Genomic DNA, 53,678 nt, shown 5'->3' on the forward strand with positions numbered 1-53,678 from the left:
GACCAAGCCGCTCCGTGCCAACGCGGTTAGCTCTGCCCGTTCCGTCGTGTTCAAAAATCTCGCGCGAATCATGCCGACAACAAGAATCCTTTCGAATGAGTCTTGCAAGAACTTTTCGCTTTCTCAATGAGTCGGAGTATATATAAACAATTTCAGGTATACCTTTCCACACCGAACGACCACGTTTTACAGAGGATAAATAATAATGGATTCTAAACCATGTATTCATTGGCTTGGTGCCGGTCTGTCATCCGGACCCGGTATCGCCGCCCTTGCCCGTCGCCGCGGCAATGTCGTTCTGTGGAACCGGACTGTGGAAAAGGCGCAGGCGCTGGTTAAAACCATCGGCTCCAGTGAAGGGCTCAGCGTCGAGGCCCTGGACTTTGATCGATTGGCTGAAATCGTCCAGCCGGGGGATGTCGTCATCTCCATGCTGCCCGGCGCTTTTCATACCCAGGTCGCGCAATTAAGTCTGCAAGCCGACGCCCATATGGTTACCACCAGTTACCTGAGCCCGGAAATGCAGGCTCTGGATGTAGAGGCTAAAGCCAAAGGACTTGTCGTCCTCAACGAAGTTGGCGTCGACCCCGGCATTGATCATTTGTTTGCACAAATTCTGGTTGATGAGGCAAGGCGGGCCGGCATGTTGGGCGACGGCCACAGTGTCTCGTTCGAATCCCATTGCGGCGGCGTTCCCGCTGTCGCCAACGATTTCCGTTACAAATTCAGTTGGGCCCCATTGGGGGTTGTGACGGCCCTGGGCAACCAGTCTCGTTCAATAAGGAACGGGCAGGAATTCACAGTTGAGAAAGCCTGGACCAGCGTCGAAGAAATAAATGTCCTGGGAGAAACATTCGAGGTTTATCCAAACCGCGACAGCATTGGCTACATTGAAGAATACGGGCTGGCGGACGTCGCCGATTTACAGCTTTTCGTTCGCGGCACCCTGCGATTACCCGGCTGGAAAGCTGCTTGGGCCGATATTTTCAAAACGGTGGAAACCGGAAGCAGTGATGACCTTAAGGCCTTAAGCGAACAGCTTTGGAGCGAATACGCCTACGGGCCTGACGAGAAAGACCGGGTCATCCTGTACGTTTCGCTGACCAGTCAAACCGCCGATGGTGAGTCCTGGAAAGCGTCACTCAGCCTGGATGAAACTGGATCCGGTTGGCAAACCGCAATGGCCCGAACAGTGTCGCTGACCGCACAAGTGGCCATTGGCGCTGTGCTGGATGGCCGCTTGCAACCAGGCGTCCAGGCGGCCACCCGCGACCCGGCAGAAGCGAAACGATGGCTTGGTCTTTTAAGTGAAGACGGTATCTCATTCCACGCCGAGAATGTTACGCTATGAGCGAACGTATTCTGATTATCGATTTCGGCTCCCAGGTGACCCAGTTGATCGCCAGACGGGTCCGCGAATCCGGTGTTTATTCCGAGGTTCATCCCTTTAACAACGTCACCGTCGAGACCATCAAGGCTTTTGACCCCAAAGGGATCATCCTGTCAGGCGGCCCTGCTTCGCTAACCAGCATCGACACACCACGCGCCCCTGATGGCCTGTTCGATATGGGTCTGCCTGTTCTGGGTATTTGTTATGGTCAAATGGCCATGGCAGAAGCACTGGGCGGCGAGGTTGTGTCTTCGGACCACCGGGAATTTGGTCGCGCTTTCGTGGACGTAACGGACGATTGCGAACTATTCCACGGCGTCTGGGATGTTGGTTCCACAGAACAGGTGTGGATGAGCCACGGCGACCGTATTGACGCGCCGCCTCCGGGCTTTCGCACCGTTGCCACATCTGACGGGGCGCCGTTTGCCACCATTGCCGATGACGAGAGGCGCTTTTATGGCCTGATGTATCACCCCGAAGTCGTCCACACCCCGCACGGCGCAAAACTGCTTGAAAACTTCACCCACCGGATTTGCAGGTGCGCCGGGGATTGGTCCATGGCCGGGTTCAAGGAACAGGAAATTGCCAAGGTTCGGGCGCAAGTGGGCGACGGCAAAGTGATCTGCGGGCTTTCAGGTGGTGTCGATTCATCAGTTGTCGCGGTGCTTCTGCACGAAGCCATCGGCGATCAATTGCAGTGTGTCTTTGTCGATACCGGCTTTATGCGCAAAGGCGAAGCCGAAGAAGTCGTCAATATGTTCCGCGAGCATTACAATATTCCGCTGGTTCATCGTGACGCCTCCGAACTGTTTATCAGTAAGCTGGAGGGCGAGCCGGACCCGGAAAAGAAGCGCAAGATTATCGGCGCAACCTTTATTGACGTTTTTGAAGAGGAAGCGGACAAGATTGGCGGCGCCGACTTCCTGGCCCAGGGAACCTTGTACCCGGATGTCATCGAATCCGTGTCCTTCACCGGCGGACCATCGGTGACCATTAAATCACACCACAACGTCGGCGGCTTGCCCGAACGGATGAACATGGATCTGGTCGAACCGTTGCGGGAACTGTTCAAGGACGAGGTCCGAAAGCTCGGTCGCGAACTCGGCCTGCCCGAAAACTTTGTCGGCCGCCATCCATTCCCCGGGCCGGGCCTTGCCATTCGCCTGCCCGGCGGGGTAACCCGCGAGAAACTAGAAATCCTGCGCAATGCGGACGCCGTCTACCTTGATGCGATTCGCAACGCCGGCCTGTATGACGCCATCTGGCAGGCCTTCGCCGTGCTGTTGCCGGTCCAGACAGTCGGCGTCATGGGCGACGCCCGCACCTACGACTATGTGTGCGCCATCCGCGCCGTCACCTCAACCGACGGCATGACCGCCGATTTTTATCATTTTGATATGGAATTCCTGGCCCAGATGTCCAACCGCATCATCAACGAGGTCAAGGGCATCAACCGGGTCACCTACGACATTACATCGAAGCCACCCGGCACCATTGAGTGGGAATAGGTTTCGGCGTCTTCTGATGCCTAATAAAAGTTACAGTATCGTGCTCACAATAAGTTGAGGCGCCGTCTTGTCATCTTCACGTAAGGAGAGGATGGTGGTATGGTATTCGTGTTTTTCCAATCCAAGAGAATCGATACCGGGGATACTCATGTCTTCACGCCTTATCATTCTTTTTTCGTCCATTTTGATGCTTCCCCTTCTGACCTCACAAGCGGAGGCCGAATGTCCCGGTTATCCCCAGGTATCGTGGTGGGGTTCATTGAGCCATGAAGGTGTCAGAGGTTATGTCAACCAGAAACATGGCGGTGACTGGGCTGGCTATCTGGATAAATGGAGCCGCCAGCTTGCGACTGTCAGAACCATATACGGTCAGGGAAAGGGCATAAAAATTCCCAGCACCGGCGTTACCATCAAGGGTATGCAACTTTCAGATTACATCGGCAAGCTGGCCCAACGGGTTGATATCAATCGCTGCCTGTCAAAAGAAACCGGGGTTGAAATAAAATCAAAGTCAACAAAATCTGCAGATAAAAAATTAAAAGTTACCCCATTCGGTCAAGGCGTTAACGCCTACAGGGCGGGTGATTTCAAAACCGCCCGTGATATCTGGCTGCCGCTTGCCATTGAAGGCAATGAGAAAGCCCAAAATGCCCTTGGCCACCTGTACCGCAAGGGACTTGGCGTAGAAGTCGACCTTGCGGTATCTCGCAACTGGTATAGCAAATCCGCCGCCCAGAATGATCCCGTCGGCCTGTACAGCTTTGGTGATCTTTCCAGGAGAGAAGCCAAGACAAAAGCTGAAATGGCAAAAGCCCTTGGCCTGATTGAACAATCGGCCAATTTAAATTACGCCGGTGCGCAATACGCCATGGCGCAAATTTATCATCAGGGCAAAGAGGTTCCCGCCGATGATGGCGAAGCCTATTTCTGGAATTTGCTGGCGCAGGGCAACAAGTACAAGAAAGCGCCGGCCCTGATGGAAATTCTTGATAAATCCGTTTCGGATATCGACAAGGACATCCAGTCCGAGCGGGCCAGGGAATGGTTGGCAAATCTTAAAGAGTAGGGCTCACTCTTTGCCGGACTTTTCACGGCCTCTTTTTTCAATCGCCCTGATAATCAACCACAAGACCGCCATGATGGTGAAGGCCACGGTGCCAATTTTCAAATAGGCAAGGAGAAGCCCCTGTCCTACAGACATCGTTTTTCAGGATTTTTGAAGGTCAATGAACGCTGGTACCTTCGGGAACCTCATCAGATAACAGCTCTTCGACAGCGCGGGTAACCTTAAGCCAGATAAAGCGGCCTTCCTGATCACCTTCGTTAGCCAGTTGATCGGCCTTGATGGCGGCTCCGTTCAAAGCCATTTCACCGTACTGATCCACAAGAAGGCTGGCGCAGCGCCAAATTTCACTATTGGATTTCATGGTCATGCTTTCTACAGGCGTTTCACAATTTTTGTAATACTGACGCCCAGGCGGTCTTCGATAACAATAACTTCGCCCTTGGCAATGATGTTTTCTTCGGCAACCAGTTCAATTTCTTCGCCGACAAGACGCTCCAATTCGACAACCGCGCCACGACCAAGTTTGAGGATCTGGCTAATCGGCATTAAAGCCGTTCCAAGAACAGCCGTCACATCAACCGAAATTCCGTAAACGGCGCCGACAGTTTCCACGTCGTCGTCGGCCGTGCCGTCAGACATATCGGCCATTGCGGCGGCCATATCCATTTCGTCTTCTTCAGCCATTTATCGAATCCATGTAATATCCTAGCCACTCAATCAACTAAGCGTCCAATATTTCCTTAGTGCAGATGTGCACGTTCGGGCGGCGATCCTTCCAACATTCCATCAACAAGCATAATCAGGCGCTTCCACGTTCTGTAACCTTTCATATCGCCGCTACTTAATTTTCCTTCGGCCTGTAAAGAGGCAACCATAACCGCGTCTTTGCCATGTCGGCGTAACAGTGTATCAGCCATTTCATAGACTTCGGCATTAGAAAGTTCTTCGCCGGCATTTCGCTCATCCATTTTTGAAAAAATCTTCCCCCTAAGCCGCTTCGCCATTTTGAATGGGAGTACACTTGTACCAGCGTTCTTCCTCATACCAGGCGGCGTCATCAGCACTTTTTTTCTGGTCGTGCAAAGCTAAAACCCTGTCCCCGACCTTACTGTCGACAACGGCCCAGGATTTAATTTTCTCGACATATTTGACTTGATACCGCATGACGATTAAACCTTAAAAAATGGAACCCTATTTTCTACTTTGAAGGCTAACAAAGCTTTCTCAACAAATCGTAAACGGCATTTGTTTCAGGCCGGATTTGTCAGCCGAGCGTTAAATGACTATGATATTTCCCTTCGGCGCAAAAATTTGGCGCCATATCAGGCAGTGAGAAGTCATTTGTATGTAAGCGTACGTGATAATAACGTCGATCAGGCATTGAAGGCGTTGAAGAAAAAAATGCAGCGTGAGGGTATCTGGCGCGAAATGAAGCGCCGTCGTTCCTATGAAAAACCTTCTGAGGTCAGGGCAAGAAAAAAGGCCGAAGCGGTCAGCCGCGCCCGCAAACTTGAACGCAAGCGCCTTCAGGTTGAAGGTTTCTGAGCCAACCGCAGTAGCGGTCAGCCGAACCAATCCCTATATAGAACAGACCTGCGGCCTGGGGCCGTGGGATTGACCGTTTTGATGAGTGACCATGCGCAGACCTGACAACAATCCCGACCGGGGGGAAGCCTCCGGCGATTTCGACACCATCCGTTCCCTGCTGCCCTATTTGTGGCCAAGGGATGCATTTGCTTTGCGTGTTCGTGTTATCGTCTCGTTGATCCTGCTGGCGCTTGCAAAAGTCACCACAGTCGCCGTCCCGGTGATCCTGAAATACGCCGTTGATGCCTTAACCGCCCCGGTGCCCGGTAAAGACATCAGTACCGAAACGATCATCATTGCCGTCCCTGTTGGCCTGCTCATCGCTTACGGTGTGGCGCGGGTGTTATCGCTGGCCTTTAAAGAATTGCAAGGTGCGGTTTTTGCCAAAGTTGCCGAGCGCGCCATCCGTAAAGCCGGTGTCAAAACTTTCCGCCATATTCATGATCTGGCTTTGCGCTTTCATCTTGATCGTCGTACCGGTGGACTAAGCAGGGCTATCGAGCGCGGCACCAAAGGTATCGAGTACGTGCTGCGTATGATGCTGTTCAACATCGTGCCGACCATGGTCGAAATCCTGATGGTTCTGGGCTTGCTGTGGGGCCTGTTTGATCAGTGGTTCGCCTTCGTCACCGCCGCCACCATTGCCGGTTATGTGGTTTGGACGCTGATCATCACCGAATGGCGGATCAAATTCCGCCGGACCATGAATGATTCGGACTCCGAAGCCCACACCAAGGCCATCGACAGCCTGATCAACTATGAGACCGTTAAATACTTCGGCAACGAGGAACATGAAGCCCACCGTTTTGATCAGGCCATGGAATCCTACGAAAGTGCTGCGGTGACAGCAAAAACGACGCTGTCCATACTAAACACCGGACAGGGCGCCATCATTGCCACTGGCGCCACCATCATTATGATTATGGCCGGTCACGGCGTAACGGACGGAACCATGACGGTTGGCGATTTCGTTCTCGTCAACACCTACCTGTTGCAGTTGTACATACCTTTAAGTTTCCTTGGCTCGAGCTACCGCGAGATCAAACATTCCCTGATCGATATGGAACAGATGTTCGCGTTGCTGGATGAAGCGGCAGAAGTCACCGACCCACCGGGGGCTCCTGCCTTGTCGATCAAGGGTGCGGAAGTGGAATTCCGCGATGTCTCGTTCTCCTACACCCCGGAAAGGCCGATCCTGAAGAATGTCTCGTTCACAGTTCCAGCCGGGAAAAGCGTTGCCATCGTCGGCCCCAGCGGGGCCGGAAAATCCACCATATCGCGGTTGTTGTTCCGCTTTTATGACGCCAGCGAAGGGGCTGTGCTGATTGACGGACAGGATACCCGCACCGTTACCCAGGCCAGCTGGCGCGCCGCTATCGGTATCGTGCCGCAGGATACGGTGCTGTTTAATGACACCATCTATTACAACATCGCTTACGGTCGCCCCGGTGCAAGCCGTGAAGAGATCGAGGAAGCGGCGAAACTGGCCGCCATCCACGACTTTATCAGCGCCCTTCCCGAAGGCTACCAGACCGCCGTCGGCGAGCGCGGGCTAAAGTTATCAGGCGGTGAGAAACAGCGCGTCGCCATCGCCCGGACCATTCTCAAACGTCCGGGCATCTTCCTGTTTGACGAGGCGACCTCGTCTTTGGACTCGCACACGGAAAAAGAAATTCAAGAGTCCCTGAAACAGGTTTCAAGCGGTCGCACCACCCTGATGATCGCCCACCGGCTGTCGACCGTCATCGACGTCGATGAAATCATCGTTCTGGAAGCGGGGCGGATCAGTGAACGTGGCAACCACGCCCAACTTTTGGCCAAGAACGGCCAATATGCCAGCATGTGGGCGCGTCAGCAGGAAACCGAGCACGCCCGCGAAGTGCTTGAACACGCGGATGAAGATAAAGAAACCGCTGAGGTCGCGGCGCAATAATCAGGCGGCATCGTCGCGCATGATCCAACCACCGCCCAACACCCGCTCCCCATCATAGAAAACACAGGCCTGACCCGGCGCTACAGCGCCCTGGGGATCATCCAGGGTCACTTCTGCCCTGCCCGCCCCAGCCGTTCGCACCGTGGCGGCAAGGGGTGGCTGGGTTGAACGCAATTTGACCCGAAGCTGAACACCATCTGGCGGAATATCCTGAGGCCCCAACCAGTTCAGGTTCTGGATCATCAGGCTGCGCCGTTTCAATGCATCCTTTGGCCCAACAACGACGCGCGCCGTCTTCGGCTCAAGCCGCAACACGTAAAGCGGTTCGGGGGCGGAAACATCAAGCCCGCGGCGCTGCCCGATGGTGTAATTGATAATTCCTGAATGATTTCCCAACACATTGCCGTCCAGATCAACAATCTCGCCCGGGATCAGGGCGTCCGGTCGTAACTTCCTGACCACGTCCTGATACTTTCCTTCCGGCACGAAGCAGATATCCTGACTGTCCGGCTTGCTGGCCACGGGCAACCCGTAATGATGGGCCAGTTCGCGGGTTTCGTCCTTGTCCATGGCACCCAGCGGAAAGCGCAGGAAATCAAGCTGCTCCGGGGTCATTGAGAACATGAAATAGCTCTGATCACGGCCCGGATCACGCCCGGCGTGAAGTTCCGCCCCGCCCGGACCCAAAATCCTGCGCACATAATGACCGGTCACCAGCAGGTCAGCGTCCAGGTCTTTGGCCTTGGCCATCAAGTCCGTAAACTTGACTGTCTCGTTACAGCGCACGCAGGGAACCGGCGTTTCCCCGCGCAGGTAACTATCGGCAAAATCCTCGATCACAGCTTCCCTGAACAGGTTTTCAAAATCGAGCACGTAATGGGGAATACCGATGGCGTCAGCGACATTGCGGGCATCGGTGATATCGCGTCCGGCGCAACAGGTGCCGGGCCTGGAAATCGCTTCACCATGATCGTACAACTGCAAGGTAACGCCGATAACGTCATAACCTTGCTCTTTAAGCATGGCGGCGGTCACCGAACTGTCGACACCGCCGGACATGGCGACGACAACACGGGTTTCTGCCGGTGCCTTGTTGAGCCCCAAAGTATTGATCTCAGTATTCATGTGAGGGAATATAGGTGTTTCCGCTGCCCGTACAATGGGCAAAAACCCAAGCGAGCCGACAAAGGATCATTCAGATGATAACAACGACAGTGGCGGGCAGCCTTCCCAAACCGGCCTGGTTGGCCGAACCGGAGAAACTGTGGGCCCCATGGCGTCTGCAGGACGAGGAACTGATTGAAGGCCAGCAGGACGCCGCCTTGGCCTGGATAAAACTTCAGGAAGATGCCGGTATTGATATCGTTAGTGACGGTGAGCAATTCCGCAAACATTTCGTCCATGGCTTTCTGGAGCACATTGACGGCATCGACTGGCAACGTATGACCACCATGGGCATCCGCGATGATCGTTATGACGCCCAGGTTCCGACAGTCACATCCGCCGCCAGTCGCAAGAAATCCGTGCATGGGGAAGGTGCCAAGTTCTGCCGCAAACACACCGGCAATAAACTCAAATTCACCCTGCCCGGACCGATGACCATTTGCGACACCATTGCCGATGGCCATTACGGCAACCGCCCTGAAATGGCGATGGCCTTTGCTGCTCTATTGAACGAAGAAGCCCTGGAACTTGAAGCCCTAGGCGTTGACGTCATTCAATTCGATGAACCGGCTTTCAACGCGTTTATGGATCAGGTTCCGGTCTGGGGTGTCGATACCCTGCACAGGGCCATTGATGGGCTTTCCTGCAAAACCGCCGTCCACATTTGTTATGGTTACGGCATTCAGGAAAATATCGAATGGAAGGAAGGACTCGGCGATGAGTGGCGACAGTACGAAGAGTTCTTCCCGGCCCTCAATGACAGCCGCATTGATCAGGTCTCACTGGAATGCGCTGATTCAAAGGTGCCGATGTCGGTGCTTGCTTTACTAAAGGATAAGGAAGTCCTTGTCGGCGCCATTGATGTCGCCAGCGAGACCATTGAGACCCCTGAAAAGGTCGCCGCCACCTTGCGCGCGGCTATGGAATATGTTGACCCGGAACGGATCATTGCCTGCACAAATTGCGGCATGGCGCCACTGCCACGCGCAGTCGCCGAAGGTAAGCTCAAGGCATTGGGGGCCGGTGCGGCATTGCTGCGAAAAGAACTCGGCGTCTCATAAATCTTTGGGTGGTAGCGTACAAACCTGATCATAGGCATAGCGTTCTTTGATCAGGCCGTTGTACTGAAAAATATCGAGAGTCGCCTCGAACGCCTCGGGCGTGATCTCCACGTGCGAACTCCAGCAGCCAAGTTGCTGGTAGGTGGTGATACAATCAGCCAGCGCTGCCTCGTCTATTGCCGGGAAGTAAGGTTTTTCGGCACGTGCGATCTCTATCGCCGGAGTTTCGTTCATGTAGGCCCGGGTTTTCCTGTAGGCCCGAATGAAAGACGCCGCCATATCTGTTTCCAGCCAATCCCGGTTTGCCGCCAGACTGGAAAATCCACACGGGCCGATTTGCTTGCCAACTTGCGCCACGATATGACCGATACCATCGGCTTCCAGTTGCTGCGGGAAAGGCCCCTGCTGTTGCACGTATTGCCCTTTCCCCTCGCGAAAAGCCTCATCTATATCTGCGGCCCCGCCGGGGTTGATGGCGTTGATCTTGTCATAGTCGATACCGGCCTTGTGGCAAGCGTACCTGAACATGGCAAGCGGCTGACCACCGCCAAACAAAACCGCGTCTGAACCTTCAAGCTTGTCCCAGGTGAAATCAGGATCGGGCTGGCGGGCGGTAATGAAAAAACCATCCATCTCGTTAACTTGGGCAAAATGCGTGGTATCTGGCGTTTCGCCTTTTGATAGCGGTCCAAAACCCTGGCTTAAAGCAGATTGAACAACATGCGCAGAACCGTCCTCAAGGGCGGTGATTGCCGAAACACCGGGTTTTGCGACTGACCACTCAGGCTGCAATCCTTCTGCCTGCAAAAAGCCGCCGGACATGGTCGAGATCAGCGGCGAATAAAATGCCGAAAATAGGGTGAACTGAATATTGATCGTTGTCATTTGATTTTCTGTCAGGTGTTCCTTGGTACGATCACGACAGGAACTATAGGCGTTTTATACCCCCGTACAATGCTTCGTTCACTTACGGTTCAGGCAAATCCTGTAAAATTGGCCATCGTTTGAAAAGGCAGGAGTTCCGCCATGATTACAAGAACTGCCCTGATGACCCTGATTTTCGCCGTCGTGATCAACTGCGGCGCGGCGGCCTATGCGCTGATCAATAACGGCTCGTCGCTGGGCTTCCAGTCCACGTCCTATAGCTCATACGGATATGGCGACAACGACGACGATGATGATGATGATGATGATGATCACCACCACGATGACGATGATGACGATTAATCCTCCCCCCGGCAGGAAACCAAGCAAGACCGAACTGTCATTCCTGATGGGATGGCACGGGTTGTTGTCCGGCGCCTTTCTGGTCGCTTACGTCACCGGCGAAGGCAGTTACGCCATGCACGTTTTTTCCGGTGTCATGGTTCTGCTGGCGTTGGGCATTCGTCTGCTTGTCGGCCTGGGAGCGCCAAAAGGCTCTCCACTGGCCTTGCCGACACTCAGCCTGCCGCCCGCAGGACAGGCTCCTTCAGGTATTCGCGCCGTTCAGCGTTTGATTAATAACTGGATGGCGGCGGCCCTGCTGGTGCTCATTACCCTGGCCGCTCTTTCGGGCTGGTTTGCCCATGATATTGGTATGGATGATGACCTTCACGAGGGATTGGCCGAAGCGACCCCGGCGTTAATATTCGTCCACATCGCCTTCGCCGTGACCTTCCACGCACTGAAGTCCCTGCCGTCGGGAACCGCCGCTCGTGTTGCAGCGGAAGTTATCAATAAAAACAAGCCTAACTGACAAGCCCGTGGCGGAGCAGACCATCCAGAATATGCTGATTGCGCTGCTCGTCCGGATAGGGTTGCCAGTTTGACTTACTGCTGACGTAGCGTGCGTCAATGGCAGAGCACTTTTTGAGCATCTCGCGCGCTTCCTCAATTTGGTCAAGATGGGCCAGGCAGATGGCGTGCCGATACAGGGGTTCTGGCAAGTCAGGACGTAAGGCAACCGGCTTTTGACACCAATCGGCGGCACGCTGATACTGTTCCACAGAGATATAGGCTCGCGACAGATAGGCCATATAACGCCAGCGGATTGGATCACGTGGGTTCAAGATCAATGCTTTTTCCATAAGCCCAATGCCTTCTTCCGTCCGGCCGACAAGATCAAGACGATTTCCCGCAGCCATGACCGCGTGGGCAAAATTGGGGTTCAACTCCACCGCTTGCAAGGCCTCAGACAGACCCAATTCAGTTTCCTCCGCCCATATATGGACCGTTCCGAGGGCGAGATGAGCCAATGCCGAAGCGCTATCCAGCGAGACCGCCCGACGCCCCGCTTCAAAGCCGTTACGCAGGGAAGTTTGCGGATCATCATTGCAATCGAACATCACTTCCTTGGCGTAACACCAACTAAGACGGGCCCAGGCATCAGAGTAGTTGGGGTCAATATCGAGCGCGGACTGGAACATCTTCATCGCCGCAGCGGTTCCCGCGCACGTTTCATCATTGAATATCGCCATGCCACGAAGATAATGATCCCAGGCATTCAGGTCTTCGGTCGGCTTGTTGGTCGAACGCCTGTTTTCAAAAGATTCCAGTTCCGGGACAATGATGGCGGCGATGTGATTGGTAATTTCATCCTGAACGTCAAAAATATCTTCCAGTTGCCGGTCAAATTTTTCTGCCCAAACGTGATGGCCGCTATTGGCGTCGATAAGCTGGGCGGTGATCCGTAGCCGATTACCAGCCTTGCGAACACTTCCTTCCATGACGTATTGAACGCCTAAATCTTCTGCGACTTGCTGGGCCGGAACCGGTGAGACCTTGTAAGTAAAAACCGAATTTCGGGCAATCACCGGAATCGAGCGCCATTGCGAAAGAGCCGTGATAATGTCCTCTGTCAGGCCGTCTGAAAAGTATTCCTGATCGGGGTCGTCACTCATGTTGGTAAATGGCAGGATGGCGATTGATGGCTGCTTTGTCTCACCCGGCACAGAGTCACTATTGGCAACGTCTAAATCTTCAGGGCTCGCAGGCCAATGCCAGACACGAATAGGTCGTGCGATATTTTTGAAATTGCTATCGCCGCCGTCCTGAAAATCGATGCCGACCTTTCCGTCAATCTGGTCGTGTACGGCAGCCGAGATACAAATGCCCCCCGGTACGGCAGCCGATTCCAGGCGTGCGGCAAGATTGACCCCGTCCCCGTAGACCTCGCCGCGGTCTTCGATCACATCACCGAGATTAATACCGATGCGAATTTGCACCTGTTCACCGTCGGGTAAACCAGAATTTTCCCCGGCAAGTTTTGTCTGAATGCTCGCTGAACTGTCAATTGCCTGCACAACACTGGGGAAGGTAGCCAAAACGGCGTCGCCGGCATAACGCAACACGGTGCCGCCGGACGCGCCAATGTTTTGCGTGACACCGTCCAACAACTCCATAACCCGGCGGTGAGTGCCTTCTTCATCCATGCCGGTCAGGCGGCTGTAACCAGCCACGTCGGCATAGAATATGGTCACGAGTTTACGGGTGGCGCTCATTAAAAAGCTCCTTCACAAGCAACCTACTCTAACCATATAAGTCGGCATAAGGAATTAGAGAACCTGCAACCGCGGCAGCTTAAATCACATCATCGCCGACAAACGGGTTTGTCTTGCGCTCGGCCCCGAAGGTTGAGGCTTGGCCGTGGCCGGGGATGAAGGTGACATCATCGCCCAGCGGCCACAGGCGGCCGGTGATAGAATCGAGCAGGTCCTGATGATTGCCGCGGGGGAAATCGGTGCGCCCGATGGAACCCTGAAACAGCACATCCCCAACCAGTGCCAGATGCTGATCGGGTTGATAAAAAACAACGTGGCCCGGTGTGTGGCCCGGGCAATGGATGACATCGAAGCTGACCTTTCCAACACTGACTTTATCGGCGTTTTCAAGCCAGCGTTCGGGGGTGAAAGCGCGCCCTTCGGGAAAGCCAAACTGCAGGGTTTGTTCGGGCAGTTGCTGGATCCAGAAATCATCATCCTTGTGCGGCCCTTCGATGGGCACAGACAGGCGTTCGGCCAACTCCGCAGCACCGCCAGCGTGATCGAGATGGCCATGGGTGATCAGGATTTTCTCAATGGTGACGTTGTTTTCTTCGGCAACACTGATGAGCTGCTCAATATCGCCGCCAGGATCAACAAACGCCCCCAGCATGGTTTGCGTACACCACAACAAGGTGCAGTTCTGATCGAAAGCGGTAACCGGGATGACAACAGCTTTCATCAGTCACGCTCATCCAGCCAGGCCATCTGAATGGCCTCCAGCGTTTTCTCATTGGATTTTTCCGGATCATCGTCAAAACCGGGCAGCGCCTGCACCCATTTCCACAAATCCGTAAAGCGCAAGTTAACCACATCGACATCCGGGTGGGCGTCTTCAAGTTCGATGGCGATATCGTGAACGTCGACCCACTTCATAAAGCTTAATCCACCAGCATGTTTCGGGTTGCCGCAGGCAGGGTAACACTGAGACCGTCAAGTTCGTCGGTCATCTTGATCTGGCAGCCAAGTCTCGAGGTATGGGTCAGGCCAAAGGCCAGGTCGAGCATGTCTTCTTCTTCTTCCGAAGCCTCACCCAGTTTGTCGAACCATTCCTGGTCGACAATGACATGACAGGTCGAACAGGCCAGCGAGCCTTCACAGGCGCCTTCAAGATCAATGTCGTTCTTGTGGGCTACTTCAAGCACCGACAAACCGTTCGGGGCATCGACTTCTTTTTTTGTTCCGTCGCCCGCGACGAAGGTAATTTTGGGCATCGAGTGGTTCTCCTGAAAATCAAATAAACGAAATATATCGGGCCTTTTAACCTTTAGAGGCCTGTTCATCAAGGGCGTCAATTTCAACACCGCGCAGGGCCGAACGGATACCCCGGTCCATGCGCTTTTCGGCAAATGCTTTGGTCGCCTCTTCCAACTGTTCGGCCGCTGCTGTGATGGTATCGCGCTGATCGCCCTTTGAGGCTTCCTCAAGGCTTTGAACGACGGCCTTGATGGCATTGAATTCATCATCGCTAAGCAAATGCCCGTCATTGGAAAGGGCCGCTGATACGGCATTGAGATTACGCCCGGCTTCAACCTTGGTTTCGGCAAGCAGACGGGCTTCCATGTCATCCTTGGCGTTTTTCATGCTGTCGTACAGCATATCCGCCATTTCCTCTTCGCTGAGGCCGTAGGATGGCTTGACGGCGACTTCCGCCTCGATACCGGTGGTTTCTTCACCGGCCGTTACGGTCAACAAACCGTCGGCATCGACCGCGAAAGTCACCCTTATACGGGCAGCCCCCGCCGTCATCGGCGGAATGCCGTGTAAATCGAAACGCGCGAGGGACCGGTTTTGGTCAACCATTTCCCGATCACCCTGAACCACGTGAACCGCCATCGCACTTTGACCATCCATGTAAGTAGTGAATTCCTGAGCCTTGGCGACCGGGATCGGGGTGTTTCGGGGGATCACCTTTTCGACCAGCCCACCCATGGTTTCGAGCCCCAGACTGAGCGGTGTGACATCGAGCAACAAGGTGTCCGATCCAACTGTCAGGGCTTCGGCCTGCAAGGCCGCGCCGATGGCGACAACCTCGTCCGGGTCGATGTCGGCCAAGGGTTCCTTGGCAAACAAGGCGGCGACCTTCTTGCGGACCAGTGGTACCCGCGTCGAGCCGCCAACCAGGACCACGCCCTTGACCTGTTCCGGGGTGACATTGGCGTCTTCCATCACCGATTTGCAAATGTCCTGGGTGTGGGTGACCAAATCTTCGACCAACCCGTCGAAGGTGGCGCGATCAAAAAAATGTTTGGACTGGACACCATCAATATCCAGCACCCACTCGCCGCTTTGGGCGTCGCTCAGGCATTCCTTGGCCAGCCTGGCCGTCATCAGCGCCATCTTAACATCGCTACCGGTCAGTTCCTTATCACCGGTGCGCTCGCCAATAAAATGTTCGGCGATGGCGTGATCAAAATCATCACCACCCAAAGCCGCGTCGCCGCCGGTGGCGAGTACCTGAAAGACGCCTTTTTCCATGCGCAGGATAGAAATATCAAAGGTTCCGCCGCCCAGGTCGTATACGGCGTAAACACCTTCTGCCTCCATATCCAGGCCATATGCCAGGGCAGCGGCGGTCGGTTCATTGACCAGCCGCAGGACTTCAATTCCGGCCAGCCGGGCGGCGTCCTTGGTAGCGCTGCGGGCGGCATCATCAAAATAGGCAGGTACCGTGATCACGGCCTGATCGACGATATGGCCCAAATGTTCTTCAGCCCGTTCTTTCAGAGCGCTGAGGATATCGGCAGAAATTTTCACTGGCGTCAGTTTATGTCCGGCGACGTTCAGGCGAACCATGCCGGTTTCACCTTCGGGTTGCGGATCGATATCGAAGGGCAGCACCCCAGCCAGGGATTTGACATCTTCAACACCGCGGCCCATCAATCTTTTAATGGAACCGACGACACATTCAGGCCGATCGAGCAGCAAATTGCGCGCCATGCCGCCAACGATTGCAGAACCGTCAGGTGCGTAGGCCACGACGGACGGCACCAGGGCCTTGCCATCATCGTCACGCAGGACTTCGGGCTTGCCCTCTGAACTGATGGCGACGACGGAATTTGTGGTCCCAAGGTCAATACCAACGGCCAGCCGTTCATCACCAGCGTGGGGTGCCGGTGTTGCGCCGGGTTCGTGAATTTGCAGCAAGGTCGCCATAACGCTTAGATCAACTTCATTCTGTGGATGCGGGTTTCTTCGGACAGCTTTTGTAAATACTTCAGCCGTGTCGTTAATTTACACGCACCTTCGATATCATCATCTTTGAACAGTTTGGAAAGCTGCTCGATACAGACCTTGATGTCGTCCTGGGCGCGGTTTGACAGAACATCGACCTGGTCCGTGGTTTCGGCTTCTGCCAGGGCTTCGCGCAGTTCCATGGTTTCCATCAATAAAGCCTGATCGTTGACCAGATTGCAGCCTTCGGGCAGCACCCCTATGCCACGCAGGTGAACCAGATAATCGGCCCTTTTCAGCGGCTCTTTCAGAGTTTCATAGGCGTCGTTGATGGCTGTTGCCTGAAGCTGGCTTATGGCCTTTTCCTGAGGGCTGCGGGTGGCGAAGCGGTCCGGGTGAAGGTGGCGCTGAAGATCAAAATAAAGCTGATCAAGATCGGCAACATTGACATCAAAGGAAACCGCCAGGCCGAGGCGCTGGAAATGGTCGATTTGCCCCGGTGGCTGCACCGCCCCGCAAGTCTCGCATAAAGGAATGACCTGCGTTACAGGGCCCTTGCACGACCAGCAGGCAATGACGCCGGCTTCGTCTGCGGAAGCTTTTTCAGCAGTGCTGTCAGGGCCATCCATGGGTATTGCCGTTTCCTTTAATACAACTTGGGACCGTCCCTGATTGGCAGAAACGGTCCCATTTATTATAACGTCATGACGATTTTATACGTGGAAGGATTCACCGCAACCGCAGCGACCCTTTTCGTTGGGGTTTGAGAACACAAAGCCGGATTCCAGTTTGTCTTCGACGTAGTCCATTTCGGTACCAATAATAAACATGGTCGCCTTCGGGTCGATCAGAATGGTCACACCCTTGTCTTCAAGGATTTCATCGAACGGCCCCTTCTCGTCGGCGAATTCAAGAGTATAGGACATGCCTGAACAGCCTTTGGTGCGAACCCCGATGCGGATGCCTGTGGACGGCTTGCCGCGTCCATCAAGCAGAGCCTGGACCTGTTTTGCAGCAGCGTCGCTAACCGTCATCATTGCCGGACGTTCATTCATCTCTCGGGATTCTCCATCTTCAATTCAAAGACACCTTATTCGGCGGCTTCGCTTGTGGATTCTTTCTTTGACCTGTAATCCGTGATCGCAGCCTTGATCGCATCTTCGGCCAAAACAGAGCAATGCACCTTGACCGGCGGCAAGGCCAGTTCATGGGCAATGTCAGTGTTCTTGATTTCGGCCGCTTCATCAAGGGTTTTACCTTTGACCCACTCGGTCACAAGCGAGCTTGAAGCGATTGCCGAACCACAGCCGAAAGTCTTGAACTTGGCATCTTCAATGATGCCGTCTTCATCGACCTTGATCTGCAACTTCATGACATCGCCGCACGCCGGTGCGCCGACAAGACCGGTGCCGACGCCGGTGTCGTCTTTATCAAGAATCCCGACATTGCGAGGATTTTCGTAGTGATCAAGCAACTTGTCGCTATAAGCCATTTTGTCTTCTCCGTTCGCTTGCCTGAGGAAATACCCGGCAATCATCAATTAATTCAGTGATCAGCCCATTCAATGGACTTTAAATCGATACCTTCCTGGGCCATGTCCCAAAGCGGGCTCATTTCGCGCAGGCGTGTGACTTCCGTAGCAATCTTTTCGACCGCGTAATCGACTTCCTCTTCGGTGGTGAAACGACCAAGGCCGATCCGCAGTGACGTATGGGCGAGCTCTTCCTCCACGCCCAGGGCGCGCAATACGTAGGATGGTTCAAGGGAAGCCGATGTGCAGGCCGAACCGCTGGAAACAGCCAGGTCATTGACGCCCATCATCAGGCCCTCGCCTTCCACATAAGCAAAACTGAGGTTCAGGTTGCCAGGAATCCGGTGTTCAAGATCGCCGTTCAGATAGACTTCGCTGAGCCGGTCATTGATGCCGGCATGGAAGCGGTCACGCAACATTTTCAGGCGTTCGGCCTCTGCCCCCATTTCCTTTTCGGCAAGGGCGCAGGCTTCACCAATACCGACACATAGCGGTGTCGGCAGGGTCCCCGAACGCATCCCGCGTTCCTGACCACCACCATTAATCATGGCGACAACCCGAACCCGGGGACGGCGGCGGACGTAAAGCACACCGATGCCCATGGGACCATAGAGTTTGTGACCGGAAATGCTCATCAGGTCGATGTTCATGTCGTCCACATCAAGGGGAATTTTACCGGCACCCTGCGCCGCGTCAGTGTGGAAGAAAACACCATTCTCGCGACACAGCGCGCCGATTTCCTTAATGGGCTGGATAACACCGATTTCGTTATTGACCGCCATGATCGAAACCATCAGGGTTTTATCGGTGATCGCCTCGGCCAGTTTATCAAGCTCGATCAAACCGTTTTCCTGAACCGGCAGATAGGTGATGTCGAAGCCATCCTGTTCGAGATGGCGGCAGGTATCGAGCACACACTTGTGTTCGGTAACACAGGTGATGATGTGATTTTTTCGATCCTTGTAGAATTGACCGACGCCCTTCAAGGCCAGATTGTTGGATTCGGTAGCACCGGATGTGAAAATAATTTCCTTAGGTGTCGCACCGATCAGCGAGGCAACTTGAGCCCGCGCTTCCTCAACCACATCTTCGGCGTCCCAGCCATAATGATGGGTTCTGGAATGGGGATTGCCAAAACGTTCAGAGAAAAACGGCAGCATTTTTTCGACCACCCTGGGATCGGTCGGCGTCGTCGCCTGATAATCCAGATACAAGGGTGCGTCTTTACTCCAGTGGCCTTTTGTCGTGCTCATAATTTTATCTTTTTCCTGCTTCAATTCTTAAATGTTCAACGCTTAGATAGGTATTGTTTACGCCTTCGCCAAGGGCCTATTCAGGCCGCCGGGCTGGAAATTTCATGTTTCGCCTGACGATCATACAAATCGTTCCAGGCGGCCAGAAAAGTTGTCACATCATCGGCTGTGCTCGACCAGCCCAGTGATACCCGAACCGCACAGCCTGCGACCTCGTCAGACATGCTCATTGCCTTCAGGACACCGGACGCCTTGGTTTTGCCTGAAGAACAGGCCGAACCGGCGCTGATCCCAACACCGGCCAGATCAAAGGCCATAACCTGGGTCTGGCTATCGACGCCGGGCATGGTCAGACACGTCGTATTGGGAAGCCGCTCAACACCTTCACCCATAATTGTCGCCCGGGGTTCAATATTCCTGACGCCTTGCTCAATAGCATCGCGCAAGTCAGCCAGCCGGGCAAAGTCCTGAAGTCCCGCACGGGCGGCGGCGGCGGCGGCGCCAAGGCCTGCAATACCAACCAGATTTTCAGTGCCGACCCGGTAACCACGTTCCTGTCCACCGCCAAATTGCATACCGCTAATCTCGGCCCCTGTCATGGTTCCAATGCCGGGCACAATCAACGCCCCGGCACCTGAGGGACCGCCAATCTTATGGGCCGATATGGTCATCATGTCGACGCCCAGATCGACCACATCTACGGCGATTTTTCCGGCTGCCTGTATGGCGTCACAGTGGACCAGCGCCCGGTGTCGATGGGCAATAGCGACAACATCCTTAACGGGTGCAATAACGCCGGTTTCGTTATTGGCCAGCATCACAGAAACAAGGGCCGGGGTATTATCGGCCAACAGGCGTTCTTCAAGGCGATCAAGATCGACGATGCCATTTTCATCAACCGGAATAATCTCTCCACCGCCAGCCAGAACGGAAGGGTGCTCAACGGCGGAAATCAATCGCCGGGTCCGGGCTGATCCTTCCAAGGCGAGGTTGTTGGCTTCGGTGCCGCCACTGGTAAAGATCACATCGGCAGGTTCGGCGTTTAGCAGTGCGGCAACGTCGCTACGGGCCTGCTCCATTGTCTTTCGGGCCGCCCGGCCCGGCCCATGCACGGACGAAGGATTACCAACAGCGGCCAGCACAGACGTAACCGCCCGAACAGCTTCGGGCCGTGCCAGCGTCGTCGCATTATGATCCAGATAGACGTAATCGCTCATGTTAGCCCGCTGTCCTCAACGCTTAAAATAATTACTGGGCTGCAGCAATGGACGTCTCGTCGTCCTTGTGCGGTGCCAAATGTAATCCGCTTGTTCCAAGAACCCGACGCTCGCAAACATCGGCAAGGGAAACAGAATTCAGATAAAGGGTGATCTGATTTGTTAGCTCCTGCCAAAGGTCATGGGTCAGACAACGGCTTTTATCGTGCAGACAACCTTCGGCTGAACCCGGTTCACAACGAGTCGCCGAAACGGTTTCGTCAACGGCAGTAATGATATCCGATACCCTCAGGTCTTCATAAGATCGGGCAAGCAGATAACCACCGCCGGGGCCACGGACACTCTTGACCAACCCGCAACGGCGCAATTTTCCGAACAACTGCTCCAGATATGAAAGCGAAATCTCCTGACGTTCAGCAATATCAGCCAGGGAAACCGCCTTACCCTTTTCTGCTGAACAACTTGCCAGATCGACCATGGCCATAACGGCGTAGCGTCCTTTTGTGCTTAGTTTCACGTTCTCTCTCCTCGTCGTTAAAAAGCGCTCAAGACTTCCCCCCGGAAGCCCTGGCCGCGTTGCTTTTGCTCATCTTGTCGTCTGCTTGTTCCCCATCCAGACGAGTTTCCATTTCTTCGATATGTGTCATGAGCGTGGTTACCTGTTGGCGTAAATCCTCGATCGTGCGCAGCACCGGATCCGGGCATCCTTCAACCGGCTCGCCGTATGCGACAAATTCTTTAGCCTTGGTCTTGTCGCGGGGCATGACGACACGAGCCGGAATACCAACAGCGGTGACTCCGGCAGGGATATCCTTGTGGACAACCGCGTTGGCGCCAACACGAGCGCCTTCGCCAATGGTAATGGGGCCCAGAACCTGGGCGCCGGAACCAATAATCACATCGTTGGCAAGGGTTGGGTGGCGCTTCTGATTGACTTGAGCGTGTGATTCGATGGACGGCGACACGCCGCCCAGGGTGACACCCTGGTACAGGGTCACGTCATCACCAATAATGGATGTCTCGCCGATGACAATTCCGCTGCCATGGTCGATCACGAAGCGACGGCCAATAGCCACGCCGGGATGAATTTCGATCATCGTCAAAAGCTTGCCGATTGAAGAAATAAACCGCGCCAATAGCCGCCAGTTGTTGCGCCACAACATATTTGTCAGGCGATAAAACAGCAAGGCGTGGTAGCCCGGATAGCAAAGGGCGACCTCTATTCTGGATTGGGCCGCAGGATCACGAGCCAAAAAGGCATCGATATCTTCTTTAAATCTCTTGAAAATCATCAGTTTATCTTTATATCTGTGGCAGCGATTCAGTCTGGAGACGTTGCCAAACGTGCACCAAAGGCACCCAACCATTTTACAGCCCTAACATGAGTGCAATATAATATACCCGACTTCCACAGTCAAGTATTTGCCTTAAATTTATATTTTCCGCGGCCTTTGCAACCCTAATATGGATATTGATTTAGCCGCTTTCACCCCTGCTTCAACCTTTTCAAGAGTCAGACAGCACCATGCCTGAAGTTATTTTCAACGGTCCCGAAGGTCGCCTCGAAGGCCGTTATCAGCACGCAAAAAAGCCGGGCGGCCCCATTGCTCTCGTCCTTCATCCCCACCCTTTGCATGGTGGCACCATGAACAACAAGGTGACTTATGCCTTGTATCAAACCTTCGTCAAACGAGGTTTTTCGGTTCTCCGCTTTAATTTCCGCGGCGTCGGACGCTCGCAGGGACAATTTGACAGTGGTATCGGTGAAATGAGCGACGCGGCATCAGCCCTGGACTGGATGCAGACACATAATCCCAACGCCCAGACCTGTTGGATTGCCGGATTCTCGTTCGGCGCCTGGATCGCCATGCAGTTGATGATGCGGCGTCCGGAAATCGGTGGCTTTATTTCCCTGGCCCCACCTGCGGATGCTTATGACTTCACCTTCCTTGCCCCCTGCCCGGCTTCCGGTCAGATCATCCACGGCGACAAGGATGAAGTGGTCCCCAGGGAAGCTGTCGACAAATTGGCCCAGAAGCTATCGAGTCAGAAGAACATCGTCATCGATTACGAAACCGTTCCCGGTGCCGATCATTTCTTCTCGACCAAAATGGACGTCATGAACAAGCTTGTCGGCAATTATATCGATAAAGCGTTTTCGGAAAAAGCCGCTTAAGTTCAGCTCTCATACAAGATTCCACCATTTAAGGGTCGCGGGGCTCCTGTTGTTCCCGGAAGACTTAACGGCATCCCGTAAAAAGAACGAATGGCGAGGAAGGCGAAGGCCTGTGCCTCAAGGGCATCGCCATTCAAATCAACGGCCTCGATTGGGTCAACCGGGGTTCCCAAGGAGCGGGTCATTAATTCCATCAGGGTTCCATTCAGGCGACCGCCGCCGCAGACCAGCCAGCGTTTCGCCGGTTCGGGAAAATGCTCCTGGCCGTGGACAATTGCTGCAACGCTAAAGGCGCTCAAGGTGGCCGCCCCGTCCTCCGCCGATAAGCCTGAAACACTTTGTATGGCGTCGGCAAAATCGTCCCGGTCAAGAGATTTTGGCGGCGTTTTAGCAAAGTACGGGTTATGGAGCAAAGCCAACAAGACATCCTGGTCAAGGGTGCCGCCACGGGCCAATCTGCCGCCTTCGTCCATGGGTCGGCCAATGGCCTCGCGCACCCAGTCATCAATCAGGGCATTGCCGGGACCGGTATCGAAGGCAAGAATTTCAGGATTTTCCGCACTGCCGCCTTGTCCAATCCAGGTGACATTGGCAACGCCGCCAACATTTAGTACGGCCAGCGGTTTTTCCAGCTCACTGGTCATGGCCAGATGATAGAGCGAAGCGAAGGGTGCACCCTGCCCGCCTTTGGCGACATCATTTAACCTGAAATCACCAACCACGTTGATTCCGGTTTTCGCCGCCAGCAATGCCGGGTCGCCAATCTGCACGGTTAGGCGCTGATCGGGCCGGTGCACGGTGGTGTGACCATGAAAGCCGATCAGGTCAATATCTTCAGGTGACAATCCATTATCATCAAGCAGCCGACCCACGACCTCCACATGACGCAAGGTCAGCTCGGTTGCGACATCGGCAACCCCCGGTGCGTCAGCATCCTGGCCCAGGCAATCGCGTAAGCGCTGGCGGAAATCAGGATCATAGGGCACGCTTGCCACGGCCCCGAATTGCAGCAGGCGTTCGCCGTCGCTTTCTATCACCGCCGCGTCAATACCATCGAGTGAGGTCCCGCTCATCAGGCCAAGGGCTGTCAGTGGTTGATGCTGTGTCATTTTTCCGTATCCTGCCTCCTCAGCACCGTTGTATGGTGCCCCGTCTTTCCAACAAGTTAAAGAAGCGACCAAAAAATGACCAGCCACCGTTCAGACTTTATCCGCAACGTCATCGAGCGCGGTTACATGCACCAGTGCACGGATCTTGACGCGCTCGACAAGCTGGCCGAGAGCAAGATCGTTTCCGCCTATATCGGCTTTGACTGCACGGCACCAAGCCTGCACGCCGGGAGTCTCGTTCAGATAATGATGCTGCGGCTGTTGCAACGCTGCGGCCACAAACCGATCGTCCTGATGGGCGGTGGCACGACAAAGGTCGGCGACCCTTCGGGCAAAGATGAAAGCCGCCAGCTTCTCGACGACGACGCCATCGCCGCCAACATGGCTAGTATCAAAGACGTGTTTGCCAAGTTTCTGACCTTCGGCCCTGATGGCGAAGAGGGGGGCCCCACCGACGCCATCATGGTCAATAACGACGACTGGCTAAAAGGCATTCAATATATTGATTTCCTGCGCGATTACGGTCGTCATTTTTCGGTCAACCGGATGCTCGGCTTTGAGTCCGTAAAAATCAGACTTGAGCGCGAACACAATCTGAGCTTCCTCGAATTCAACTACATGATTCTGCAGGCTTATGATTTCCTTGAACTGAGTCGCCGCCATGATTGCCTGTTGCAAATGGGTGGATCGGACCAGTGGGGTAATATTGTGGGCGGTGTCGATTTGGGACGCCGCCTCGACCAGCGCGAGATGTTCGGCCTGACAACGCCGCTTTTGACCACGTCCTCAGGCGCAAAGATGGGCAAGACTGCGGCGGGCGCCGTGTGGCTCAACGCCGACATGCTGAAGCCCTATGATTACTGGCAATACTGGCGCAACACCGAAGACGCCGATGTGGGTAAATTCCTGCGCCTGTTTACGGATCTGGAACTCGAAGAAATTGCCGAACTGGAAAGCCTGGAAGGCGCCGAACTTAACGAGGTCAAGAAAAGGCTGGCGACGGAAGTGACCGCCATGTGCCATGGCCAACAAGCCGCCGAAGAAGCCGCCGAAACGGCAAGACAGACCTTCGAGGAAGGCGCTCTGGGCGATGGCTTGCCCAGCACAGACGTTGCCAAGGCCGATCTGGAGGCCGGAATTGCCGTCTTTGAACTGTTCAAGATCGCCGGTCTGGCTTCCTCAAACGGCGAGGCCCGCAGATTGATCAAGGGCGGTGGAGCACGCCTAAATGACGAGAAAATCAGCGATGAAACCCTGATCGTTACCTTAGGCGACGCCAATGCTGACGGGATCATCAAGCTATCGGCAGGCAAAAAACGCCACGCCCTGATCAAACCGGTTTAATCCCTACCTGGACAACACAATGCCCGATATATAAGCCGGGGCCGGTGGGCGATTGCCTGCTGCGGCGACGCCGATAAAGACGACCTGGGTTTTGCCGGCATCGTCCTTTGGCCAGCTTCGGTGGTAGAGGTCATAAAGGTCAACGGTTTCCAGCCACCACGACCCGGCATTCTCCCGCCCTCCCCTGACGCTGTATCGTGGGGCGGCCCGGTTGTCAGATTCCGGGGGCGGTGACAAGGTTCCGCGTTGCAGCGCCGACTCACCCCAAGTCAGGGACAGCGCCCGGTCGTGGGCAGGCAGGTCACTACCCAACCAGCGCAACGGCTCACTACCGCGGCTTGGGCTTTCCGGGTCGCCGCCATAAAAACCGACAACCAGACGCACCGGGTGGTATCCGGTTGTTGAGGGCGGTTCGATATTCCATGACCAACTGAGAAACGGCGTTGCCAGCATCATCGCCTGGGTGCGCCTGACAACAACAAACGAATCCGAACCATTGGTGACCTTAAGGGACGGAACCCCCTGCATGTCCATGATTTGAAGCTGATTTTCATCAAGCTCGCCATCTTTTTCAATTGCCCAATCGCCAGGCAACTCTACGGGCGAAAATCCGGGAAATGGCCCTAGCACCTGCAATAATCCTTCAGGGGCGACACTCGCCTGGGGGACGATGGCGCAACCTGACGCCCAACTCAACAAAAGCAGAGACAGCACGACAGTTTTTAGGGGACCACTCATTACTGTTTCTGATTGTCCAGGGCATGAAGAATATCCTGGGCTTGCATCCAACCGATAGATCCTTGTTTCAGCAACCCGGCGGCGCGCTCGGCGTGAAATCTTGCGTCAGCTGGTTTATTGGTCAGCAATGCTGCCTCCCCAAGGGCCAGTGAACTTTCACCCCGTTTGCCCATTTTCCCATAGGCCGTACCCAGCAACCGCCAAGTGAAGGGGTCTGTGCTATCTGCGCCTGTGGCAATCAGAAGATTTGAAACGGCCCTTTCAAGTTGTTCCGGGTCACCAACTTCCAGTTGTACCTGACCCAGAGAACGCCGCAGCAAGGCGGAACCCGGGGCCAGAAACGCCGCTTTTTCATAGTAAGGGAGTGATTCGGAGATGCGGCCATTTTCAAACAGCATCTGACCTTTGAGTTCCTGAAAATAAGGATCGGCGGGTCGCTCTGCTATCAAACCATCAATCAGGGGGATCGCCCGTTCCAGGTCAGGTCGCCTGTAGTAGGCAATAGCCCGCGCATAACGCGCCTCAAGGCTTGGATCGTCCTCTTTATAGGTGCGCAGGGTTCGTGATACGGGATTAAGGAAAGCTTCAAGTTTGGCTTTCATACGACCATGGCGTTCCTCGAATCCCGGTGGCTCCGGCCTATCGGTATTGGGTGAGCGGAGGATAAAATTTTCGACCGCAACTTTACGTTCGCGGGTGAGCGGGTGAGAGCGGTAATAGGGATCCTGACGGGTCACACTCAACAATTCCTGATCACCAAGAATTTCAAAAAATTCCAGCATCCCGTTTGCCGACTGCTGTGTTGCATCAAGAAAGCGCATGGCCGCAGCATCAGCAGCGCTTTCCTGAGTGCGGCTGTATTGCAGGAAGTTCCGTGTCCCCATCTGTTGACCACCGGCGATGATCGCTGAACCGACATCACCGCGACCGCTCATGACCGCGACACCACCCAGCACCATCGCCAGAATACTGGCCGCTGAGCTCTTTTTCATGGCGTCACGGGTACGCGAAAGGTGACCACCGGCGATATGGCCGGTTTCATGGGCAATAACGCCAATGACCTGCCCGGCATTCTGACTGCGAATTAAAAGTCCGGTGTTAAGGAACAATTTTTGACCGCCGGCAACAAAGGCATTCAGGGTCTTGTCGTTGACAAGGTAAATGTTAATAGCCGAAGGTTCCAAACCCGCTGCCTGGAATAGTGGCGTTGCGTAGACACGAATGGTATTTTCTATTTCCGCATCGCGAACAAACGACAACTTCCGGGCTTCGGCTTTTGCTGGTACAAAACTCGTAAGGGCCAGACACAGAAGTAACATCAACAACCTGAAGGTAATTGACGGACGCATGATTTTTAAAAGACCAAAAAATATTGTCATCACTGCAAAAGGTAGTGATCACCGCCGTTGCAGTCAATTCAAGGGTATGGGTGCGCTGCTGTTGGCATCATTGCTGACACTGACAGGATGTGAATCTATAAACCAATTCAGCGATGATCTGGTTGAACTGGGTAGAGGCGCTGTGCAATTTGACACCTTTGACCCGGAAAGTTTCAAAGGCGGCCTGGCAACTGATGAGCCCCATGCCGCACTGGCTGGCCGGGATGTTCTGGAAGCTGGCGGCAATGCCGTTGACGCGGCCACAGCCATCTATTTCAATCTGGCGGTCACCATGCCCTCTACGGCCGGACTTGGTGGTGGCGGGGTTTGCATTGTTCATGACGCCCAGAGCAATGAAACAAAGGTTCTTCAATTTCTGGCCAAGGCCGGGCAAAACGATAATCAAGGCAGACGCGCCAATGCGGTGGCCGCGAATCTGGCTGGATTTCATGCCCTTCACGCCCGTTACGGACGCCTGCCCTGGGCCCAGCTTGTTGCCCCGGCTGAAGGTTTGGCCCGTTTTGGTGTTAAAGTTTCACGCGCCTTTTCTCATGACCTGAAAAAAATTGGCGACGCCCTGCTGGTCGAGCCCGACGCGCGCCGGATTTTTGGACGACCGGTCGTTGGTGGTTTGTTGCAAGAAGGCGATAAGTGGATACAACCGAATCTGGCTAACGTGCTTGGCAGTATTCGGGAAAGTGGCGCAGCGGCCCTGTATCGCCAACCCGGGGCCGATAACTTCGCCGCCGCCGTCAACGCTGGTGGCGGGGCGCTAAGCGCCAGTGATCTGATAAATTTCAAGCCGGTATGGCGCAACCCGATCCAGGTGCCCCTGGGTGACATTTCTGTTCATTTCGCTCCGCCCCCTGCTGCCGGGGGCGCCGTTGCTGCCGAAATGCTGGCGATGATGCTGGACAACCGGCGCTTCAATGAAAGTCCGCCCGATGTGCGGCCTCATCTGATCATCGAAACGGCTATCCGGGCTTACGGTGACCGTAGCCGCTGGATGCGTCCTGACGGTGAAAGTTCCGTTGAATCATTCGACCTTGTCTCGGCATCCCGGTTAGCGCCGCTGATGAGCACCTACAACCCGGACAGCCATGTTCCCGCAAGCTCGCTAAACCCTGCTCCTGTTGAAATGCGCGAAGATCCTTCGGCGACGACCTTTGCCGTCATGGATGGCGACGGCGCGGGTATTGCCTGCGCCTTGACCATGAATGGACTGTTTGGCAACGGACTGATCGCCAAAGGTAGCGGTATTTTAATGGCTGCAGCGCCGGGAAGCGGAGGCCGGGGCCCTGTTTCTTTGGGACCCATGCTGGCTGTCGATCACTTTACCAACGATTTCTTTTTTGCCGGCGCTGCCGCGGGCGGGGTTACGGCGCCAACCTCTTTGATATCGGTAGCCATGTCCACTGCTGTCAATGTGGAGGGTCTTGAAAGCGCCATGCAGGCCAAGCGCCTGCATAACAGTGGCAACCCGGATATTGTCTATTACGAACAAGGTTATGACGAAGCCGCTATTGAAGTTTTAATCAGCAAAGGCCATACGGTTGCCGCGACGCCTTCATTGGGAAGGGTCAATGCTGTCGGCTGCCTGCAGGGCCTTCCTTTTGACCCCAACAGTTGCGAAGCGGTCACCGACCCCAGGGGATACGGCCTGGGCTTGAAGATCGACCAATAACCCAATGGCCTTAAAGACTGCAAAACGCGGGACCATACCGCCGTTTATTGTCATGGACGTCATGGCGGCGGCCAGCGAGCGCGAAGCGTCGGGAAAAGATGTTCTTCATATGGAAGTTGGCCAACCCGGCACACCGGCCCCAGGCATGGTGCGTGACGCGGCACGCACCGCCCTTGATAATGATCGCATTGGCTACACCCTTGCCCTTGGCATCCCGCCTTTACGCAAGCGCCTGTCGCAGCACTACAAGGACATGTACGGCCTTGACGTGACAAGCGACCGGATGGTCGTCACGACCGGTTCTTCGGGTGCTTTTGTGGTTTCTTTCTTAAGCGTATTTGACAGTGGCGACCGGGTTGCCCTGGCTGATCCAGGTTATCCTGCTTACCGCAATATTTTGAAATCTCTGGGTATTGAAGTCGTGGGTATTCCGGTCGGTCCCGAAACCAACTTTCAACCGACGCCTGACGTCCTTGAAAATATCGAAGGTGACCTGGACGGCCTGATTATCGCCAGCCCGTCAAATCCGACAGGTACAATGATCGCCCGGGACGAAATGATAGCGCTTGTCCAATACTGCAAAGAGCACGGCATCCGACTGATTTCAGATGAAATTTATCACGGTGTAACATATGAAAATGCAGCCTGCTCGGCGCTTGAATTCAGCGATGACGCGATCATCATCAACAGTTTTTCAAAATATTTTTCAATGACCGGTTGGCGGTTGGGATGGATGGTGGTGCCGGAATCCTTGCTGCGTTCGGTAGAGTGCCTGTCACAAAACCTGTTCATATCGCCACCGACATTATCTCAACTGGCAGGTGTTGCGGCCTTCGATTGTTACGAAGAACTGGATGGACTTGTCGCCAATTACAAACGCAATCGGGATCTGTTGCTGGAAATGTTGCCAAAAGCCGGGTTCGACAAATTGTCTCAGGCGGAGGGCGCCTTTTATTTGTATGCAGATGTCGCCCATCTGACCAATGACAGTGAAGAATTTTGCCGCCGCTGCCTGGCCGAAACCGGGGTCGCCATTACACCGGGTATCGACTTTGATCCCCAGCGCGGCAACCGTACCGTCCGTTTTTCTTTCGCCGGTCCCTATGAAGAAATGGCCGAAGCCGCCAAACGCCTGATCGACTGGAAGCGTTAGGGAGACGAATTAACAGGGGAATTTGTCATCAGCCCCCAAACCATACTGTTTTCGAGTCTGTCAGAGCCTTTCCGTCCTATTTTGGATCAGGAATGTCCGATGGTGCCTCTTATGTAATATGGCGCTTCCTGGGAAGGATCAATTGTTACGCGGGCCTTTTTCCTGATGAGATTTCTTTATCTCGTCAAGAGGAACATCGCGTTTTGTCCGGTCTCTGTCTTTGTTTCTTTTCTGGTTGCTTTTCCAGCCATCCTCGACGTCTTTATCCCCTTTGGGGTTACGATTTTTCTTTTTCGTATAATCGATTGCCATAACTCAATCCTCCTCTCTTGATCCATCGAGAAGATCCAATAGTTATTTACACACGCTTGGGTAGTGTAGCATTTTTTCCCGATTAAAAGAATGCCGAATGGACTTTCAATGATTGATGACGCCTTTTGGCGGAAGTTTATTCGGCTGCATGCTATCTCTCGCTGTCGGGTAAGGACCATCAGGGAATGGCCCTAGCGCCGCCACCAACCGCTTTTTGGTTTTTCTTTGGTCGTCGGTTCGCTATTACCAATATTTATGACCGTTGTTTTTGCCGCTTCGGCAACCAATTTAGGATCAAGATCAATCTCTTCGGATATCTTGTCTTCCTGTTTGGCTACCGATGCCTTCTTGCGAGGACGACGGGTGCGTTTCGGCTTCTCTTCTTTCGCCATTTCCACGGATTCGGCGGCAGCACTCTCAACGGGAGTTTCAGCAACCTTGTCGTCGGTGTTGACTGTAGGCGTGTCTGAATCGACAGCGGCTTTTTTGGCACGACTGCGTCGGCGAGCCGGTTTTTTGGCCGGTTTTTCTTCTTCTGATGCAGCGGTTTCGGGTTCAGCCGTTACAATTTCAGGGCTTGAAGTATCAGAATCGGTTAAAATTTCAGAATTCGTTGAGGATTCTTCACTGGCAACCTGTTCTTCACTACGCCCGCGACGGCGACGCCCACCACGTTTGCCACGACGGCGACGCTTAGGGGCCTTGTTCTCTTCGCTGTCATCATCCTTTGAAACCGCCTGGGCAGCATCAACCTGATCGCTTCCCGCCTCACTGGCAGTTGCATCCTGGCCTTCCTTGGTTCTGGCTTCGCCATCACTTGAGTTGCGGCGACGGGGACGGCGACGACGTTTACTCGGTTTTTCATCGGCCTTGGTGTCACCGGCAATAACGTTGGGGCTGACCGCTTCGATTTTACCCGAAGCCCCTACCCGTTCAATTCTAAGGTCGGGCGGGATCAGGGATTCATCGGCGGTAACGACAATGGAAATGTCAGTATCTTGTTCAATACTGGTCAATGCCGGCCGTTTTTGATTGAGGATGTACAGGGCAACTGCCGTCGGCACGTGAACAATAAGTTCTTTGGCATGTTTGCGATTTGCTTCTTCCTGAATCGCGCGCAGAGCCACCAGGGCAGCAGAATCCGTCGAGCGGCGAATACCGGTGCCACCGCAGTAAGGGCAGGGCTCCGAACTGGTTTCGATCAGCGACATCCTGAGCCGTTGACGCGACAATTCAAGCAACCCAAACGGGCTGATACGACCTATTTGAATGCGGGCGCGGTCATTGCGCATGGCATCTTTCAGGCGCTTTTCGACTTGCGTGTTATTACGCGTCACATCCATGTCGATAAAATCGATAACGATCAAACCGGCAAGGTCACGAAGGCGCAATTGCCGGGCAATTTCTTCAGCGGCTTCAAGATTGGTCTTGAAGGCAGTTTCTTCGATGTTGCGCTCACGTGTCGAGCGGCCCGAGTTGACGTCAATGGAAACCAGCGCCTCGGTAGGGTTGATGACGATATAAGCGCCGGATTTCATCTGCACTTCAGGTGAATGAATGGCGTCGAGCTGACTTTCAACCTGATAGTTCTGGAAAATCGGTTCCGTTGACTCGCTGTAGGGCTGAACACGCTTGGCGTGGCTCGGTATCAAAAGTTTTATAAAATCCTTGGCCAGTCGGTAACCGGCTTCACCGGCAACAATAATTTCCGAAATATCACCCGTATACAGATCCCTTATTGAACGTTTGATCAGGTTGCCTTCTTCGTGGACGAGCGAGGGTGCCGTCGATTCCAGGGTCAAATCCCTGACGCTGTCCCACAAGCGTACCAGATATTCATAATCGCGTTTGATTTCCGCCTTGGAACGCTTCGTGCCAGCGGTTCGGACGATCACCGCCATGCCTTCAGGAATTTTCAAACCAGTCAGTATGGTCTTCAAATGCTTGCGGTCTGCACCGTTGGTGATCTTGCGCGAAATACCGCCGCCCCTGGCGGTGTTGGGCATCAGCACACAATAACGACCGGCCAGTGAAATATATGTGGTCAGGGCAGCACCTTTGTTGCCCCGCTCCTCTTTTACCACCTGGATCAACAGTATCTGGCGACGCTTGATGACTTCCTGGATTTTATAGTTACGATAGTTGAGAACACGTCGTTTTGGACGAGCATCTTCGCTATCGTCTCCACCCAGCGTTTCGACACCCTTGCGGGACGGTTTAGGTGCGCCGACTTCCTCGTCGCCGTCATCATTCACATTGTCGTTAGCGCCCTCGTCCGCAGTCGCAGCAAGGCCGGCGGCAGCTTCTTCAACGGGTTCATCAGGCTGTTCCGCCTCGTCCTCGGCAGGGGCTTCACCTGCGTTGTCCTCGGACGCTTCATCCTCGATAGCGGCAGCTTCCTGGGCAGCCAGCAGAGCCTGACGATCCTCGATGGGAATTTGGTAATAATCGGGGTGAATTTCGCTAAACGACAGGAAACCGTGACGGTTTCCGCCGTAATCGACGAAAGCAGCCTGAAGCGACGGTTCGACCCGAATCACTTTAGCGAGATATATATTACCCTTGATTTGCTTGCGGGTGACGGATTCAACATCAAAGTCTTGAAGGCGATTCCCACTGAGAACCGCGACCCGGGTTTCCTCCGGGTGGGCGGCATCGATAATCATTCTGTTGGTAGACATTTAAATTGGAACTCCATGGCGTCAGCCCACCTGCGGCATTAAATCCGTTATGGTGATTGACGCTTATTCGTGAAACGCCGGCGGCGCATTCGAACGAATTGGCGCCCGTCGCGAGGGACGGTGCTTCCTTCATGAATGTTCGCGCTGCTCTATCCGGCATGAAAAAACTCGTTTTTAACCATTCGTATTGTACTGTGAACAAAGACGGCTCCTGATACCAGGAGCTATCCCGTCCATATGTTAGTGACTTTAAAGTGTCTTTAAAAGACTGAACACTCAATGTCATGATGTTAACATAACGGTAGGAATTTAGTTCGACAATCGTATTGTTGCACTTATCTGGTTAATCGAGGGAATAATGAGGCGATTGATTATCGCATTGGCGGCTTTAATCCTGTGTCTGGGCGCAGCCGAAACCCGCGCAGCCGAAGCTGTTGTGACCGACGTGCGCGTTGGTATCCAAGGGAAAATGACCCGCCTGGTTTTTGATTTAACCGACAAAGTCGCTTTTAAAGTCTTCACCCTGGCCAAACCATACAGGGTCGTTATCGACCTGCCGGAAGTCGGCTGGCGTTTGCCGCCAAGACCATTACCGGGGAATATCGGGTTGCTTCAAAAGCTCCGTTACGGGTTATTTCAACCCGGCGTGTCGCGAATCGTCCTCGATGTAAACAATCCTCCGACTATTGAAAAAAGTTTTATCCTCAATCCTGAAGGCAAAAACAGCTATCGGCTGGTCATTGATCTGGGCACCACATCGAAAACCGCCTTCCAGGCCCAACCGAAAACAGCGACACCCAAGGCAACGGTTTCTGCGGCTCTGTTTTCGCCGCCATCGATCAAGCCAAAACCCGATGTTGTTCCCTATACCCCGGCTAAACGAATCGTCGTTATTGATCCGGGCCATGGTGGCGTCGATCCGGGGACGATCGGCATCAGCGGAATTTACGAAAAGCACATCACCCTGGCGATGGCGCGGGAACTTAAAACCCAACTTGAAAAAACCGGGCGTTTCAAAGTCTCCCTGACCCGCCAGCGCGACATTTTTGTACCCCTGCGCGAACGGGTTATCAGGGCCCGCGATGCTGGCGCAGAACTGTTCCTTTCCGTCCACGCCGACGCGATCAAGAACCGCAAAACCCGCGGACTTTCGGTTTATACCTTGTCCGAGCGCGCCTCGGACCGGGAAACGGCGGCATTGGCTGAAAAAGAAAACAAGGCAGACTTGATTGCCGGCATCAATTTTGCCGATGAAACGCCGGAGATCTCCAATATCCTGATTGATCTGACGCGGCGCGAATCCATGAACCAGTCGGCTAAATTCGCCATCGGTCTGGTAACCGAATTACGCCGCCAGACAAAAGTTCTCCGCAATACTCACCGTTTCGCCGGCTTTGCCGTTCTCAAAGCACCGGACGTGCCGTCAGTTTTGATTGAACTGGGTTTCCTGTCCAATCGTAATGACGAAAAAGCCCTAAGGGACAAGAAATACAGGGCCAAGCTGGCCAAAGGAATGGTTCGCGCTGTCTCCAGCTACTTCAACAATATCGAAGAAGCATACAAAAAATAGACTATTCAGGCCCCTGCCGCCCTACCCCTGACACATTTGAACCCTAGTTTTCCTGATCATTAAATTTCGGATGTATCGGAATGGGGCCCGGGTACGCTAAGATGAGCAACGTTTTCATGGTTCAAATTCCTTCATATAGGCGCGATGCTTAAAGCACTGTTCACCTTTCTTGGCTTGCTGATCGTCCTGGCGTTCGTTGGCGTCGGTGGCTTGCTGTACGTCTTCAATAAATTTGGCCAGGACTTGCCGGATTACCACCAACTTGCCGATTACGAGCCACCGGTAATGACCCGTGTTCATGCCGGTGACGGGCGACTGCTCGCCGAATACGCCATCGAAAAACGTGTCTTCGTTCCCATTCGGGCCATGCCCAAGCGCGTCGTCAACGCCTTCCTGTCGGCCGAGGACAAGAATTTCTACCACCATCAGGGAATTGATTTCCTCGGCGTCGTCCGCGCCGTCATCATCAATATCAAAAATTACGGCGGCACACGCCGCAAGGTTGGCGCATCAACGATTACCCAGCAGGTGGCGAAAAATTTCCTGTTAACCAACGAGGTGTCCTGGGACCGCAAGGTCAAGGAAGCCATTCTTGCCTTCCGTATGGAACGCGCCTTCACCAAAGACCGCATTCTTGAGCTTTACCTCAATGAGATTTATTTGGGTTATGGCTCTTACGGGGTGGCGACGGCGGCACTGAACTACTTTGACAAACCGCTTTCCGAACTGAGCATTGCCGAGGTCGCCTATCTTGCGGCCTTGCCCAAGGCACCCAACAATTATCACCCGGTGCGCAAGCACGAGGCCGCCCTGGCCCGCCGCAACTGGGTAATTGGCCGTATGCTCGAAGACGGTGTCATAACCACCGACGATGCCAATCTTGCCAAGGCCGAACCCCTGTCTACCCGCAAGCGATCGGAAACCCAATTTGTCACCGCCGAATTTTTTGCCGAAGAAGTTCGCCGTGAACTGGCGGATCGCTACGGCGAGAAAGAGCTCTACAAAGGCGGCTTGTCTGTCCGCACCACCCTGAACCCAAAGTTTCAGGAAATCGCCGACAGGGCCGTCAAAAAAGGTCTGCAATCTTATGACCGCCGCCACGGCTGGCGTGGTCCTTTGATGCGCCTTGATGAAGAATCCTCGGCCCAAACCTGGCAGCAAAGGCTGGCCACCATGGAACCGGTTCCCGGCCTGGGCAACTGGAAGATGGCCGTTGTTCTTGAACTTACTGACGCCGCCGCTGTTATCGGCCTGCACGGTGATACGAGCGGGACTATCCCCCTTGCCCAGTTAAAATGGGCTCGTCCCTGGGCTAAAAAGGAAAGACTGGGGCCAAAGGTCAAGCGTCCGTCCGACGTTCTGGCCGTGGGTGATGTTATCGCCGTTGAGGCCTTGCTTGCCGACAGCGAGGGTAATCTCTATCCAGAGGGAACCCACGCTTTAAGACAAATTCCTGAAATTGAAGGCGGGCTGGTCGCCCTTGACCCCCATACCGGACGGATACTGGCCATGACCGGCGGTTACGATTACGCCAAAAGTCAATTCAACCGGGTGACCCAGGCGAAGCGGCAACCGGGTTCGGCTTTCAAACCTTTTGTCTACCTGGCGGCGCTTGATTCAGGATACTCACCCTCGACCCTGATTCTGGACGCCCCGTTCGTCATCGACCAGGGACCGGGCCTTCCCAAATGGCGCCCGGCCAACTACACCAAGAAATTTTATGGCCCCAGCACCATGCGTCTGGGCATCGAAAAATCCCGCAACCTGATGACCGTCCGGTTGGCCCAAACCGTTGGTATGGATAAAATTTCAGAGTACGCCCAGCGTTTTGGACTGACTGAAAAAATGCCCGAACAACTGGCCATGGCCCTGGGCGCGGGGGAGACAACGCTGCTCCGGCTGACATCGGGTTACGCCATGCTGGTCAACGGTGGCAAGAAAATCAGGCCTACCCTTATTGACCGCATTCAGGACCGCCACGGCCGTAAAGTTCTTAGCCACGACGCCCGGGTCTGCCGTGATTGCCGAGCAGCTTTCTGGACCGGCCAGCCGGTCCCCGCCCTGCCAGACCCGCGCCAACAATTAACCGACACAGCCAGCGCCTACCAGATCGTTTCCATGCTGAAAGGTGTGATCGACCGTGGTACCGGTCGTTCGATCCGTTCGGTCGGCAAACCGTTGGGTGGGAAAACCGGCACCACCAACAAAAGTATCGATGCCTGGTTCATTGGGTTTTCGGCGGACTTGGCGGTCGGCGTCTTTACCGGCTTCGACAACCCCCGATCCCTTGGCAGACGAGAACAAGGCGCCTCCGTAGCAGCGCCTATCTTCCGGGATTTCATGATCGAAGCCCTGGCCGAAAGCACCGCGACACCGTTTCGTATTCCACCCGGCATTCGATTGGTAAGAGTCAACGCGACAACCGGCAAACCGGCTAGGTCCGGCGAGAAGAAAATTATTCTCGAAGCCTTCAAGCCGGGAACCATACCGACAGGTGAAACCCAGGTATTGCGGGGCATCACCACAGCCGGCGGCGCCCCGGCAATCGGCACCGGTGGATTGTATTGATCGTGCAGAGGAGTTAGAACCAGTTACTTAAATCCTACAGCGAGTGAAAGAAACAACAACATGCGCGCCGAAATCGCAGCCCTTACCCAGGAAATCAAACAGTCACTGGAACTGTTAAGGAGGCATCTTTGACTACGATAATGCCGAACGACGCCTGGAAGAATTAAACGCCTTATCGGAAAATCCCGAATTCTGGAATAACCCGGAACGCGCCCAGACCCTGATGCGCGAAAGGACCGTCCTGGAAGATGGCCTGAAATCCATCGATTCCCTAACCAGGGAACTCAACGACAATATTGAACTCCTTGAAATGGGAGAAGCCGAGGACGATACAGACATTGTCGCCGAGGCCGAGGCCGCCCTGGAAGGCGCCCACAAAACCGCCGCCAAGGCGGAATTGCAAACACTTCTGTCCGGCGAGGTCGACAGCAACGATGCCTACCTTGAAGTTCACGCCGGGGCTGGCGGCACCGAAGCCCAGGACTGGGCCGAAATGCTGCTTCGCATGTACACCCGCTGGGCCGAAAGCAAGGGTCACAAAGTTGAGTGGCTGGAAGAAAGCGCCGGCGAGGAAGCCGGGCTTAAATCATCAACCATAAAAATTTCCGGCCACAATGCTTACGGCTGGCTAAAGACCGAAAGCGGCGTTCACCGTTTGGTCAGAATATCGCCCTACGATTCCAGCGCCCGTCGCCACACCAGTTTTTCCTCCATCTGGGTCTATCCGGTGATCGATGACAAAATTGATATCGAGATACTGGACAAGGACTTACGGGTCGATACCTACCGCGCCTCGGGTGCCGGCGGTCAGCATATTAACAAGACGGACAGCGCCATCCGCATCACCCACTTGCCGACCAATATTGTCGTCCAATGCCAGAATGACCGTTCGCAACACAAAAACCGCGCCGCTGCCATGAACATGCTGAAAGCACGCCTTTACGAGGCCGAAATCCAAAGACGCGAAGATGAATCCCAAGCCGAGCACGACGCCAAGACAGATATTGGCTGGGGCCACCAAATTCGCTCATACGTCTTGCAGCCCTACCAGATGATCAAGGATTTACGGACAAACGTCGAAACCTCAAACACCCAAGGGGTGCTCGACGGCGACTTGGACGACTTCATGGCGGCCGCCCTTGCGGCAAGGGTTAAAGGGAATGAAGATTAGCCCCTCAAGCGCCGGGCGAGGCCTCCGGCCTCTTGGCTCGCCGCAGTGGCGGCGGCCCGCAGTCGCGGGCTTGGGGAACCAGGGCCATCGGCAACCATACAGGGCTCCTGTTGCCATTTGAAACTTGACTTCCAGAGGCATAAGCCAAGCGAACAGAGTGAGCGCCCGGCAATTGAGGGGCTTGATCCTTATGCGAGCCAAGAGTTCGGAGAACCCGCCCGGCGCTTGAGGGGCTATTATTGAAGCAGGATTTCCCTGAACAAGACGCCTTCGACCTTCACCTCGCCCATAATCTCGGTGACGATTTTTGTGATCCCGGCGCGCATATTTTCAGTACCCGCCCCGCCTGCAACTTCGTCGCGTGTTTGCGAACGAAGATAACCCTGCATCTTGTCGACGATTTTCAGCTCCTGGGCCACCAATAGCGGCAGGTCGCGTGTGACGATCTCGACAACGACTTTCAGCTTGATGTAATTGGTCCGGGCGCCTTTTTTCTTCAAATCGACGACCAGTTGCGGGAATTCGTGATAGACGGGGGGTCCGGGTGGTATGACCACGACTTCCGGGACTTCTTCCTCACCGCCGAACAAGCCCATGAAGTAGGCACCGGCACCACCACCGCCTAGCAGCAGAACGACGACACCGATAATCAGGAACAGCTTTTTCTTACCGCCGCCCGATCCTTCTTCTTCATCCTCTTCTTCACCGTCTTCGTCTTCCTCTAATTCTTCTTCTTCATCACTCATTGGTGAAATCCCTGCCCAACTGCCGTAGCATTATATTTGACCCATTATAACCATGACGAACGTTATGACTAAACGATTATAATGCCTTCACGGCCTCAAGCACCTGTTCGGCGTGCCCCTTGACCTTGACTTTGTGCCAAACATTCCTGACGACACCCTGAGCATCGATTAGAAATGTTGCTCGCTCGATTCCCATATATTCCCGCCCGTAAAGCTTTTTCAGGATCCACACGCCGTAAGCTGTGCACAGGGTCCCTTCTTCATCCGATAGAAGAGAAAACGGCAATTCGTTTTTGGCTTTGAAGTTATCATGTCGCTTAACACTGTCCTTTGATGCACCAAGGACAACCGCGCCCGCTTTCCTGAATTTGGAATGTAGATCGCGAAAATCCCTGGCCTCGTTCGTGCACCCCGGGGTGCTGTCCTTCGGATAGAAATACAGCACCACAATCTGGCCAGAGAGTTCCTTCAACGATAACGAATCGCCGCCATCTATTGGCAGATCAAAATCAGGGGCCTTGTCTCCGGGGTTTATGGTCATCGATTAACATCTTTTTTATTTTTCAATCGTTCAGCCGGGTCGGTGATAATGGTGTTGAAGTGAGCCAAGACCTTTGCCGCCGTCTCTTCCATCTTGGCCTTTAAGGCGCTGGCATCAGTTGCCCCGCCAATTTGAGCCAGCTTTTCAAGCAGACTTTCGGGGATATCGTGGTCGCGGCGTTGACGTAACTGGCGCGGGATGGTCAACCGTAACATGCCCTGCAAGTCTTTCCACAGATCAAGCCCCTGTGTCAGGTCAGCGCAGGCATCGGCATCGAGTAAACCTTTGTCCGCCATATTTTTCAGGGCCGTCCTGGTATCGCGGGCGAGAACGTCGGGGTGATCATGGGCGTGGCGCAATTGCAGATACTGGGCGATAAATTCCACATCGACGAGGCCACCACGAATATGTTTAACATCCCAGATAAAATCCGTGCGGTGGCTTTGCAGCATCCGCTCCCGCATCCCGGCTATATCCACAAGCAGTGCCTCAGGGTCGCGACGGCGGGTCAGCGTCGCTTCGATAATGGTGGCAATTTTTTCTTCCAGCCCCCCCCAGGCACTGATGATCCGGCACCGGGTCAGTGCCATCTGTTCCCACGTCCAGGCGGCTTCGTCATTGTATTGACTAAAGGAGTCGATGCTTGAGGCTATAGGGCCGGCCGTGCCCGATGGACGCAGACGCATGTCCACTTCGTAAAGGTCACCCTCGCTTGTCTGGGCGGTTATGGCGTTGATCAGGCGCTGGCTTAAACGTGCGAAGTAATGCCCCGGTGTGAGCGATTTGGGTCCGTCAGATGCCGTAACACCCGGCGGCACATCATAGACAAAAACCAGATCAAGATCGGATTCCGGTGTCATTTCGCGGCTACCCAATTTGCCCATAGCCAAAATCGCCATGGCCGCGCCGGTGATGTGGCCATGCTGGGCCGCCATTTCCTCTTCGACTTTTCCAAAAAGGGCCGTGATAGAAGTATCGGCGATATCCGACAAGGATTGCGCGCAGGCATCCTGATCACGTTTCAAAAGCAGGCTCAAGACACCCACCTGAAAACGCCTGTCATTGGCCCAGCGCCGGGTTGCGACAAGAACATCCTCCAGATTGTCCGAACGCTCCAGAATGCGCTCCAGTTCACTGGTCATCTCATCCTTCGATGGTGGATTATCGAAAAATCCCGGGGTCAAAACACTTTCCAGGACCTGCGGCCTGCGGCTTAAATGTTCGGCCAGCCTTGGCGCACCACCCATAATTTCAGCAACCAGATCAAGCAGGCCAGGGTTTGAATAGAACATGGAAAACAACTGCACCCCCGATGGCAGCCCGGACAGGAATTCATCAAACTTCAGAAACGTCGTGTCCGGGTCGGGTGTGGTGGCGATGGCTTTAAGCAGCACCGGGAACAATTCTGTCAACAATTCACGCGAACGGGCACTGCGCATACACCGGTAGCGCCCGTGATGCCATCCGCGCACCGTTGTATCGACGATATCCGCATTGGCGAAACCGAGACCGGCGATGGTGTTGATCGTTTCGGGGTCGCTGTCGCCACCGGTAAAGACCAGATTTCCCGAAACGGCATCATCGGCGCTTAGCGATGGGGCATCCTCGAAAAGCGCCCCGTAATGGGTCTCGACGGTTTTCAGGTGGCCCGTCAGTTGGTCGGCAAAGGCAGCCACATCGGCACAGCCAAGAAAAGCGGCGACGGCGGCAATTCCGGGTTCGTCTACTGGCAAGGAATGGGTTTGCTCATCGTCGATCATTTGCAGGCGATGCTCAACCCGACGCAAGTACCGATAGGCAGTGATCATATCATCACAAACCGTTTTCTCTATTTGGCCACAGCGGGCCAAGGCGGCAAGACTCTCTTCTGTCGGGGCCGGGCGCAACTCCGGTTGCCGGCCACCCCAGATCAATTGCTGGGTCTGGGCGAAAAATTCAATCTCGCGAATACCGCCCCGCCCTAACTTGACGTTATGACCGGCAACGCTAATGGCTTCGCCGCCGCGGTGGGCGTTAATCTGGCGCTTGATCGAATGGATATCGTCAATGGCGGCAAAATCGAGATTCTTACGCCAGATAAACGGCGTCAGCCATTTCAGGAAAGCGTCCCCGGCCTCGCGGTCTCCACCGACGGGGCGGGCCTTGATCATGGCCGCCCGTTCCCAGTTCTGGCCAATGCTTTCATAATAATTTTCGGCGGCCAGAACCGAAAGGGCGAGCGGCGTCGCACCGGGGTCGGGGCGCAGGCGAAGGTCGGTGCGGAAGACATAGCCGTCGGCGGTTCTCTCCTCCAGCAATTTGACAAGGCCGCGGGCGAAGCGCACGAAGTTGTTTTGCAGTCCTTCTGGATTTTCGGTTTTAAGGCGCTCCGGGTCATAAAGAATAATCAGGTCGATATCGCTGGAATAATTTAACTCCCGCGCCCCTAACTTGCCCATGCCGAGGATAACCAATCCCGAGCCGCTCTCAGGGTCTGCCGGGTTCTCAAGGACAAGCGAGCCCTGACTGGCGGCGAGGCGAAGTAAATGCGCCGAAGCGGCTGAAATCGAGGCTTCGGCAAGATCCGAGAGGGCCCCGGTCACGTGTTGCAACTGCCAAAGGCCGGAAATATCGGCCAGGGCAATCGCCAACGATGCCCGGCGCTTGGCTTGACGCAAAACCCTGGCCAGTTCTGCTGTCCCTTCTGCGGTTGCGGCAATGGAGGTATGCGTCCCTGTCACGCTTTTCAGAACCTGCTTCATCACCCGTTCAGGTCCTTGCCTGAATAATGTGCAGGAAAAAACCAGATCCGAAACAAGACTTTGGGTCAGGTAAGGACTGTTGCCAAAGACCGCTTCAAGCATTCGCAGCGCCCCGGCATCGGCAAGGATGGCTTCGGCGAGGGCGCGCGTGTCCGCGTCGTCACAAGCCCCTAAAGCGTCGCGCCAGCGTTCCAGCCCCAAGGCAGCGCGTTCAGGGTCCGCAGCAGTGGCGGAATTATTGTTCTCGGCGTTGGTGAAAAAGAATGTCATGGGGCACAGAAAACTATTAACGGGATGGCTGAGCGATTATACCAAGTAAACGTGTGAAGATAATTGCAGAAGAATGGACCGATGACTAAAAATTTCGACCTCAGGCTAAACGAGGCCCTTGACCAACACCGGGCTGGACGACCCGATCTGGCTGAACCGGTTTACCGGGAACTGTTCGAGGAGAACCCCGGGAACGCCGAACTCAACCACTTGTTGGGAATCATCGAACTGGCCAAGGATCACCATCAGGAGGCCGAAGTCTTCATCGCCCAGGCGATCAGGCGAGATGACACCAACCCCAAATATCACAACACACTGGGCGCCCTGTTAAGGGAAACCGGGCGCAATCAGGAAGCTGTCGAAGCGTATCAGATGGCCATTCGAATTGACCCGGGTTTTACACAGGCCCGTCACAATTTAGGCGAAGCCTTTCGCACCATGGGGAAAAATCGGGAAGCCGAAGACTGTTTTGTCGAAACACTTGAATCCGAGCCCGACAATGTGGACGCCCTGAATAATATTGCCGTCCTGCTCATGACCGACTTCCTTTATGAGGAAGCACTGGAACCGTTGCGCCGCGCCGCTACTTTGGCCCCCGATAATGCCAGAGTGTTGACCAACCTTCTTCAGTGCCTGGAACACATGAGTCTGCTGGCCGAAGCGTCAGAACTGGTGTTCAAGCTCGAAGCGACGGGACCTGTCAACGCCCGCGGAAAACTGATTACTTCGCGTATTGAGCGTCGCACGGGCCGGGAAGCGCAGGCAGCCAACAGTTTACGCGGCCTTTTGAAAACAAATTTAAAGCCCGGCATTCACTCTCAAATCCTTTTTGAACTGGGACATCTTCTCGACAGATCCGGTCAACCCGATGAAGCTTTTGATATTTTTACAAAGGCCAATACTCTGCAGCCATTGGAAGGTTCAGACCCGGCCCGCTATCGCTCCCGCGTGGCCCGGGACAGAAACTGGTTCACAGCGGAAAACCTGAAGCTCTGGGAGGATTCGACAGACGAGGACACGCTGGCACCGGTTTTCCTTGTTGGCTTTCCCCGCTCTGGCACCACTCTTATGGAACAGATACTGCGCACCCATCCGGGGGTCGTCAGCACCGGCGAAGCCTCACCTTTGGAAAGGCTCAGAAATTATCTTCATCAACAAGGAAATTATCCTGAATGTCTGGGCACCGCAAAGCCCGGGGATATTAAAAAATGGCAGGGTTTGTTCGCCGATTTCGCCCACGACATTATCGGCGAGCCTCTTGATGGGCGGGTGATGATCGACAAGACACCCCTTAATATCGCCGAGATGGGGCTCATCAACAGACTTCTACCCAATGCCAAAATCATAACCGCCTTGCGTGACCCCAGAGATGTTTGCCTGAGTTGTTTCATGCAGGGTTTTCAACCTGATGATGCGATGACAAATTTCAACGAGCTACAGTCCAGCGTTCAGCTTTATGAATTGGTCATGGAATATTGGCTGCATTGCCGCCAGAATATGGCGCTGCCATGGATTGAATTCAGGTACGAAGACCTGACTCGTGATTTCGAGGCTTGTTCCCGGCGTGTGCTTGATTTCATCGACATTCCCTGGTCCGACGACATCAAACAATACCGCGATGGCATTCTGGCCAGGCCAATCACCACACCCGGCTTTCGCGACATGACCATTCCGATGTATACTCACGCTGTCGGAAGGTGGTTAAAATACCGGCAACATCTTGAGCCGACCTATGAGCCGCTGGAACCCTTTATCGGTGATTTCGGCTACACTGAATAAGCGCTATCGCCCTTAAAAGACGTTAACCCTTTGTTTGCAGCAATCTGATAGACCGGCAAGATGGCTAACCGTATAAAAATAACGGCTTAAAGTATGACGAACGGATTGTTCCGGCGACTTCTGCGCGGCACCGTTCACCTGTTGGGTGGGCTGGGCGCCGGCTTGGCCATTATGATGGTCTTTTCGGCCTGGAAACTTTCCAGCGGGCCGATCTCGCTTGCTTTCCTGACACCCTATATCGAAAGCACCCTGGCGACATTCCACAATTCTTTACGCATTCGCCTTGATGACACCATTCTGACCTGGGCCGGCTGGGAAAGAACCCTCGATATCAGGGTCCTAAATGTGCGCGTGTTGGGCGAGGACGATGCCATTGTCGCCAGCGTTCCCGAACTTTCCCTGTCCCTTAGCGCCAAGGCACTGGTCAAGGGTATGGTCGCCCCAAAAAGCATCGAGATGTTCCGCCCCAGCCTGAAGGTAGAACGCCACCGGGACGGCACACTGGAAGTCGGATTCAATACGGAGTCACCGGCTTCGCAGGAATTCACGCAACTGATGTTCTCCGTGTTACTGGCCGAACCGGACCCGACCCATCCCATGAGTTTCCTCTCCAGGGTCAATATCTTCGATGCGGATATTCAGGTCTACGACCAAAGACTGGAATCGACGTGGAGCGCCCCTAACGCCCAGGTGCAGCTGTGGCGCACAGCCAGCGGCATCAAGGGGGATGTCACCATGGATGTTCTTGTTGGCGGCACCAAAGCCAACGTATCGGTGCTGGGGACATATTTAGCGAACGAGGGAAGATTTGATTTTGGCGTCGATTTCAACGCTGTCACCCCTGCCGCTTTCGCCGTCTTTTCACCGAAACTCTCCATGCTGGCCGGTATGGAGCTTCCTTTTCAGGGCACCTTGACGTTCTCGATGTTAAGCGACGGGTCTGTTGAAAGCTTTGGCTTTGATGTGGGCGCGTCAAAAGGGGCGTTGTCCATTCCCATTAAAACGGCGCAATCAATGGGCCTTCTTTCCCTGGCCCAGCGGGTCGAAGTCGCCGGTGTTGAATTCAGGGGTCGTTACGAGGGCAGCAACGAGAAAGTCGAAATCAATAGCCTGAATATCGACTTTGGCGAGGATGGGAAAATCTATCTGCCGGACCCTGTCAAACATGAAATGCCCATCAAAAACCTGAATGCCCGGGGCCGGTATTTGTGGAATACGTCGCGCCTTGAACTTGATGTTCTCGAACTTGATCTTAATGGTCCCAAGGCTTCCATCGCGCTCAACATGATTGGCGAGGAGGAAGGCGTTTCAATTGGCGCCAGCGGGGTTGTGCGAAACATGGAACCGGACAAATTGTCCCGCTACTGGCCGCGCACACTGGCCACGGATGCCCGCACCTGGATCATTGATCATATTTCAAACGGCCTGGTGCCAGAAGCCCGCGCCGCACTTCAGGTGCGGGCCAAAAAGAATGGCGATGTCGAAGTGCTGAGCCTGACTGGCGACATGAACATTCGCGGTGTCACCATCGATTATCTTCCGCCCATGCCCAAGGCCGTCAACGCCAATGCGACGGCCCGTTTCAACAAGAAGAAATTCGACATCTTCATCACCGGCGCAGAGGCCGAAGGACTGACCACCCGCAAGAGCATCATCTCCTTCAGCGGCATGGATCAGGTCGATCAATACGCGGACATGGACCTTTTCATTAAAGGACCCCTGAAAAATGCCCTGAAACTGATTGAAAGCGAGCCGCTTGGTTTCTCCTCTGCCATTGGCATTAACCCCGAACACGCCGAAGGAAACGCCGATGCCCATGTGAAATTGGGTTTTCTTCTTGAAAATACACTCACCACCGATGGCATCGATATTTCCGTCGCAGCAAAGATGCATGACGTCACCATCGACAACATCATTCTCGGTCAGGGAATCAAGGATGGCCAGCTTGACCTGAAAGTCAGCAAGCTTGGGCTTGATATGAACGGCGACGTCAAATTGGCGAACATTCCTGCGAACCTGCAATGGCGAAGGAATTTTGGCGACGACGTTCCCTTTCGGGCGCAGTACCAAATATCCTCGCACATCGACAACATCCGCAACCTGAGCGACCTGGGCATCGATTTGTCGCCCCTGCACGGTGAGTTTATCGAAGGCGGCGTCGGCGTCGATATTGGCCTAAGCACCCAGGATGACGGTACAGGCAAGGTTCAGGTTCGCCTCGATTTAAACCAGGTATCGCTCAACGTTCCTGCATTGGGCTGGACAAAGCAAATTGGTAGCGCAGGAATTGCCCAGGTCGACCTTGACATCGATGGCACCCGCTTGACCGACATTCCCCGGTTCTCGCTCGCTGCAGGTGATCTTAGAATCAATGGATCGGCCAGTTATGACGAAAACGGAACCGGTATTAGCAAAGTCGACATCAACCAGTTCAGCCTGAAACGTACAAATTTGGCCGGTGTTGTCATTCCTGGAAACGATGGCGGCTGGACGGTCAGTTTTCATGGCCCCAGTTTCGATCTGGCGCCAATGTTCGACGACCTGTTTAAAGGTTCACCTGATGAGGAGGATCGTTTCAACCTCAAACTCAGTCTTTCTGCCAAGGTCGACAAGGTCTGGATCGGCGACAAAAGGTATCTGAAACAGATTACCGGAACTTTTAACCGGGCCAACAACCGCTGGCGCGGTATTAGCGTTGATGGCGCGCTTGCTAACGGCGAGCATTTTCTTGTCAACCTGACGCCCAGCGGCAGGGGCAAGCGGGATATTATCATCACCGCCGACAATGCCGGTGACATGCTGCGCACCCTGGATGTCTACGACACCATGATCGGCGGCAATCTTGAAGTCAAAGCGACTTTTGACGACACCGTTCGTGGCCATCCTTTAGCTGGCAAGGTCCTGATCACGGATTACCGACTGGTCGAAGCACCCGCCCTGGCACGGCTGGTTGGCATTCTAACCCTGACCGGTATCGCAGATGCCCTGCAAGGCGACGGGTTATCGTTTAGCGAATTCAAGGCCCCCTTTGTGATGAAGGATGGCGTCATCGACCTCACCGACGTCAAGGCGACAGGGTTGTCGCTGGGCTATACGGCGAAGGGACGAATTTACAGCCATGCAGAAGTCTTCGATATCGAAGGCACGGTGGTTCCGGCTTACGCACTGAACAGTGTTCTGGGTAACATTCCGCTGCTTGGCACCTTATTTACGGGAACCGAAGAAGGTGGCGGTATTTTTGCTGCAACCTACAGAATGACAGGCCCCATGGAAAACCCGGAAGTGAACGTTAACCCGCTTTCAGCACTGGCCCCGGGAATATTCCGAAACCTGTTCGGCATTTTGACTGATGGCCCGAATTCTGACCTTGAAAACGCCGGCGCCGGAAAATCACAGGGCAAAAAACTCTTTGGCCCGACCGAGGGGTTATAACGAAAGCCATCACATTGTGGTGAAAGTTGCCACGCCAGGGCTTGTTTCCATTTGCCCGCTGACGCATTGTGTCGCCCGCGTAAATATTATTCAAATCTGAGGACTATTGTCGAATGCTGCGAAAATTCCTTTTATCCGCCTTCCTGATCGCCTCCGTTGTCGTTTCCGGTTCCGCCATCGCTGGTGATGAACTAAACGACGCCCAAAAAATGGAGGTCGAGAAAATCATCCAGGACTATATCGTCAACAATCCGGAAGTCCTGATGCGTGCGATGCAGGATTATCAAATGCGCCAGCAGGTCGAAAAACAGCAAAAAGCCCGCAATAACCTGATCACCCTGGCCGCCGATTTGAACAGCAACCCCGCATCCCCGGTGATCGGCAACCCTGATGGTGATGTCACTATTGTCGAGTTTTTCGATTATCGCTGCGGATACTGCAAAAAGGTTTTCCCGACCATTCAGGCGCTGCTTAAAGAAGACGGCAATATCCGTTATGTCCTTAAAGAATTTCCCATACTGGGGCCACAGTCTGTGATCGCCAGTCAGGTGGCGTTGGCCGTCTGGAACAAGGCGCCGGAAAAATACATGGATTTCCACTCCAGCCTGATGACGGTGCGCGGACAGTTGAGTGAAAAGAGAGTCCTGTCAATCGCCGAAGACCTGGGCATCAATGCCGGCATCATTGCCAAGGCAATGAACGAAGCACCGGTTACCAATGAGCTCAACAAGAATATGAGACTGGCGCAAAGCCTGGGCATCGAAGGAACGCCTGCCTTTGTCGTTGGCCAGGAACTGGCTCCTGGCGCCATTGGTATGGATGAACTGAAGCAAATGGTCGCGGCAGCCCGTAAAGGCTAAGGCAAGGGCTTATTTCACTTTCAGGATAGAAAACCGGAAACCGCCGATCCCTTCGACCAGCAACAGCAGGGACTTTCGTCCTTCCCCTTTGGCTTTGATATACATTTTAACCAGATCGTTAGGATCCCAGATTGGCTTCTGATTGACCTGATGGATGATCTCGCCACGTTGCAGGTCCAGGTTGGTCGCCTTTTCCGGATCAATCAGGGTGATGACGACGCCGGTCGACCCCCAGCGAATGCCAAACCTGTCACGCACTTTGGGGGTCAGGGCCGTCAGTGTCAGACCAATGGTCGGAAGGGATGCAAAAATACCTTTCTTGACCTGCCACGCAGGCGTCCATTTAACCGTCTTCATGGTCAGTTTGACGGCTTTACCTTCCCTGATAACGGTAATGGGAACACTGTCACCGGCCTTAAGTTCCCTGACCTTGGTAACCAGTTTTTCAAACGTATCGACATCACTTCCGGCAAACGAGACGATCATATCGCCACGATGAATGCCGCTTTTATCAGCGGGCCCGCCAAGAGCGACGTCACGGACGAGCACCCCTTCGGGCTTGTCGATGCCGATGGCGGCGGCGACCTTTTGTGATATTCCCTGCACCTGCATACCAACAAAGGCGGCCTCCTGGGCCCGCGCCGAAGCGGGCGCTGTTAACGTCACAAGCGTCATCAGGAAAAAGCCGTAAATCAAATTCTTTGGTCGCATAAAGGTTCCTTACCAAGATTCACTGACAATCAGGCAGCGCAATCTCCTCCAGGCTTTCCTGGGTCAGGATAACAGTAAAGTCCTGATAATCCAGCGTTAGTGTCGGCGTGATACCATTTTCGAGTTGCAGAATTTCAACTTCGTAATCGGGGGCCGATTGCTGGCTGTCCAATTCATAAAAGCCCATGCGAATTTTCCAGCCCGGTTGCTTCGATAGCGGTCCCAGCGCCGCGGCTTGCACCCCTGAAATATGATCACCGGATTTCAACTTCGGACCGATAAATGCGGTGACCTGTTGCGGTCCTTCACCGTCTGCACCATCAAAGACGGTCCGCGACACCTGTCGCTCGCCAGCCGAAGCCCGATCAATGAGCCACGCCGTATGACCCAAAGGAAACATCGTGCCTTCAGGGAGCGGAATTTTCCTGCCCTCGGGAATACGGAAATTGGCGTTTCCACTTCCATCGGAGCCATTCACAAGTGCACGGCCCCTGAAATCTTCACGCTGGCCATTGACGTTATTGGAAGCGAAAAACCGATACTTGTTGCCGTCATCAGATTCCCAGGCGGTAAAGCGTAAATCCTGTGCAATTTGCTCACCGCTGGTAGTGGAAAGGTCCATCTGCAACGTTTGCGACATGGTCCACCCTTCGCAAGTACGCTCCATGGACAGTCCCATATTGCCGCCAGCGCCGACAAAATCACTGCCCGAGCGCACGACCCCAAGCTTTAGTGAATAAAATGCCCGATGTGCAACCATATCGGCAGCAACCGCCACACTGGCACATGCCAGAGTCACAAGAACGAAAGCCGTAACGATGATGTTTTTAACGCTGATCCTGATATTATCCATAAACGGGACTTTACGGCAATTTTGCCTTTAACTGGAAGTGGTAGTTGCGAAAAAGCTGCTTTAACGATATCCAAGCGTATGAAAATTCTTAGCGTATTCGGCACCCGCCCCGAAGCCATCAAGATGGCCCCGGTCGTCAAGGCACTTGAGGCCGCCTCTGGCGTCGAGAGCGCCGTGTGCGTTACCGCCCAGCATCGCGACATGCTGGACCAGGTTCTGAACCTGTTTTCCATCACCCCGGAATTTGATCTTGATATCATGCGCGATAATCAGGACCTGACCCACATCACCAGCGCCGTGCTGACAGGACTGGGGGACGTGCTTGATACATACCAGCCCGACCGGGTTCTTGTTCACGGTGACACGACAACCACATTTGCCGCATCACTGGCCGCTTTTTACCACAAAATTCCCGTTGGTCATGTAGAAGCGGGGCTTCGCACCGGTGATGTGTTTGCCCCCTGGCCTGAAGAAATGAACCGGCGCTTGAGCGACAGCATCGCCGATATCTACTTCGCCCCGACCGATGGTGCCGCCAAGAATTTGCACCGTGAGGGCCACAACGATAGCGACATCATCATAACCGGCAATACCGTCATCGATGCTCTTTTGGATGTGACGGCAAAAATGAAGGATGATGATGTCCTGCAAGCCAGCCTCGGCGAACAGTTTCCGTTTCTCGATCCGGAACGCCGCCTGATTCTGGTTACCGGTCACAGGCGCGAGAATTTCGGCCAGGGCTTTGAAGACATCTGCCAGGCCCTGGCGACATTAGGCGACAGGGACGATATCCAGATCGTCTACCCGGTTCACCTCAACCCGAATGTGCAAGAGCCGGTCAACAGAATCCTGGGTGATAAAGCCAATATCCACCTCATTGAGCCACTCGACTATCTTCCCTTCGTTTACCTGATGGACCAAAGCTTTCTGGTCATCACCGATTCTGGCGGCATTCAGGAAGAAGCGCCATCTCTGGGCAAGCCGGTTCTGGTTATGCGCGACGTGACCGAACGACCCGAAGCGGTTGCCGCCGGGACCGTCAAACTCGTTGGCACAGATCCACAACTTATCGTCCGGGAATCTACACATTTGCTCGACGACACCGATGCCTACGCTATTATGAGCCGCGCCCATAATCCTTATGGCGACGGCAAGGCGGCCGCGCGCATTGTTGAAGAAATTATCAAACGAGGAAACGCCTGTGACGCTTGAGTTTGAAAAAATCTGTGTAATCGGCCTGGGCTATGTCGGTCTGCCCACCGCTGCCGTCTTCGCCAGTCGCGGTGTGCATGTTATTGGTGTCGATACCAACCCTGCCACCGTTGAAACCATCAACCAGGGCAAAATCCATATTGTCGAGCCGGATCTGGACATCATGGTCAACGGCGCCGTCAGTGCCGGAAAACTTAAAGCCACCGGCGCACCACAAACCGCCGACGCCTATATTATCGCCGTGCCGACCCCGTTTATGGACGATCACAAACCCGATCTCAGCTTCGTCAAGGCCGCCGCCCTGTCCATCGCCCCGGTGCTTGAAGCGGGGGCGCTGGTGATTATCGAATCAACCTGCCCGGTTGGCACAACGGATAAAGTATCAGAGTGGCTGGCCGCTGCTCGAAGCGATCTGAGCTTTCCCCATCAGGCGGCAGACGATGCTGATGTTCAAATCTCTCATAGTCCCGAACGGGTGTTGCCGGGCAAGGTGTTGCTGGAACTGGTCCGTAACGACCGGGTTATCGGTGGCATCTCCCGGCGTTGCGCCGAACGCACGGCGGTGCTCTATAAGATTGCCGTGGAAGGCAAGTGTCTGCTGACCACGGCGGCGACGGCGGAACTGGTGAAACTGTCCGAAAACGCCTATCGGGACGTCAATATCGCCTTCGCCAACGAACTGTCGCTGATCGCCGACAAGATGGACATCAATGTCTGGGAAGCGGTCGAACTTGCCAATCATCACCCGCGCGTTAACATCCTGCAACCCGGGCCCGGCGTCGGCGGCCATTGCATCGCCGTTGACCCATGGTTTATCGCCGATAGCGCCCCACAAGAAAGCCCGCTTATTCAGACCGCCCGCAAGGTTAATGACGGCAAACCTGGCCATATCGTGGGGAAAATCCTGACAGCCGCCAAACAAACAGGCGCGACAACGATTGCCTGTCTGGGCCTTGCCTACAAGGCCAACATCGACGACATGCGCGAAAGCCCGGCCGTCGAAATCACCGCCGCCCTCGCCGACAAATTTGATGGAGAAGTCCTCGTCGTTGAACCCAACAGCCCGGTCTTACCAGAAGCGTTGGACGAAGCAAAAGGCATCGAGTTGACCGATCTGGACACGGCTTTAAACAAAGCAGGCGTCATCGCCTTGCTGGTCGATCATCGGGATTTCAAAAGCATCGACAGAGGCCGACTCAAAGGGAAAGCTATCATCGATACACGCGGAATTTGGGACTGAATTACTGAGTAATAAAGGTGGCTATTTTTTTCACCGCTTCGGATTCCAAACCGTAATATCCGTGCTGCGAAAGGCCATCACAAGGATCTGACTTGCGCGCATTTCCCCCCTTGAGCAGGACGACTTCCACCCTCGACGCGTTCGACAGTTTTCCCTTCAACTTTCCTGCGTCCCCCGGCGGAGTAACCTTGCAGGTGTCTTTTGTATGGTAAACGATCAAAACAGGAATTTTAATTTTTTGCAGGGACAATCCGGCCACGCCATCGGGATACTTTGCCGTAAGCTTATCAAGCGCCTTTTCATGTTTGGGCTGGGTAACTGATGAGGTGAGAACCAACCCGGACACTTTATTCTTTTTCTTGATAGCAACACTGGCCGCCGAGAATGATCCCATGGATGTACCAACCATCCAGATCGGCACGTTCGATTGCTTTTTCATATAATCGATGACGGCGGCTATATCTAGGGCATGTTTCTGACCAATTCGGAACATCGCAGAATTTCTCTCCTTATCGGAAGGAACATCAACAAGGGCGACCATCAATCCATGCCCGGCAAATTTCCTAAACGTCCGGGAGAGAAAATTATTATCATTGTTTACGATCTTTCCCGAGCTCGATAGATACAACGAACCATCCCCGCCAATAAACAGGACGACCCCTGCCTTCGGGTTGTCCGGACGAACAAACAGGAAAGGTTGTTTGACCCCACGCTTCGATTCCACCTTGACCAGCTTCGCCTCAAGAGCAAATGCCGTAACTGGATGGACATAATAGGTGATCAGCGCGCATAAAATTACAATGACCCGCATATCGCGTTCTCCCCGGATGAAAATGTAGACGATTTTCAGATCGTTTGTTTCTACTCCGACTCATTGAGAAAGCGAAAAGTTCTTGCAAGACTCATTCGAAAGGATTCTTGTTGTCGGCATGATTCGCGCGAGATTTTTGAACACGACGGAACGGGCAGAGCTAACCGCGTTGGCACGGAGCGGCTTGGTCGA

The 53,678-nt window shown here is 54.3% G+C and carries 49 protein-coding genes; 20 read left to right on the forward strand and 29 right to left on the reverse strand.

Annotated features, from left to right (window positions below):
- The first annotated feature begins 205 nt into the window (after positions 1 to 205).
- The 3 genes from HOL66_13525 to HOL66_13535 all read left to right on the forward strand — a co-directional run bounded on the left by HOL66_13525 (position 206) and on the right by HOL66_13535 (position 3,964).
- A complete protein-coding gene (locus tag HOL66_13525) occupies positions 206 to 1,351 on the forward strand; it encodes a saccharopine dehydrogenase (GenBank protein MBT5245251.1) in 1,146 nt (381 codons plus the stop codon).
- A complete protein-coding gene (gene guaA / locus HOL66_13530; GenBank protein ID MBT5245252.1) occupies positions 1,348 to 2,898 on the forward strand; it encodes a glutamine-hydrolyzing GMP synthase in 1,551 nt (516 codons plus the stop codon). Before HOL66_13525 ends, guaA begins: the two co-directional genes overlap by 4 nt.
- A gap of 148 nt (positions 2,899 to 3,046) precedes the next feature.
- Positions 3,047 to 3,964, forward strand: a complete 918-nt coding sequence (locus tag HOL66_13535) for a sel1 repeat family protein (GenBank protein MBT5245253.1) — start codon at positions 3,047 to 3,049, stop codon at positions 3,962 to 3,964.
- 157 nt (positions 3,965 to 4,121) lie between these two features.
- Here HOL66_13535 and HOL66_13540 read toward each other — a convergent pair whose 3' ends face one another.
- The 4 genes from HOL66_13540 to HOL66_13555 form a co-directional block, all read right to left on the reverse strand.
- Positions 4,122 to 4,325 (reverse strand): hypothetical protein, encoded by a 204-nt coding sequence (locus tag HOL66_13540; GenBank protein ID MBT5245254.1) that lies wholly within the window; start codon positions 4,323 to 4,325, stop codon positions 4,122 to 4,124.
- A gap of 11 nt (positions 4,326 to 4,336) precedes the next feature.
- Positions 4,337 to 4,630 carry a flagellar motor switch protein FliN gene (locus HOL66_13545; protein MBT5245255.1) on the reverse strand — a complete coding sequence of 98 codons (294 nt, stop codon included), beginning with the start codon at positions 4,628 to 4,630 and terminating at the stop codon, positions 4,337 to 4,339.
- A 74-nt stretch (positions 4,631 to 4,704) separates the two neighbouring features.
- The gene (locus tag HOL66_13550; protein MBT5245256.1) at positions 4,705 to 4,932 is read right to left on the reverse strand and encodes a hypothetical protein; all 228 of its coding nucleotides are present in this window, start codon (positions 4,930 to 4,932) and stop codon (positions 4,705 to 4,707) included.
- Positions 4,933 to 4,951: 19 nt separating this feature from the next.
- On the reverse strand, positions 4,952 to 5,128 hold the full coding sequence (locus tag HOL66_13555; GenBank protein ID MBT5245257.1) for a hypothetical protein: 177 nt from the start codon (positions 5,126 to 5,128) through the stop codon (positions 4,952 to 4,954).
- Between the two features lie 177 nt (positions 5,129 to 5,305).
- On the opposite strand from HOL66_13555, the gene HOL66_13560 reads away from it, so the two are divergent.
- Positions 5,306 to 5,509 carry a 30S ribosomal protein S21 gene (locus HOL66_13560; GenBank protein ID MBT5245258.1) on the forward strand — a complete coding sequence of 68 codons (204 nt, stop codon included), beginning with the start codon at positions 5,306 to 5,308 and terminating at the stop codon, positions 5,507 to 5,509.
- A gap of 91 nt (positions 5,510 to 5,600) precedes the next feature.
- Entirely contained in the window at positions 5,601 to 7,484 is a 1,884-nt protein-coding gene (locus HOL66_13565; protein MBT5245259.1) for an ABC transporter ATP-binding protein/permease, read from the forward strand.
- On the opposite strand, the gene mnmA is transcribed toward HOL66_13565, so the two are convergent.
- Positions 7,485 to 8,609, reverse strand: coding sequence for a tRNA 2-thiouridine(34) synthase MnmA (mnmA, locus tag HOL66_13570; protein ID MBT5245260.1), 1,125 nt, complete (start codon positions 8,607 to 8,609; stop codon positions 7,485 to 7,487).
- A gap of 65 nt (positions 8,610 to 8,674) precedes the next feature.
- Between mnmA and HOL66_13575 the strand changes: the two genes are divergently transcribed.
- Positions 8,675 to 9,709, forward strand: a complete 1,035-nt coding sequence (locus HOL66_13575) for a methionine synthase (protein MBT5245261.1) — start codon at positions 8,675 to 8,677, stop codon at positions 9,707 to 9,709.
- On the opposite strand, the gene HOL66_13580 is transcribed toward HOL66_13575, so the two are convergent.
- Positions 9,704 to 10,594: an ABC transporter substrate-binding protein gene (locus HOL66_13580; protein ID MBT5245262.1), complete on the reverse strand. Its 891-nt coding sequence runs from the start codon at positions 10,592 to 10,594 to the stop codon at positions 9,704 to 9,706. The genes HOL66_13575 and HOL66_13580 overlap by 6 nt on opposite strands.
- Positions 10,595 to 10,735: 141 nt before the next feature.
- On the opposite strand from HOL66_13580, the gene HOL66_13585 reads away from it, so the two are divergent.
- Positions 10,736 to 10,936 (forward strand): hypothetical protein, encoded by a 201-nt coding sequence (locus tag HOL66_13585; protein ID MBT5245263.1) that lies wholly within the window; start codon positions 10,736 to 10,738, stop codon positions 10,934 to 10,936.
- Positions 10,866 to 11,447, forward strand: a complete 582-nt coding sequence (locus HOL66_13590; protein MBT5245264.1) for a hypothetical protein — start codon at positions 10,866 to 10,868, stop codon at positions 11,445 to 11,447. The genes HOL66_13585 and HOL66_13590 overlap by 71 nt, the downstream gene beginning before the upstream one ends.
- Here HOL66_13590 and HOL66_13595 read toward each other — a convergent pair.
- From HOL66_13595 to cysE, 12 genes are all read right to left on the reverse strand, one after another.
- Positions 11,440 to 13,191, reverse strand: coding sequence for an adenylate/guanylate cyclase domain-containing protein (locus tag HOL66_13595; GenBank protein ID MBT5245265.1), 1,752 nt, complete (start codon positions 13,189 to 13,191; stop codon positions 11,440 to 11,442). The two genes, HOL66_13590 and HOL66_13595, sit on opposite strands and share 8 nt — an antisense overlap.
- Before the next feature lie 79 nt (positions 13,192 to 13,270).
- Entirely contained in the window at positions 13,271 to 13,912 is a 642-nt protein-coding gene (locus HOL66_13600) for an MBL fold metallo-hydrolase (protein ID MBT5245266.1), read from the reverse strand.
- On the reverse strand, positions 13,912 to 14,106 hold the full coding sequence (iscX, locus tag HOL66_13605; GenBank protein MBT5245267.1) for a Fe-S cluster assembly protein IscX: 195 nt from the start codon (positions 14,104 to 14,106) through the stop codon (positions 13,912 to 13,914). Before iscX ends, HOL66_13600 begins: the two co-directional genes overlap by 1 nt.
- A gap of 5 nt (positions 14,107 to 14,111) precedes the next feature.
- Positions 14,112 to 14,444, reverse strand: coding sequence for a 2Fe-2S iron-sulfur cluster binding domain-containing protein (locus tag HOL66_13610; GenBank protein ID MBT5245268.1), 333 nt, complete (start codon positions 14,442 to 14,444; stop codon positions 14,112 to 14,114).
- A 46-nt stretch (positions 14,445 to 14,490) separates the two neighbouring features.
- Entirely contained in the window at positions 14,491 to 16,386 is a 1,896-nt protein-coding gene (gene hscA / locus HOL66_13615; protein MBT5245269.1) for a Fe-S protein assembly chaperone HscA, read from the reverse strand.
- A 5-nt stretch (positions 16,387 to 16,391) separates the two neighbouring features.
- Positions 16,392 to 17,033: a Fe-S protein assembly co-chaperone HscB gene (gene hscB, locus HOL66_13620; GenBank protein ID MBT5245270.1), complete on the reverse strand. Its 642-nt coding sequence runs from the start codon at positions 17,031 to 17,033 to the stop codon at positions 16,392 to 16,394.
- A gap of 84 nt (positions 17,034 to 17,117) precedes the next feature.
- Positions 17,118 to 17,459, reverse strand: a complete 342-nt coding sequence (locus tag HOL66_13625; GenBank protein ID MBT5245271.1) for an iron-sulfur cluster assembly accessory protein — start codon at positions 17,457 to 17,459, stop codon at positions 17,118 to 17,120.
- Positions 17,460 to 17,494: 35 nt separating this feature from the next.
- Positions 17,495 to 17,896, reverse strand: a complete 402-nt coding sequence (gene iscU / locus HOL66_13630) for a Fe-S cluster assembly scaffold IscU (protein MBT5245272.1) — start codon at positions 17,894 to 17,896, stop codon at positions 17,495 to 17,497.
- Positions 17,897 to 17,949: 53 nt separating this feature from the next.
- Positions 17,950 to 19,188 (reverse strand): IscS subfamily cysteine desulfurase, encoded by a 1,239-nt coding sequence (locus HOL66_13635; protein ID MBT5245273.1) that lies wholly within the window; start codon positions 19,186 to 19,188, stop codon positions 17,950 to 17,952.
- Between the two features lie 80 nt (positions 19,189 to 19,268).
- Positions 19,269 to 20,405, reverse strand: coding sequence for a cysteine desulfurase (locus tag HOL66_13640; protein ID MBT5245274.1), 1,137 nt, complete (start codon positions 20,403 to 20,405; stop codon positions 19,269 to 19,271).
- Positions 20,406 to 20,436: 31 nt separating this feature from the next.
- Positions 20,437 to 20,922 carry an Rrf2 family transcriptional regulator gene (locus HOL66_13645; protein MBT5245275.1) on the reverse strand — a complete coding sequence of 162 codons (486 nt, stop codon included), beginning with the start codon at positions 20,920 to 20,922 and terminating at the stop codon, positions 20,437 to 20,439.
- 28 nt (positions 20,923 to 20,950) lie between these two features.
- The gene (gene cysE, locus HOL66_13650; GenBank protein ID MBT5245276.1) at positions 20,951 to 21,697 is read right to left on the reverse strand and encodes a serine O-acetyltransferase; all 747 of its coding nucleotides are present in this window, start codon (positions 21,695 to 21,697) and stop codon (positions 20,951 to 20,953) included.
- Between the two features lie 233 nt (positions 21,698 to 21,930).
- On the opposite strand from cysE, the gene HOL66_13655 reads away from it, so the two are divergent.
- Entirely contained in the window at positions 21,931 to 22,581 is a 651-nt protein-coding gene (locus HOL66_13655) for an alpha/beta hydrolase (protein MBT5245277.1), read from the forward strand.
- Between the two features lie 2 nt (positions 22,582 to 22,583).
- On the opposite strand, the gene HOL66_13660 is transcribed toward HOL66_13655, so the two are convergent.
- Positions 22,584 to 23,690 carry an anhydro-N-acetylmuramic acid kinase gene (locus HOL66_13660; protein MBT5245278.1) on the reverse strand — a complete coding sequence of 369 codons (1,107 nt, stop codon included), beginning with the start codon at positions 23,688 to 23,690 and terminating at the stop codon, positions 22,584 to 22,586.
- Positions 23,691 to 23,765: 75 nt separating this feature from the next.
- On the opposite strand from HOL66_13660, the gene HOL66_13665 reads away from it, so the two are divergent.
- The gene (locus HOL66_13665) at positions 23,766 to 25,034 is read left to right on the forward strand and encodes a tyrosine--tRNA ligase (protein MBT5245279.1); all 1,269 of its coding nucleotides are present in this window, start codon (positions 23,766 to 23,768) and stop codon (positions 25,032 to 25,034) included.
- A gap of 3 nt (positions 25,035 to 25,037) precedes the next feature.
- Here HOL66_13665 and HOL66_13670 read toward each other — a convergent pair whose 3' ends face one another.
- Together HOL66_13670 and HOL66_13675 are read right to left on the reverse strand one after the other, a co-directional pair.
- Complete coding sequence (locus tag HOL66_13670) at positions 25,038 to 25,772, reverse strand: DUF3047 domain-containing protein (GenBank protein MBT5245280.1); 735 nt, start codon at positions 25,770 to 25,772, stop codon at positions 25,038 to 25,040.
- Positions 25,772 to 27,121 (reverse strand): M48 family metallopeptidase, encoded by a 1,350-nt coding sequence (locus HOL66_13675; GenBank protein MBT5245281.1) that lies wholly within the window; start codon positions 27,119 to 27,121, stop codon positions 25,772 to 25,774. Before HOL66_13675 ends, HOL66_13670 begins: the two co-directional genes overlap by 1 nt.
- Here HOL66_13675 and HOL66_13680 point away from each other — a divergent pair.
- The gene (locus tag HOL66_13680; GenBank protein MBT5245282.1) at positions 27,120 to 28,835 is read left to right on the forward strand and encodes a gamma-glutamyltransferase; all 1,716 of its coding nucleotides are present in this window, start codon (positions 27,120 to 27,122) and stop codon (positions 28,833 to 28,835) included. The genes HOL66_13675 and HOL66_13680 overlap by 2 nt on opposite strands.
- A 4-nt stretch (positions 28,836 to 28,839) precedes the next feature.
- Positions 28,840 to 29,988, forward strand: coding sequence for a pyridoxal phosphate-dependent aminotransferase (locus HOL66_13685; protein MBT5245283.1), 1,149 nt, complete (start codon positions 28,840 to 28,842; stop codon positions 29,986 to 29,988).
- Positions 29,989 to 30,126: 138 nt separating this feature from the next.
- Here the strand turns inward: HOL66_13685 and HOL66_13690 are convergent, their stop codons facing one another.
- Positions 30,127 to 30,300 carry a hypothetical protein gene (locus HOL66_13690; GenBank protein ID MBT5245284.1) on the reverse strand — a complete coding sequence of 58 codons (174 nt, stop codon included), beginning with the start codon at positions 30,298 to 30,300 and terminating at the stop codon, positions 30,127 to 30,129.
- A gap of 191 nt (positions 30,301 to 30,491) precedes the next feature.
- A complete protein-coding gene (locus tag HOL66_13695; GenBank protein MBT5245285.1) occupies positions 30,492 to 32,981 on the reverse strand; it encodes an Rne/Rng family ribonuclease in 2,490 nt (829 codons plus the stop codon).
- Positions 32,982 to 33,348: 367 nt separating this feature from the next.
- On the opposite strand from HOL66_13695, the gene HOL66_13700 reads away from it, so the two are divergent.
- From HOL66_13700 to prfB, 3 genes are all read left to right on the forward strand, one after another.
- On the forward strand, positions 33,349 to 34,551 hold the full coding sequence (locus HOL66_13700) for an N-acetylmuramoyl-L-alanine amidase (GenBank protein MBT5245286.1): 1,203 nt from the start codon (positions 33,349 to 33,351) through the stop codon (positions 34,549 to 34,551).
- Between the two features lie 144 nt (positions 34,552 to 34,695).
- Positions 34,696 to 37,119: a penicillin-binding protein 1A gene (locus tag HOL66_13705; protein MBT5245287.1), complete on the forward strand. Its 2,424-nt coding sequence runs from the start codon at positions 34,696 to 34,698 to the stop codon at positions 37,117 to 37,119.
- Between the two features lie 60 nt (positions 37,120 to 37,179).
- A protein-coding gene (gene prfB, locus HOL66_13710) for a peptide chain release factor 2 (protein ID MBT5245288.1) occupies positions 37,180 to 38,290 on the forward strand; the annotation gives its coding sequence in 2 pieces (ribosomal slippage) (positions 37,180 to 37,248 and positions 37,250 to 38,290; 1,110 coding nt in all).
- A 236-nt stretch (positions 38,291 to 38,526) separates the two neighbouring features.
- On the opposite strand, the gene HOL66_13715 is transcribed toward prfB, so the two are convergent.
- From HOL66_13715 to HOL66_13725, 3 genes are all read right to left on the reverse strand, one after another.
- Complete coding sequence (locus HOL66_13715; GenBank protein ID MBT5245289.1) at positions 38,527 to 39,036, reverse strand: flagellar basal body-associated FliL family protein; 510 nt, start codon at positions 39,034 to 39,036, stop codon at positions 38,527 to 38,529.
- Positions 39,037 to 39,112: 76 nt separating this feature from the next.
- A complete protein-coding gene (bcp, locus tag HOL66_13720) occupies positions 39,113 to 39,577 on the reverse strand; it encodes a thioredoxin-dependent thiol peroxidase (GenBank protein MBT5245290.1) in 465 nt (154 codons plus the stop codon).
- A complete protein-coding gene (locus tag HOL66_13725; protein MBT5245291.1) occupies positions 39,574 to 42,588 on the reverse strand; it encodes a bifunctional [glutamine synthetase] adenylyltransferase/[glutamine synthetase]-adenylyl-L-tyrosine phosphorylase in 3,015 nt (1,004 codons plus the stop codon). The genes bcp and HOL66_13725 overlap by 4 nt, the downstream gene beginning before the upstream one ends.
- A gap of 81 nt (positions 42,589 to 42,669) precedes the next feature.
- Here HOL66_13725 and HOL66_13730 point away from each other — a divergent pair, with 81 nt between their 5' ends.
- From HOL66_13730 to HOL66_13740, 3 genes are all read left to right on the forward strand, one after another.
- Positions 42,670 to 44,367 (forward strand): tetratricopeptide repeat protein, encoded by a 1,698-nt coding sequence (locus HOL66_13730; GenBank protein ID MBT5245292.1) that lies wholly within the window; start codon positions 42,670 to 42,672, stop codon positions 44,365 to 44,367.
- A 93-nt stretch (positions 44,368 to 44,460) separates the two neighbouring features.
- The gene (locus HOL66_13735; GenBank protein MBT5245293.1) at positions 44,461 to 47,799 is read left to right on the forward strand and encodes a hypothetical protein; all 3,339 of its coding nucleotides are present in this window, start codon (positions 44,461 to 44,463) and stop codon (positions 47,797 to 47,799) included.
- A 113-nt stretch (positions 47,800 to 47,912) separates the two neighbouring features.
- Positions 47,913 to 48,659 (forward strand): DsbA family protein, encoded by a 747-nt coding sequence (locus HOL66_13740; protein MBT5245294.1) that lies wholly within the window; start codon positions 47,913 to 47,915, stop codon positions 48,657 to 48,659.
- A gap of 9 nt (positions 48,660 to 48,668) precedes the next feature.
- On the opposite strand, the gene HOL66_13745 is transcribed toward HOL66_13740, so the two are convergent.
- A complete protein-coding gene (locus HOL66_13745) occupies positions 48,669 to 49,370 on the reverse strand; it encodes a PDZ domain-containing protein (GenBank protein MBT5245295.1) in 702 nt (233 codons plus the stop codon).
- A gap of 19 nt (positions 49,371 to 49,389) precedes the next feature.
- The gene (locus HOL66_13750) at positions 49,390 to 50,223 is read right to left on the reverse strand and encodes a DUF1849 family protein (protein MBT5245296.1); all 834 of its coding nucleotides are present in this window, start codon (positions 50,221 to 50,223) and stop codon (positions 49,390 to 49,392) included.
- 78 nt (positions 50,224 to 50,301) lie between these two features.
- On the opposite strand from HOL66_13750, the gene wecB reads away from it, so the two are divergent.
- The gene (gene wecB / locus HOL66_13755) at positions 50,302 to 51,435 is read left to right on the forward strand and encodes a UDP-N-acetylglucosamine 2-epimerase (non-hydrolyzing) (protein MBT5245297.1); all 1,134 of its coding nucleotides are present in this window, start codon (positions 50,302 to 50,304) and stop codon (positions 51,433 to 51,435) included.
- The gene (gene wecC / locus HOL66_13760) at positions 51,365 to 52,675 is read left to right on the forward strand and encodes a UDP-N-acetyl-D-mannosamine dehydrogenase (protein ID MBT5245298.1); all 1,311 of its coding nucleotides are present in this window, start codon (positions 51,365 to 51,367) and stop codon (positions 52,673 to 52,675) included. Before wecB ends, wecC begins: the two co-directional genes overlap by 71 nt.
- A gap of 1 nt (position 52,676) precedes the next feature.
- On the opposite strand, the gene HOL66_13765 is transcribed toward wecC, so the two are convergent.
- Positions 52,677 to 53,486 carry an alpha/beta hydrolase gene (locus HOL66_13765; GenBank protein ID MBT5245299.1) on the reverse strand — a complete coding sequence of 270 codons (810 nt, stop codon included), beginning with the start codon at positions 53,484 to 53,486 and terminating at the stop codon, positions 52,677 to 52,679.
- Between the last annotated feature and the right edge of the window lie 192 nt (positions 53,487 to 53,678).

The sequence above is a fragment of the Rhodospirillaceae bacterium genome, assembly GCA_018662005.1.
Taxonomy (GTDB): Bacteria; Pseudomonadota; Alphaproteobacteria; order Rhodospirillales; family JABHCV01; genus JACNJU01.

Bases quoted from the DNA above. Each gene is read 5' to 3' on its own strand.
- HOL66_13525 (MBT5245251.1), top strand. From the start codon at position 206: ATGGATTCTAAACCATGTATTCATTGGCTTGGTGCCGGTCTGTCATCC.
- guaA (MBT5245252.1), top strand. From the start codon at position 1,348: ATGAGCGAACGTATTCTGATTATCGATTTCGGCTCCCAGGTGACCCAG.
- HOL66_13535 (MBT5245253.1), top strand. From the start codon at position 3,047: ATGTCTTCACGCCTTATCATTCTTTTTTCGTCCATTTTGATGCTTCCC.
- HOL66_13540 (MBT5245254.1), bottom strand. From the start codon at position 4,325: ATGAAATCCAATAGTGAAATTTGGCGCTGCGCCAGCCTTCTTGTGGAT.
- HOL66_13545 (MBT5245255.1), bottom strand. From the start codon at position 4,630: ATGGATATGGCCGCCGCAATGGCCGATATGTCTGACGGCACGGCCGAC.
- HOL66_13550 (MBT5245256.1), bottom strand. From the start codon at position 4,932: ATGGATGAGCGAAATGCCGGCGAAGAACTTTCTAATGCCGAAGTCTAT.
- HOL66_13555 (MBT5245257.1), bottom strand. From the start codon at position 5,128: ATGCGGTATCAAGTCAAATATGTCGAGAAAATTAAATCCTGGGCCGTT.
- HOL66_13565 (MBT5245259.1), top strand. From the start codon at position 5,601: ATGCGCAGACCTGACAACAATCCCGACCGGGGGGAAGCCTCCGGCGAT.
- mnmA (MBT5245260.1), bottom strand. From the start codon at position 8,609: ATGAATACTGAGATCAATACTTTGGGGCTCAACAAGGCACCGGCAGAA.
- HOL66_13580 (MBT5245262.1), bottom strand. From the start codon at position 10,594: ATGACAACGATCAATATTCAGTTCACCCTATTTTCGGCATTTTATTCG.
- HOL66_13585 (MBT5245263.1), top strand. From the start codon at position 10,736: ATGATTACAAGAACTGCCCTGATGACCCTGATTTTCGCCGTCGTGATC.
- HOL66_13590 (MBT5245264.1), top strand. From the start codon at position 10,866: ATGGCGACAACGACGACGATGATGATGATGATGATGATGATCACCACC.
- HOL66_13595 (MBT5245265.1), bottom strand. From the start codon at position 13,191: ATGAGCGCCACCCGTAAACTCGTGACCATATTCTATGCCGACGTGGCT.
- HOL66_13600 (MBT5245266.1), bottom strand. From the start codon at position 13,912: ATGAAAGCTGTTGTCATCCCGGTTACCGCTTTCGATCAGAACTGCACC.
- iscX (MBT5245267.1), bottom strand. From the start codon at position 14,106: ATGAAGTGGGTCGACGTTCACGATATCGCCATCGAACTTGAAGACGCC.
- HOL66_13610 (MBT5245268.1), bottom strand. From the start codon at position 14,444: ATGCCCAAAATTACCTTCGTCGCGGGCGACGGAACAAAAAAAGAAGTC.
- hscA (MBT5245269.1), bottom strand. From the start codon at position 16,386: ATGGCGACCTTGCTGCAAATTCACGAACCCGGCGCAACACCGGCACCC.
- hscB (MBT5245270.1), bottom strand. From the start codon at position 17,033: ATGGATGGCCCTGACAGCACTGCTGAAAAAGCTTCCGCAGACGAAGCC.
- HOL66_13625 (MBT5245271.1), bottom strand. From the start codon at position 17,459: ATGAATGAACGTCCGGCAATGATGACGGTTAGCGACGCTGCTGCAAAA.
- iscU (MBT5245272.1), bottom strand. From the start codon at position 17,896: ATGGCTTATAGCGACAAGTTGCTTGATCACTACGAAAATCCTCGCAAT.
- HOL66_13635 (MBT5245273.1), bottom strand. From the start codon at position 19,188: ATGAGCACGACAAAAGGCCACTGGAGTAAAGACGCACCCTTGTATCTG.
- HOL66_13640 (MBT5245274.1), bottom strand. From the start codon at position 20,405: ATGAGCGATTACGTCTATCTGGATCATAATGCGACGACGCTGGCACGG.
- cysE (MBT5245276.1), bottom strand. From the start codon at position 21,697: ATGATTTTCAAGAGATTTAAAGAAGATATCGATGCCTTTTTGGCTCGT.
- HOL66_13655 (MBT5245277.1), top strand. From the start codon at position 21,931: ATGCCTGAAGTTATTTTCAACGGTCCCGAAGGTCGCCTCGAAGGCCGT.
- HOL66_13660 (MBT5245278.1), bottom strand. From the start codon at position 23,690: ATGACACAGCATCAACCACTGACAGCCCTTGGCCTGATGAGCGGGACC.
- HOL66_13665 (MBT5245279.1), top strand. From the start codon at position 23,766: ATGACCAGCCACCGTTCAGACTTTATCCGCAACGTCATCGAGCGCGGT.
- HOL66_13670 (MBT5245280.1), bottom strand. From the start codon at position 25,772: ATGAGTGGTCCCCTAAAAACTGTCGTGCTGTCTCTGCTTTTGTTGAGT.
- HOL66_13680 (MBT5245282.1), top strand. From the start codon at position 27,120: ATGATTTTTAAAAGACCAAAAAATATTGTCATCACTGCAAAAGGTAGT.
- HOL66_13675 (MBT5245281.1), bottom strand. From the start codon at position 27,121: ATGCGTCCGTCAATTACCTTCAGGTTGTTGATGTTACTTCTGTGTCTG.
- HOL66_13685 (MBT5245283.1), top strand. From the start codon at position 28,840: ATGGCCTTAAAGACTGCAAAACGCGGGACCATACCGCCGTTTATTGTC.
- HOL66_13690 (MBT5245284.1), bottom strand. From the start codon at position 30,300: ATGGCAATCGATTATACGAAAAAGAAAAATCGTAACCCCAAAGGGGAT.
- HOL66_13695 (MBT5245285.1), bottom strand. From the start codon at position 32,981: ATGTCTACCAACAGAATGATTATCGATGCCGCCCACCCGGAGGAAACC.
- HOL66_13705 (MBT5245287.1), top strand. From the start codon at position 34,696: ATGCTTAAAGCACTGTTCACCTTTCTTGGCTTGCTGATCGTCCTGGCG.
- HOL66_13715 (MBT5245289.1), bottom strand. From the start codon at position 39,036: ATGAGTGATGAAGAAGAAGAATTAGAGGAAGACGAAGACGGTGAAGAA.
- bcp (MBT5245290.1), bottom strand. From the start codon at position 39,577: ATGACCATAAACCCCGGAGACAAGGCCCCTGATTTTGATCTGCCAATA.
- HOL66_13725 (MBT5245291.1), bottom strand. From the start codon at position 42,588: ATGACATTCTTTTTCACCAACGCCGAGAACAATAATTCCGCCACTGCT.
- HOL66_13730 (MBT5245292.1), top strand. From the start codon at position 42,670: ATGACTAAAAATTTCGACCTCAGGCTAAACGAGGCCCTTGACCAACAC.
- HOL66_13735 (MBT5245293.1), top strand. From the start codon at position 44,461: ATGACGAACGGATTGTTCCGGCGACTTCTGCGCGGCACCGTTCACCTG.
- HOL66_13740 (MBT5245294.1), top strand. From the start codon at position 47,913: ATGCTGCGAAAATTCCTTTTATCCGCCTTCCTGATCGCCTCCGTTGTC.
- HOL66_13745 (MBT5245295.1), bottom strand. From the start codon at position 49,370: ATGCGACCAAAGAATTTGATTTACGGCTTTTTCCTGATGACGCTTGTG.
- HOL66_13750 (MBT5245296.1), bottom strand. From the start codon at position 50,223: ATGGATAATATCAGGATCAGCGTTAAAAACATCATCGTTACGGCTTTC.
- wecB (MBT5245297.1), top strand. From the start codon at position 50,302: ATGAAAATTCTTAGCGTATTCGGCACCCGCCCCGAAGCCATCAAGATG.
- wecC (MBT5245298.1), top strand. From the start codon at position 51,365: ATGGCGACGGCAAGGCGGCCGCGCGCATTGTTGAAGAAATTATCAAAC.
- HOL66_13765 (MBT5245299.1), bottom strand. From the start codon at position 53,486: ATGCGGGTCATTGTAATTTTATGCGCGCTGATCACCTATTATGTCCAT.